Source organism: Pseudohoeflea suaedae, assembly GCF_004354915.1.
GTDB lineage: Bacteria > Pseudomonadota > Alphaproteobacteria > Rhizobiales > Rhizobiaceae > Pseudohoeflea > Pseudohoeflea suaedae.
Genome location: NZ_SMSI01000002.1, coordinates 54828 through 109596, shown reverse-complemented (window position 1 = coordinate 109596; position 54769 = coordinate 54828). Strand labels below are relative to the sequence as shown.

Annotated in this window: 63 protein-coding genes and 1 tRNA gene (2 of these 64 only partly in view); 8 read left to right on the top strand and 56 right to left on the bottom strand. The window is 59.3% G+C overall.

Annotated elements, in window-relative coordinates; translation table 11 throughout:
- On the top strand, positions 1 to 692 hold the 3' portion of the coding sequence (locus E2A64_RS10550; protein WP_133284462.1) for an HAD family hydrolase. Its footprint begins 16 nt before the window's first position; the window shows 692 of its 708 coding nt (coding positions 17–708); its start codon lies beyond the left edge, outside the window; its stop codon occupies positions 690 to 692.
- Here the strand turns inward: E2A64_RS10550 and E2A64_RS10545 are convergent.
- The 4 genes from E2A64_RS10545 to E2A64_RS10530 are packed head-to-tail and all read right to left on the bottom strand — an operon-like array spanning position 689 to position 5055.
- A complete protein-coding gene (locus E2A64_RS10545; protein ID WP_133284461.1) occupies positions 689 to 2689 on the bottom strand; it encodes an acetyl-CoA carboxylase biotin carboxylase subunit in 2001 nt (666 codons plus the stop codon). The two genes, E2A64_RS10550 and E2A64_RS10545, sit on opposite strands and share 4 nt — an antisense overlap.
- On the bottom strand, positions 2686 to 3120 hold the full coding sequence (locus tag E2A64_RS10540) for a type II toxin-antitoxin system VapC family toxin (protein WP_158285738.1): 435 nt from the start codon (positions 3118 to 3120) through the stop codon (positions 2686 to 2688). The genes E2A64_RS10545 and E2A64_RS10540 overlap by 4 nt, the downstream gene beginning before the upstream one ends.
- Positions 3121 to 3122: 2 nt before the next feature.
- Positions 3123 to 3383, bottom strand: coding sequence for a FitA-like ribbon-helix-helix domain-containing protein (locus E2A64_RS10535; RefSeq protein WP_133284459.1), 261 nt, complete (start codon positions 3381 to 3383; stop codon positions 3123 to 3125).
- Between the two features lie 55 nt (positions 3384 to 3438).
- On the bottom strand, positions 3439 to 5055 hold the full coding sequence (locus E2A64_RS10530; RefSeq protein ID WP_133284458.1) for a carboxyl transferase domain-containing protein: 1617 nt from the start codon (positions 5053 to 5055) through the stop codon (positions 3439 to 3441).
- Between the two features lie 396 nt (positions 5056 to 5451).
- Between E2A64_RS10530 and E2A64_RS10525 the strand changes: the two genes are divergently transcribed.
- Positions 5452 to 5871, top strand: coding sequence for a diacylglycerol kinase (locus E2A64_RS10525; RefSeq protein ID WP_206662441.1), 420 nt, complete (start codon positions 5452 to 5454; stop codon positions 5869 to 5871).
- Positions 5872 to 5884: 13 nt separating this feature from the next.
- Here E2A64_RS10525 and E2A64_RS10520 read toward each other — a convergent pair whose 3' ends face one another.
- Positions 5885 to 7048 (bottom strand): isovaleryl-CoA dehydrogenase, encoded by a 1164-nt coding sequence (locus E2A64_RS10520; protein ID WP_133284457.1) that lies wholly within the window; start codon positions 7046 to 7048, stop codon positions 5885 to 5887.
- Positions 7041 to 7637, bottom strand: coding sequence for a TetR/AcrR family transcriptional regulator (locus E2A64_RS10515; protein WP_133284456.1), 597 nt, complete (start codon positions 7635 to 7637; stop codon positions 7041 to 7043). Before E2A64_RS10515 ends, E2A64_RS10520 begins: the two co-directional genes overlap by 8 nt.
- Positions 7638 to 7903: 266 nt before the next feature.
- On the opposite strand from E2A64_RS10515, the gene E2A64_RS10510 reads away from it, so the two are divergent.
- Positions 7904 to 8572 (top strand): OmpW/AlkL family protein, encoded by a 669-nt coding sequence (locus E2A64_RS10510; RefSeq protein ID WP_133284455.1) that lies wholly within the window; start codon positions 7904 to 7906, stop codon positions 8570 to 8572.
- Between the two features lie 79 nt (positions 8573 to 8651).
- On the opposite strand, the gene dgcN is transcribed toward E2A64_RS10510, so the two are convergent.
- Entirely contained in the window at positions 8652 to 9653 is a 1002-nt protein-coding gene (gene dgcN, locus E2A64_RS10505; RefSeq protein ID WP_133284454.1) for an N-acetyltransferase DgcN, read from the bottom strand.
- Positions 9654 to 9785: 132 nt separating this feature from the next.
- A complete protein-coding gene (locus E2A64_RS10500) occupies positions 9786 to 10238 on the bottom strand; it encodes an Lrp/AsnC family transcriptional regulator (RefSeq protein ID WP_133284453.1) in 453 nt (150 codons plus the stop codon).
- Positions 10239 to 10374: 136 nt separating this feature from the next.
- On the opposite strand from E2A64_RS10500, the gene E2A64_RS10495 reads away from it, so the two are divergent.
- From E2A64_RS10495 to E2A64_RS10485, 3 genes are read left to right on the top strand one after another with little or no spacing between them, the layout of a single operon-like run.
- A complete protein-coding gene (locus tag E2A64_RS10495; protein WP_244598247.1) occupies positions 10375 to 11106 on the top strand; it encodes a YqcI/YcgG family protein in 732 nt (243 codons plus the stop codon).
- Between the two features lie 4 nt (positions 11107 to 11110).
- Complete coding sequence (locus E2A64_RS10490) at positions 11111 to 11479, top strand: cupin domain-containing protein (RefSeq protein WP_244598246.1); 369 nt, start codon at positions 11111 to 11113, stop codon at positions 11477 to 11479.
- Positions 11466 to 12737 carry an APC family permease gene (locus E2A64_RS10485; RefSeq protein ID WP_133284452.1) on the top strand — a complete coding sequence of 424 codons (1272 nt, stop codon included), beginning with the start codon at positions 11466 to 11468 and terminating at the stop codon, positions 12735 to 12737. Before E2A64_RS10490 ends, E2A64_RS10485 begins: the two co-directional genes overlap by 14 nt.
- Positions 12738 to 12893: 156 nt before the next feature.
- On the opposite strand, the gene E2A64_RS10480 is transcribed toward E2A64_RS10485, so the two are convergent.
- From E2A64_RS10480 to E2A64_RS10460, 5 genes are all read right to left on the bottom strand, one after another.
- On the bottom strand, positions 12894 to 14798 hold the full coding sequence (locus tag E2A64_RS10480; RefSeq protein WP_133284451.1) for a DEAD/DEAH box helicase: 1905 nt from the start codon (positions 14796 to 14798) through the stop codon (positions 12894 to 12896).
- 201 nt (positions 14799 to 14999) lie between these two features.
- Positions 15000 to 15563, bottom strand: a complete 564-nt coding sequence (locus E2A64_RS10475) for a glutathione S-transferase family protein (protein WP_133284450.1) — start codon at positions 15561 to 15563, stop codon at positions 15000 to 15002.
- Between the two features lie 89 nt (positions 15564 to 15652).
- Positions 15653 to 16693, bottom strand: coding sequence for a hypothetical protein (locus E2A64_RS10470; protein WP_133284449.1), 1041 nt, complete (start codon positions 16691 to 16693; stop codon positions 15653 to 15655).
- 357 nt (positions 16694 to 17050) lie between these two features.
- A complete protein-coding gene (locus tag E2A64_RS10465; protein WP_133284448.1) occupies positions 17051 to 18061 on the bottom strand; it encodes a DNA topoisomerase IB in 1011 nt (336 codons plus the stop codon).
- A gap of 220 nt (positions 18062 to 18281) precedes the next feature.
- Entirely contained in the window at positions 18282 to 18524 is a 243-nt protein-coding gene (locus E2A64_RS10460; protein ID WP_133284447.1) for a hypothetical protein, read from the bottom strand.
- On the opposite strand from E2A64_RS10460, the gene E2A64_RS10455 reads away from it, so the two are divergent.
- Positions 18523 to 18798, top strand: coding sequence for a site-specific integrase (locus tag E2A64_RS10455; RefSeq protein WP_194086915.1), 276 nt, complete (start codon positions 18523 to 18525; stop codon positions 18796 to 18798). The two genes, E2A64_RS10460 and E2A64_RS10455, sit on opposite strands and share 2 nt — an antisense overlap.
- Before the next feature lie 251 nt (positions 18799 to 19049).
- On the opposite strand, the gene E2A64_RS10450 is transcribed toward E2A64_RS10455, so the two are convergent.
- The 30 genes from E2A64_RS10450 to E2A64_RS10320 form a co-directional block, all read right to left on the bottom strand.
- Positions 19050 to 19292, bottom strand: a complete 243-nt coding sequence (locus tag E2A64_RS10450) for a hypothetical protein (protein ID WP_133284446.1) — start codon at positions 19290 to 19292, stop codon at positions 19050 to 19052.
- Between the two features lie 234 nt (positions 19293 to 19526).
- A complete protein-coding gene (locus tag E2A64_RS10445) occupies positions 19527 to 19895 on the bottom strand; it encodes a hypothetical protein (RefSeq protein ID WP_133284445.1) in 369 nt (122 codons plus the stop codon).
- Between the two features lie 40 nt (positions 19896 to 19935).
- Positions 19936 to 20469, bottom strand: coding sequence for an HD domain-containing protein (locus tag E2A64_RS10440; RefSeq protein WP_133284444.1), 534 nt, complete (start codon positions 20467 to 20469; stop codon positions 19936 to 19938).
- A gap of 185 nt (positions 20470 to 20654) precedes the next feature.
- Positions 20655 to 21284 (bottom strand): hypothetical protein, encoded by a 630-nt coding sequence (locus E2A64_RS10435; RefSeq protein ID WP_133284443.1) that lies wholly within the window; start codon positions 21282 to 21284, stop codon positions 20655 to 20657.
- A complete protein-coding gene (locus E2A64_RS17830) occupies positions 21259 to 21432 on the bottom strand; it encodes a hypothetical protein (protein WP_158285737.1) in 174 nt (57 codons plus the stop codon). The genes E2A64_RS10435 and E2A64_RS17830 overlap by 26 nt, the downstream gene beginning before the upstream one ends.
- On the bottom strand, positions 21432 to 21782 hold the full coding sequence (locus E2A64_RS10430; protein WP_133284442.1) for a hypothetical protein: 351 nt from the start codon (positions 21780 to 21782) through the stop codon (positions 21432 to 21434). Before E2A64_RS10430 ends, E2A64_RS17830 begins: the two co-directional genes overlap by 1 nt.
- Positions 21779 to 22021, bottom strand: a complete 243-nt coding sequence (locus E2A64_RS10425; protein WP_133284441.1) for a hypothetical protein — start codon at positions 22019 to 22021, stop codon at positions 21779 to 21781. The genes E2A64_RS10430 and E2A64_RS10425 overlap by 4 nt, the downstream gene beginning before the upstream one ends.
- Positions 22018 to 23700, bottom strand: a complete 1683-nt coding sequence (locus E2A64_RS10420) for a hypothetical protein (protein ID WP_133284440.1) — start codon at positions 23698 to 23700, stop codon at positions 22018 to 22020. The genes E2A64_RS10425 and E2A64_RS10420 overlap by 4 nt, the downstream gene beginning before the upstream one ends.
- A 30-nt stretch (positions 23701 to 23730) precedes the next feature.
- The gene (locus E2A64_RS10415) at positions 23731 to 23928 is read right to left on the bottom strand and encodes a hypothetical protein (RefSeq protein ID WP_133284439.1); all 198 of its coding nucleotides are present in this window, start codon (positions 23926 to 23928) and stop codon (positions 23731 to 23733) included.
- Entirely contained in the window at positions 23925 to 25187 is a 1263-nt protein-coding gene (locus E2A64_RS10410) for an oxidoreductase (protein ID WP_133284438.1), read from the bottom strand. The genes E2A64_RS10415 and E2A64_RS10410 overlap by 4 nt, the downstream gene beginning before the upstream one ends.
- Before the next feature lie 162 nt (positions 25188 to 25349).
- Positions 25350 to 25544: a hypothetical protein gene (locus E2A64_RS10405; protein ID WP_133284437.1), complete on the bottom strand. Its 195-nt coding sequence runs from the start codon at positions 25542 to 25544 to the stop codon at positions 25350 to 25352.
- Positions 25541 to 25780: a hypothetical protein gene (locus tag E2A64_RS10400; protein ID WP_133284436.1), complete on the bottom strand. Its 240-nt coding sequence runs from the start codon at positions 25778 to 25780 to the stop codon at positions 25541 to 25543. The genes E2A64_RS10405 and E2A64_RS10400 overlap by 4 nt, the downstream gene beginning before the upstream one ends.
- Positions 25781 to 25823: 43 nt before the next feature.
- Positions 25824 to 26531 (bottom strand): S1 family peptidase, encoded by a 708-nt coding sequence (locus E2A64_RS10395; RefSeq protein WP_158285736.1) that lies wholly within the window; start codon positions 26529 to 26531, stop codon positions 25824 to 25826.
- A 130-nt stretch (positions 26532 to 26661) separates the two neighbouring features.
- Positions 26662 to 27030 (bottom strand): hypothetical protein, encoded by a 369-nt coding sequence (locus tag E2A64_RS10390; protein ID WP_133284434.1) that lies wholly within the window; start codon positions 27028 to 27030, stop codon positions 26662 to 26664.
- A 107-nt stretch (positions 27031 to 27137) separates the two neighbouring features.
- Positions 27138 to 27548, bottom strand: coding sequence for a hypothetical protein (locus E2A64_RS17950; protein WP_194086917.1), 411 nt, complete (start codon positions 27546 to 27548; stop codon positions 27138 to 27140).
- Between the two features lie 184 nt (positions 27549 to 27732).
- A complete protein-coding gene (locus E2A64_RS17910) occupies positions 27733 to 27903 on the bottom strand; it encodes a hypothetical protein (RefSeq protein ID WP_174235783.1) in 171 nt (56 codons plus the stop codon).
- Positions 27900 to 28637, bottom strand: a complete 738-nt coding sequence (locus tag E2A64_RS10380) for a hypothetical protein (RefSeq protein ID WP_194086914.1) — start codon at positions 28635 to 28637, stop codon at positions 27900 to 27902. Before E2A64_RS10380 ends, E2A64_RS17910 begins: the two co-directional genes overlap by 4 nt.
- A 254-nt stretch (positions 28638 to 28891) precedes the next feature.
- Complete coding sequence (locus tag E2A64_RS18120; RefSeq protein ID WP_280177539.1) at positions 28892 to 29353, bottom strand: CatB-related O-acetyltransferase; 462 nt, start codon at positions 29351 to 29353, stop codon at positions 28892 to 28894.
- A gap of 308 nt (positions 29354 to 29661) precedes the next feature.
- A complete protein-coding gene (locus E2A64_RS10370) occupies positions 29662 to 32886 on the bottom strand; it encodes a glycosyl hydrolase family 28-related protein (protein ID WP_133284432.1) in 3225 nt (1074 codons plus the stop codon).
- A gap of 9 nt (positions 32887 to 32895) precedes the next feature.
- Positions 32896 to 34521: a hypothetical protein gene (locus E2A64_RS10365; RefSeq protein WP_133284431.1), complete on the bottom strand. Its 1626-nt coding sequence runs from the start codon at positions 34519 to 34521 to the stop codon at positions 32896 to 32898.
- Positions 34521 to 36968: a phage tail protein gene (locus E2A64_RS10360; protein ID WP_133284430.1), complete on the bottom strand. Its 2448-nt coding sequence runs from the start codon at positions 36966 to 36968 to the stop codon at positions 34521 to 34523. Before E2A64_RS10360 ends, E2A64_RS10365 begins: the two co-directional genes overlap by 1 nt.
- Positions 36969 to 37409 (bottom strand): DUF6950 family protein, encoded by a 441-nt coding sequence (locus E2A64_RS18185; protein WP_428977473.1) that lies wholly within the window; start codon positions 37407 to 37409, stop codon positions 36969 to 36971.
- Positions 37406 to 37987 carry a DUF2163 domain-containing protein gene (locus E2A64_RS10350; RefSeq protein ID WP_133284428.1) on the bottom strand — a complete coding sequence of 194 codons (582 nt, stop codon included), beginning with the start codon at positions 37985 to 37987 and terminating at the stop codon, positions 37406 to 37408. Before E2A64_RS10350 ends, E2A64_RS18185 begins: the two co-directional genes overlap by 4 nt.
- Complete coding sequence (locus E2A64_RS10345; protein WP_133284427.1) at positions 37987 to 38598, bottom strand: hypothetical protein; 612 nt, start codon at positions 38596 to 38598, stop codon at positions 37987 to 37989. Before E2A64_RS10345 ends, E2A64_RS10350 begins: the two co-directional genes overlap by 1 nt.
- A gap of 13 nt (positions 38599 to 38611) precedes the next feature.
- A complete protein-coding gene (locus E2A64_RS10340; protein WP_133284426.1) occupies positions 38612 to 40780 on the bottom strand; it encodes a tape measure protein in 2169 nt (722 codons plus the stop codon).
- Positions 40781 to 40903: a hypothetical protein gene (locus E2A64_RS18115; RefSeq protein WP_280177538.1), complete on the bottom strand. Its 123-nt coding sequence runs from the start codon at positions 40901 to 40903 to the stop codon at positions 40781 to 40783.
- A 26-nt stretch (positions 40904 to 40929) separates the two neighbouring features.
- A complete protein-coding gene (locus tag E2A64_RS10335) occupies positions 40930 to 41328 on the bottom strand; it encodes a gene transfer agent family protein (RefSeq protein ID WP_133284425.1) in 399 nt (132 codons plus the stop codon).
- Positions 41328 to 41789: a phage tail tube protein gene (locus E2A64_RS10330; protein WP_133284424.1), complete on the bottom strand. Its 462-nt coding sequence runs from the start codon at positions 41787 to 41789 to the stop codon at positions 41328 to 41330. The genes E2A64_RS10335 and E2A64_RS10330 overlap by 1 nt, the downstream gene beginning before the upstream one ends.
- Before the next feature lie 247 nt (positions 41790 to 42036).
- A complete protein-coding gene (locus tag E2A64_RS10325) occupies positions 42037 to 42441 on the bottom strand; it encodes a DUF3168 domain-containing protein (RefSeq protein ID WP_133284423.1) in 405 nt (134 codons plus the stop codon).
- Positions 42438 to 42881: an HK97-gp10 family putative phage morphogenesis protein gene (locus E2A64_RS10320; RefSeq protein WP_133284422.1), complete on the bottom strand. Its 444-nt coding sequence runs from the start codon at positions 42879 to 42881 to the stop codon at positions 42438 to 42440. The genes E2A64_RS10325 and E2A64_RS10320 overlap by 4 nt, the downstream gene beginning before the upstream one ends.
- Here E2A64_RS10320 and E2A64_RS10315 point away from each other — a divergent pair.
- Positions 42880 to 43230: a hypothetical protein gene (locus E2A64_RS10315; protein WP_133284421.1), complete on the top strand. Its 351-nt coding sequence runs from the start codon at positions 42880 to 42882 to the stop codon at positions 43228 to 43230. The genes E2A64_RS10320 and E2A64_RS10315 overlap by 2 nt on opposite strands.
- Here E2A64_RS10315 and E2A64_RS10310 read toward each other — a convergent pair.
- The 13 genes from E2A64_RS10310 to E2A64_RS10240 form a co-directional block, all read right to left on the bottom strand.
- The gene (locus tag E2A64_RS10310; protein WP_244598283.1) at positions 43227 to 43547 is read right to left on the bottom strand and encodes a head-tail adaptor protein; all 321 of its coding nucleotides are present in this window, start codon (positions 43545 to 43547) and stop codon (positions 43227 to 43229) included. The two genes, E2A64_RS10315 and E2A64_RS10310, sit on opposite strands and share 4 nt — an antisense overlap.
- A 45-nt stretch (positions 43548 to 43592) precedes the next feature.
- Positions 43593 to 44009, bottom strand: a complete 417-nt coding sequence (locus E2A64_RS10305) for a hypothetical protein (RefSeq protein ID WP_133284419.1) — start codon at positions 44007 to 44009, stop codon at positions 43593 to 43595.
- Between the two features lie 26 nt (positions 44010 to 44035).
- Complete coding sequence (locus E2A64_RS10300; protein WP_133284418.1) at positions 44036 to 45043, bottom strand: hypothetical protein; 1008 nt, start codon at positions 45041 to 45043, stop codon at positions 44036 to 44038.
- Positions 45044 to 45046: 3 nt separating this feature from the next.
- A complete protein-coding gene (locus E2A64_RS10295) occupies positions 45047 to 45580 on the bottom strand; it encodes a head-tail connector protein (RefSeq protein WP_133284417.1) in 534 nt (177 codons plus the stop codon).
- A 193-nt stretch (positions 45581 to 45773) separates the two neighbouring features.
- A complete protein-coding gene (locus E2A64_RS10285) occupies positions 45774 to 45977 on the bottom strand; it encodes a hypothetical protein (protein WP_133284415.1) in 204 nt (67 codons plus the stop codon).
- Between the two features lie 12 nt (positions 45978 to 45989).
- Positions 45990 to 46718: a GIY-YIG nuclease family protein gene (locus tag E2A64_RS10280; protein ID WP_133284414.1), complete on the bottom strand. Its 729-nt coding sequence runs from the start codon at positions 46716 to 46718 to the stop codon at positions 45990 to 45992.
- A gap of 114 nt (positions 46719 to 46832) precedes the next feature.
- Positions 46833 to 48107 (bottom strand): phage major capsid protein, encoded by a 1275-nt coding sequence (locus E2A64_RS10275; RefSeq protein ID WP_133284413.1) that lies wholly within the window; start codon positions 48105 to 48107, stop codon positions 46833 to 46835.
- Between the two features lie 99 nt (positions 48108 to 48206).
- A complete protein-coding gene (locus E2A64_RS10270; protein ID WP_133284412.1) occupies positions 48207 to 48839 on the bottom strand; it encodes an HK97 family phage prohead protease in 633 nt (210 codons plus the stop codon).
- The gene (locus E2A64_RS10265) at positions 48836 to 50092 is read right to left on the bottom strand and encodes a phage portal protein (protein WP_133284411.1); all 1257 of its coding nucleotides are present in this window, start codon (positions 50090 to 50092) and stop codon (positions 48836 to 48838) included. The genes E2A64_RS10270 and E2A64_RS10265 overlap by 4 nt, the downstream gene beginning before the upstream one ends.
- Positions 50092 to 51882: a terminase large subunit gene (locus E2A64_RS10260; protein WP_244598245.1), complete on the bottom strand. Its 1791-nt coding sequence runs from the start codon at positions 51880 to 51882 to the stop codon at positions 50092 to 50094. The genes E2A64_RS10265 and E2A64_RS10260 overlap by 1 nt, the downstream gene beginning before the upstream one ends.
- Positions 51883 to 51970: 88 nt before the next feature.
- Positions 51971 to 52366: a hypothetical protein gene (locus E2A64_RS10255; RefSeq protein WP_133284409.1), complete on the bottom strand. Its 396-nt coding sequence runs from the start codon at positions 52364 to 52366 to the stop codon at positions 51971 to 51973.
- Positions 52367 to 53460: 1094 nt separating this feature from the next.
- Positions 53461 to 53536: transfer RNA gene (locus E2A64_RS10245), tRNA-Met, on the bottom strand.
- A gap of 548 nt (positions 53537 to 54084) precedes the next feature.
- Positions 54085 to 54769, bottom strand: partial view of a hypothetical protein gene (locus E2A64_RS10240; protein WP_133284407.1) — the 3' portion only. Its footprint extends 38 nt past the window's final position; 685 of the gene's 723 nt are visible here — the last part of the coding sequence; its start codon lies off the right edge, out of view; it ends in the stop codon at positions 54085 to 54087.

The window sequence follows — 54769 nt, the reverse complement described above, 5'->3', positions numbered from 1 at the left end:
CGACCATCGGCTTCGATGCAGACGACACACTCTGGCAGAACGAGCAGTTCTTCCGTTTCACCGAGCAGGAATTCGCGAAAATTCTCGAAGATCACGGCGATCCCGACGCGATCTCCGCACGACTTCTGGAGGCGGAGCGCCGCAATCTCGGCCATTACGGTTTCGGCGTGAAGGGTTTCACACTCTCGATGATCGAGACGGCGATCGAGGTGACGGACGGACAGGCCCCGGCCAGCGTCATCGGCCGCATTCTCGAGATCGGCCGCAGCCTCATGAACCACCCCATGGAAACCCTGCCGGGGGCCGCGGAAACGCTTGAAGCGCTTGCCGGCGACTACCGGATCGTCCTGATCACCAAGGGCGACCTCTTCCACCAGGAAAAGAAACTCGCGCAATCCGGCCTCGGCGATTTCTTCGACGCGATCGAGATCGTCTCGGACAAGAAGCCCCACACCTATCGCACGCTGTTCGACCGCCACGGCAACGGACCGGAACGCGCCATGATGGTGGGCAATTCACTGAAGTCGGACGTCCTGCCGGCGCTCGAGGCCGGGAGCTGGGGCGTGCATGTGCCCCACCCACTCACCTGGGCGCTCGAACATGCCGATGCCCCCTCGGAGAACCAGCGCTTCCGCGAGATCGAGACACTCGCGGAACTGCCGGAACTGGTCGATCTGATCGCGCAGGCCTAGGAGGCATTTTCCTCGGCCTCGAGCGCGATCAGCACCGTGCCGTCGCTCACCTGCTGGCCTGCCTTCACCAGCACCTCGCCGATCGTGCCGTCACGCGGTGCGGACAGCGTCATCTCCATCTTCATGGCTTCCATGACGATCAGCGCATCACCGGCCTTCACCGTCTGCCCCGCGCTCGCGGTGACCTCCTTGACGACGCCGGGCATCGGCGCAGTGACGGTATCGCCACCGGCGGCGGCATCACCCGCACGCTCGATCTTCGGGATGCCCCGCACATGCGCCGCCCCTTCCTCGAAAACGGTGATACCGTCCTCGAGACGGGCGATGCGGACAGCCTTGCGCCGCCCGTTGACATAAGCCGTCCAGCCCGAGCCGTCAGCCTGTCGTTTCAATTCGGAGAGCTGTAGCGGTTCGGCGAGTGCGCCGCCGGACACACGCCACTCCCGCACGCCTCTGCGGGTCACCGAGTAGCTCTCCACCTCGCCCTCGTGGGAAAGCCGGACGTCGCGCCGTGGATATCCCCAGTTCTCCCAGGGACCAATCAGCACTGCCGGCTCCTCCGGCGTCGTGTGAGGGTCGACCATGCCGGAGACCACCACTGCCATGAAGGCGATCACCTCCTCCGGCGTTTGAATGGCGGTGACGAGCTCGTCGACATGACGGTCGATCATCCCGGTATCGAGATTGGCACCGGCGAAATCGTCTTGCCGGAGCAGCCGCACCAGAAAGCCGGTATTGGTGACCGTGCCGGCAATCTCCGTGCGCGACAGTCCACCCGCAAGCTCGGCGATCGCCTCGGTGCGCGTGGGCGCATGCACGATCGCCTTGGCGATCATCGGATCGTAGAAGGGCGTGATGGTGTCGCCCTCGGCCACGCCGGTATCCACCCGCATGCCCTCGGCAAACTGCAGATGACCGACCGTGCCGACCGCCGGCAGAAAGCCCCTGGCCGCGTCCTCGGCATAGATGCGCGCCTCGACCGCATGGCCGGATATCGACAGCTCTCTTTGCCGTTTGGGCAGTCTCTCGCCGCGCGCCACCCGGATCTGCCATTCCACCAGATCGAGCCCGGTAATGGCCTCCGTCACCGGGTGCTCCACCTGCAGGCGCGTGTTCATCTCCATGAACCAGAACCGGTCCGGCCGCAGCCCTTCCGACGCATCGACGATGAACTCCACCGTTCCGGCACCGCGATAATTGATCGCCTGTGCCGCCTTGACCGCTGCCTCGCCCATCGCCGCCCGCATCTCTTCGGTCATGCCGGGCGCCGGCGCTTCCTCGATCACCTTCTGGTGACGCCGCTGCGCCGAGCAGTCGCGCTCGAACAGATGGACGACATTGCCGTGGCTGTCGCCGAAAACCTGGATCTCGATATGCCGCGGCGTATCGACGAACTTCTCCACCAGCACACGCTCGTCGCCGAAGGAAGCCTTCGCCTCGCGCTTGGCCGAGGAGAGCGCCGCAGGGAAATCGGCCTGATCGTCGACCCGGCGCATCCCCTTGCCGCCACCACCGGCGCGCGCCTTGATCAGCACCGGAAAGCCGATCTCGTTGGCCTTGCCGGCCAGCACGACGAGTTCCTGCGCGTCCCCGTGATAGCCGGGTACGACCGGCACCTTGGCCTTTTCCATCAGCCGCTTGGCCGCATCTTTCAAACCCATCGCACGAATGGCATCCGCCGACGGCCCGATGAAGATCAGGCCCGCCCTTTCGACCGCCTCGACGAAATCCGGATTCTCGGAGAGAAAGCCGTAACCCGGATGGACCGCGTCCGCGCCTGTGACCCTGGCGGCATCGATGATGGCGCCGATATCGAGATAGCTCTCGGCAGCCGGCGCCGGCCCGATGCGAACCGCCTCGTCGGCCATTTTCACGTGCAGCGCATCCCGATCGGCATCGGAGAAGACAGCGACGGTGGCGATACCCATCCGCCGCGCCGTCCGGATCACCCGGCAGGCGATCTCGCCGCGATTGGCAATGAGGATTTTGGTGATCATGGCGCTCCCATCTCACTCCAGAGTCTGAATTCCATAGGACAGGCCGATGCGAGACGGCGGTCATCGCTGACGAAGACCGAGCAACCGCTGACCTGCGCGGTCGCCACATGAATGGCATCCGGCAATTTCACTCCGGTTCCGGCCCGTATCCGCGCCGCCTCCAGAAGGACGGGACGCGAAATCCCGGCGACGTGAAGGAAGGTGCTTTCCGCGCCGAGCAGCGATAGATAGGCGCGCACGAGGGCCTCGTCCTGGTCGGCGATCGGTTTGACGAGACACTCAGCCAACGTCAGTTCGCTCGTCACGCCCTCGACGTCCCCGGCATCGACTTCATTGACGAAGGCGCGCTGCCATTCGTCCAGCGCGCCCTCCTTTTCCAGAATGGCGATCAGCACATGGGTGTCGAGATAGGTCCGTCTCGCTTCCGCCACGCTCAGCGTTCCCACTCGTTACGCAGCGAGGCGACATAGGCGTCGATTTCGTCCTGGCCGCGCCGTTGCGAGGCAATTCCGACAAAATCGCTGAACCGGCCCGGTTGCTGCGCATGCGGCGCGCCTGTTGCGGGAGACAGTCCGACAGCGCTCGCAAGAATGGCGCGCACCTCCGCCTCGGTTGAGCGCTGGTTTGCCACCGCCCGAGCCTTCACCGCCTCCAGAACTGTATCGTCCAACTGCCTGACAACGATCTGCGCCATATTTCTAGCTCCCGGTTGATATCGAAATGATATCACTTACGCGTCTGGATAGCCATCACATCCTGAACACGCCGAAATCGGTTTCTTCCATCGGCGCGTTGAGCGCAGCCGATAAACTCAGTGCCAGAACCTCGCGGCTCTTCATCGGATTGACGATCCCGTCGTCCCAGAGCCGCGCCGAGGCATAAAGGGGATGGCTCTGCTTCTCGAACATCTCGATCGTCGGCCGCTTGAACTCCGCTTCCTCCTGGGCCGACCACTCCCCGCCCTTGCGCTCGATCGCGTCGCGCCTGACGGTGGCGAGAACGCCCGCCGCCTGCTCTCCGCCCATGACCGCGATGCGGCTGTTAGGCCAGGTCCAGAGAAACCGCGGCGAATAGGCCCGGCCGCACATGCCGTAATTGCCCGCGCCGAACGAGCCGCCGACGATCATCGTGATCTTCGGCACCTTGGTGGTCGCCACGGCCGTGACCAGCTTGGCGCCGTCCTTGGCGATGCCGCCTGCCTCGTATTTCTGTCCCACCATGAAGCCGGTGATGTTCTGCAGGAACACGAGCGGAATTTTCCGCTGCGAGCACAGTTCGACGAAGTGCGCGGCCTTCACAGCACTTTCGGAAAACAGAACACCGTTATTGGCGATGATGCCGACCGGCATGCCCATCACATGGGCGAAACCGCAGACGATCGTGGTGCCGTAGCGCGCCTTGAATTCGTGAAAGCGAGACCCGTCCACCATGCGGGCGATGACCTCGCGGATGTCATAGGGCTGGCGGGCATCCTGCGGCACGATGCCCGCGATCTCGGCCGGATCGTAAAGCGGCGCCTCGGGCGACTGGAGATGAAGCTGTGCCAAGCCGGATCGCCCCGGATTGTTGAGATTGGCGACCGCCTGCCGCGCCAGCTCCAGCGCGTGAGCGTCGTCTTCTGCCAGATGATCGGCTACGCCGGACAGCCGCGTATGAACGTCGCCACCGCCGAGATCCTCCGCACTCACCACCTCTCCCGTCGCGGCCTTCACCAGCGGCGGGCCGGCGAGAAAGATCGTGCCCTGCTCCCTGACGATGATCGTTTCGTCGCTCATCGCCGGCACATAGGCGCCACCCGCCGTGCAGGAGCCCATCACCACCGCGATCTGCGGAATGCCGCGCGCCGACATGTTGGCCTGGTTGAAGAAGATGCGCCCGAAATGATCGCGGTCGGGAAACACCTCGTCCTGATTGGGCAGGTTCGCCCCGCCGGAATCGACCAGATAGACGCAAGGCAGGTTGTTCTCCGCGGCGATCTCCTGGGCCCGCAGGTGCTTCTTCACCGTCATCGGATAATAGGTGCCGCCCTTCACCGTGGCATCATTGCAGACCACCATGACATCGCGGCCCTCGACCCGGCCGACACCGGCAATGACGCCGGCCGCAGCGATTTCGCCGCCGTAAAGTCCGTGCGCGGCAAACTGGCCGATCTCCAGAAACGGCGACCCGGCATCCAGAAGTCCGCGCACCCGATCACGCGGCAACAGCTTTCCGCGTCCGACATGGCGCTCGCGCGCGGGTTCCGGGCCGCCGAGCGCGATCGTGCCCGCAATGTCGCCGATCTGCAGGGTCAGCTCCTCCATTCGCGCGGCATTGTCGCGAAACTCTCGCGACGTTGTGGAGATTTTCGACTGGATGACGCTCATGACATTTTATCCCGCATCATTGCCCCGCACGGCCATCTTCCGCCGGCGCAAACCCTTTGATTTCGCGTTCGAGAGAGAAACTGACGACCGAACGGATGATGGCAACCCCGCCGGACAACAAAATGCAGTCTCCCGTCAGTGACGCAGCTGCGGCGACTTAAAGCAGAATCATATTCGCAAGCGCGCAAGCCAACCGACTGAAATTCATGAATTTTACGACCATCAGACACGCGCGAAAACCGGCCTTGACCGGCCGCATCAGGCCGACGGCGACGATTGGCGGACAGGGCGAAATCGCGGACAGGGCGTCGCCTCCTCGACACATCGGGCGTGGTTCGGCGTCCGGCGGCCTTGAAATGCCCGACGACAGGCTTGCCTTCGCAGAGTTGATGGCCGATGACGATCCCCATGCAGGACGAACACGACAAACCGAACGGCAAGCGGCACGGCTCCGGCATGGGACGGATGTCGAAAGCGCTCGCGGTATCCCTTTCGGGGGTGCGCGAGGCGCTTCGCTGCGAGGCTGCATTCCGGCAGGAACTCGCCATCGGTGCAGTATTCGCCGTGGCCGCCCTTATGCTCGAGGTCACGCCGGCCGAACGCGGCGTGCTTCTCGCCAGCATCTTCATCGTGCTCATCGTCGAGCTGCTCAACACGGCGCTCGAAGTGACGCTGGACCGCATCACCCTTGAAGAGGATCCGAGCGTGCGCAAGGCCAAGGACATGGGCAGTGCGGCCGTGTTCCTCTCCATCGTTGCAGCAGGCGTTGTGTGGATTTGCATCACCGGCCCGCTGGTCTATCGCGCATTGTCCTGAAGCCCGTCATCGATCAGCGCGTCTCCGCCATGATTTCGCGGCCGATCAGCATTCGCCGGATCTCGCTGGTTCCCGCCCCGATCTCGTAAAGCTTGGCATCGCGCAGCAGGCGCCCGGTGGGAAAGTCGCTCGTGTAGCCATTGCCGCCAAGCGCCTGGATGGCCTCGAGCGCAACCTGCGTTGCTTTTTCGGCCGCATAGAGAATGCAGCCGGCGGCATCCTTGCGGGTGGTCTCGCCGCGATCACAGGCCGCGGCCACCGCATAGACATAGGCCCGACAGACGTTCATCGTCGTGTACATGTCCGCCAGCTTGCCCTGCATCAGCTGGAACTCACCGATCGACTGGCCGAACTGCTTTCGCTCGTGGACGTAGGGGACGACCACATCCATCGCCGCGGCCATGATCCCGAGCGGCCCGCCCGAGAGCACCACGCGCTCGTAATCGAGCCCGGACATCAGGATCTTCACCCCCTGCCCCTCTTCGCCCAGCACGTTCTCGTATGGCACCTCGCAGTCCTCGAAGACGAGTTCCGCCGTATTGGAGCCGCGCATGCCGAGCTTGTCGAGCTTCTGGCCGGTGGAGAAACCTGCCATGCCCTTTTCCACGAGGAAGGCGGTGATACGCTTGGATTTCGCGTCCGGATCGGTTTTGGCATAGACCACGAGCGTATCGGCGTCGGGACCGTTGGTGATCCACATCTTGGCTCCGTTGAGCACGTAGCGGTCGTTCTTCTTTTCCGCCCTGAGCTTCATCGATACCACGTCGGAGCCGGCATTCGGCTCGCTCATCGCAAGCGCGCCGACATGCTCGCCGGTGCACAGCTTCGGCAGATAGTTTTGTTTCTGCGCCTCATTGCCCCAGCGGTTGATCTGGTTGACGCAAAGGTTCGAGTGCGCGCCATAGGACAGGCCCACCGAGGCCGATGCGCGGGAAATTTCCTCCATCGCCACGCAATGGGCGACATAGCCCATGCCGGTGCCGCCGAATTCGGGATCGGCGGTCATGCCGAGAAGGCCGAGATCCCCCATCTCCTTCCACAAGTGCATCGGGAACGCATTGTCGCGATCGGTTTCCGCCGCCACCGGGGCGATGCGATCGCGGGCGAACCTGGAAACCATCTCCCTCAGCGCATCCACATCATCGCCGAGACCGAAATTCATGCCGGTTTCAAACATTCTCTTCCTCCTCCTCTCTGGCTCCGACCATGCGGTTCACCAGCCTGATGTAGACAGTCTCGATTTCACCGAGCGACAACCGCCCGTCCTCGCGGTACCAGGTTGTCAGACCGTTGAGCAGGGCGATGATCGCGCGCGTCGTCACCTCCGGATCGCTCACGTCGAATTTGCCGTCCGCAATGCCATCTTCAATCATCTGGCGCGGTATCGCCTCATATCCACGTCTGAGATCGCGGATACGCGTGAAATTGGCCGGTTCCAGACTGCGCAGCTCCATGTAGGAAATGAACATCTCGCGCGGCCGGGTCAGGTGATAGCGGACATGAAACCGGACGAAGTCTGCCAGCGTGCTCCCCTCTTCACGCTGCCATGCCGCCTCGAGCGCCTGCATGTGGCCTGCCAGAAGATCAACCAGGATATCCTGCTTGGTGGGGAAGTAATTGTAGATCGCGCCGGCCTGCACCCCGGTGCACGCCGCGATTGCGCGCATCGACACCGCCGCGTAGCCTTCGCGCGCGAACAGGTCGAGCGAGGCCTCCTTGAGCCTTGCGACCGTTTCGGCCGCTGTGGATCCCGCAGTCCGTGCCATCGGCCTCCCCGCCGCGCCGCAAATTTTCAGACAGTCCAATTAATTGAACGACTGTTTAATAATATGCCTGCCCGCCGATCGCAAGCACAACTTTCACGATGGTGCGACAGATCCTCCCGCCATGAGCGGGCAGTTTGTGTGGCCTTTGCATCATTGCATGTGCGCACATCGAATTTCTCTGTAACGAATTGATCTGGATCAATTTTCCCGGCGACGGCAGGCGTAGCTTGCAGGCATCCACAGAACGTTTTCCCCAGGGGCTTACAATGAATACCAAGTTCAAAGCGCTTCTCCTTGGCGCTTCAGCAATCGCCTTCGGCGTCGCCGCACTCCAGACGACCGCTTCGGCCGCAGACATCAACGACCGCATTCATGCGGACAAAAGCCCCTGGCAGGTCCGTGTGCGCGCGCTCGGCGTGGTTCCCGAGGACGACGGAAACATCGACCAGATTGCCGGCTCCAACCTCGCCTATTCCAACTCGGTGACACCGGAACTCGATATCACCTATTTCTTCACCGACAATCTGGCGGCTGAACTCATCCTCGGCACCACCTCCTCCAAGATTTATGCCGAGAATGCCGGGGCTGCGAATGGTCAGGTCGGCAAGACCTGGATCCTGCCGCCCACCCTGACCCTGCAGTACCACTTCACCGGCTTCGGCGCCTTCGAGCCCTATGTCGGCGCCGGCGTGAACTACACCATGTTCTTCGATCAGGAGGCGACTGGCGCACTCACCGACATCGACATCGAAGACACCTTCGGTGCGGCTCTTCAGGTCGGTTTCGACTACATGCTCGACGAGCACTGGGGCGTGAACTTCGACGTCAAGAAGATCTTCCTGCGGCCAGACTGGTCGGCAAACGGCGGAACCTTGACCGGCAAGGCCAAGCTTGATCCATGGCTGATCGGCACCGGCATCACCTACCGCTTCTGATCGATGCGGTAACTGAACGAAAAAGCCCGGTGCGTTGGCGCGCACCGGGCTTTTTCACGTGTCGGAATGTCTGCCGGGATCAGATGTCGGCGAGCGCGTCCACCAGTTCCGTCACACCGAAGCGGATCGGGTCGGTCGCCGGAACACCATATTCCCGGGCGAGATCGGCGAGCATCGACCTTGCTTCGTCTTCACCGAGCTTGGCGGTATTGACCGCAATACCGGTGCACTTGATCCCCGGGTTGGTGCGCGAGCCAAGTGCGATCGTCATGTCGATCACCTCCTGGATCGACGGCAGCGGATGCTTCACGCCGCGCATGGTGGTGCGCGTCGGCTCGTGGCAGACCACGAATGCATCGGGCTGCGCGCCGTGCAGCAGGCCGAGCGAGACGCCCGCGAAGCTCGGGTGGAACAGCGAACCCTGGCCTTCGATCAGATCCCAGTGATTGGGGTCGGCAGCCGGCGATATCCACTCGACCGCACCGGAGATGAAGTCGGCAACGACGGCATCGATGGCCACGCCACGACCGGAAATGAACACGCCGGTCTGGCCTGTCGCGCGGAAATCCGCATCCATGCCGCGCTCACGCATCTCGCGCTCGAGCGCAAGTGCGGTGTATTTCTTGCCGACCGAACAGTCGGTGCCGACAGCGAGCAAGCGCTTGCCGGGGCGCTTGTCGCCCTTGCCTGTCGCGAAACGCTCGTCGGAGAAGCGCACGTCATGTAGCTTGGCGCCGCTCTTTTCGGCGGCAGCCTTGATCTCCGGAATGGACGAAAGACGGGAATGCAGGCCGGTCGCAACGTTCAGTCCCGCATCCAGCGCCTCGACGATCGGTTTGACCCAATGATCGGGAAGCACACCGCCGGCATTTACCGCGCCCACGACCATCGTCTTCACGCCCTTTTCCTTGGCTTCGGCAATCGACAGTTCGGGAATGTTGGCATCGGCCTGACAGCCGTCCAGCCGGAACTGACCGAGGCACCATTCGGGGCGCCAGTCGACGATTCCGAGTCCGGTCTTTGCGGCAAGCGCGTCCGGGACGTCACCGAGAAAAATAAGATAGGGGTGTTCGATGATCATCGAAATCTCCGAATAGATGCACTGAATGAGGATCGAGCCACGTATTGGCGCTCCCCGTCAGTCTTCGCCGCCCCATCGTCCGGCGTCAAGCGGATTGTCCGGCATGTCCCGGCAACGCGTCGACCGGACGCATCATATTCCGTTGGTTTTCAGGACCTTGAGCACGCATTCGGTCTCGATTTCGTCGATCCCGCCGAACGTGATGATCAGTTCGCGGAAATCGGCGGTCTCCTCGAGGTTCGCCGCTCGCGTTTCCAGAATGCAGTCCCAGCTTCCGGTCACCGACCACGCTGCCACCACATTGCGCTGCGTGCCGATATTGGCCATCAGCCGCGTGCAATCCATGCCCTTTGCAAAGCGGATGCGCAGGAAGATGGTCAGGTGAGGATCATCCTCGACCGTCCCGCGGGTCACGACGGTGAAGCCGTCGATAATACCTTTCTTCTTGAGCGCTTCGACACGGTTCTGGACCGCGACGCGCGAGACACCCATTTCTACCGCAAGTTGCGTCCACGTCATTCTCCCATCCTCCTTGAGGAGGTTGAGAAGCTTGATGTCCTTCTCGCTCAGTTTCCTGTCAGCCATGCCTGTCCCATTTCCGGTCAACGCTTAACCATTTGCAGCCCTAAGGTTGCAATATGCCATATTCTACTCAATCCGAAACCTGTTCCTCAAATACGCCACCATTTAGATTCGCCAGGCAAAAACCGGGAGTTTCTCTATGCTCATGACTTCACTTGGCCGCGGCGACATTTTCACCAACGAAGAAGTCGAAAGTCGTTTTGCGAAGGATACTTGGCAACGCAAGGTATTTTCCGAACTCGATTCCGCACTCCGGTCCGATGTCAGACCCTTTCCCTGCGTCTACGGTGTCGCCGGCCACAAGGCCGGTCAGATCCGCTACGGTTTTGCCGAGACGCTGACGGCTGAAGCCATTGCGGCAGCCCTCGATGCCTACCTTCCCCATTCGCGGGACTTCGGCGCCAACACGTCTCTGGCCCTGTTCGAAGCGCCCTCGGACATTTCTAACATGAAAGACTATTTCGAACGATTCTGGTCATTGCTCAAGGGCGTGGCCGAAATCGACAAGGCGCCATGGCCTTCGGCGATCCCCGAGGCGACCGACGCCCCGATGTGGGAATTCTGCTACGGCGGCGAACCCATCTTCGTGGTCTGCACCACACCGGCACACGTGCTCCGGCAGAGCAGGCGCTCGTCGACATTCATGCTGACCTTCCAGCCGCGCTGGGTTTTCGACCGGATCCTCGGCACGGAGAAGGCTGCATCGAAAAGCTTCTCGGCAGTGCGTACGCGCCTTGCCGACTACGACTTCGTCACGCCCTCGCCTGTCCTCGGCAAATATGGCGACGACGGCATTCGCGAGGCCGAGCAATATTTCCTCGACGATACCAATACCCCTCTCACCTGCCCGTTCCACAAGCTCAAGGATTGATCCGATGACCGCACACATGTCTCACAAGACGACCGAAGACATCCGCTTCTCGGCCCTGCCCGCCACGCCCCTGAAGGATGCGGCAGGCATCATCTCGCAGCTTCTGCCCAGACAGGGTTGCGTGGAGGTCCAGCACGACCAGCCCGGCAAGGAACACGCATGGCATACCCATCCGACCGATGAGACGCTGGTCATACTGGAGGGATCGGTCCGCTTCTATTTCGAGGGCGGGGAGCGCGTCTGCACCTCGGGCGAGATCATTCACCTTCCCGCCTTCAAACGCCATGGCTCGATCGCTCTCGATGAGGGCTGCGTCTATCTGATCGCCATGGAGCCGCGCGCAATCGAGGGGGCAAGAGATGTCGACGCTTGAAAAATCGCTGGGTCCGGTTTCCGGAACGGCGATGATGCTCAACACGGTGCTCGGCGTGGGTATTCTCACCCTTCCCGGACTTGCGGCCGCCGCCGCGGGACCATCGGCGATGTGGACCTGGCTCGTCTGCGCGGCTGCGAATATTCCGCTGCTGGCGGTCTTCGCTATCCTCGCGAGCCGCTTTCCGGAGGCTGGCGGGGTGGCACACATCGCCGGCTGCGCTTTCGGCCGAACGGCTTCGCTCGTCACCTCGTTCCTGTTTCTCGGCGCGGTATTCCTCGGGCTGCCCTCGATCGCGCTGACGGGCGGCAACTACTTCGAGGCGGCAACGGGAACACCCGCGGGCCTGACCGCTGCGGTTCTCGTGGTGCTGGCAAGTGCGGCCAATCTCACCGTGCCCCGGCTTGCAGCCCGGATCGGTTCCCTGGCCGCCGGAGCCGTGATGATCTTCCTCTTTGTGCTGGTGGCGCTTTCCTTTGTCACCGTCACGCAAGGGGACCCGGTCACCCGGACGCTCGGCACGGCCTGGATGGCGGCGGAATTCAGCCCGGCGCTGGTCTTTGCCCCCTTCATGCTGGTCTTCTTCGCCTTTACCGGCTGGGAAGTGGCTCTCTCGACCACCGGGGAATTTGCCAACCCCGCGCGCAACGTACCCATCGCGGTCGCAGTCTCCTTCGTCATTGCGGTCGGGTTCTACATGCTCTGCGCGACGACGGTGATCGCGGCCGGCCCGTCGGCCTTCACCGCCGCCCCCTTCGTCGAGATCCTCACGCCGGCGCTCGGCGAAAGCGCAGGTCTGGCAATTGCGATTGGCGTTCTCCTGCTGATAGCCGCCAATCTCTTCGCGGCCTTCTGGGCGGTGTCGCGCATGGTCATGTCGGTGGCCCGCGAGGGTGCGCTGCCGACAGCCCTGGCCAACACGCGCAACGGCGTTCCGGCCGCGGCCATCATCGTCAATTGCCTGGTGTTCCTGGCCGTTCTGGTCGCCGACAAGATCGGCTTCGTCGACATCGGGTCGCTGATTGCGAGCGCGGGGCAGAACTTCTTCCTCATCTACGGGATGTCCGCGCTGGCGCTCGTCAAGCTTGGCCGCACGATGATCGAGAAGGCATTCGGACTTCTCTCGCTGCTGATCGTCGCCGGTCTGGCGCTCTATGCCGGAGACGGGCTGATCTACCCGCTCCTGCTCATCGGGGCCGCCCTTCTGGTCAGGCACACGACGCAGGCCCCTCTGGTCGATGCGGCTCCGGCGGAGTAGGATGAGACGACAACCGGGGTCCTCCCGGGCCCTCCTCCCCGGTTTTCTGCCCGACCGGCGGCCTGGCTGACCAGCCGCCATCCGGACATGGATCGGGGAGGAGGAGTATCTCCACGAAAAAGGGGCGCATCGCTGCGCCCCTTTTTCTTATTCACCTCAGTCGAACTTCTTCGGCTTCTTCTTCCAGTCGGGCTTGCCGCCGGGCTTACCGCCCGGCTTGCCCGCGAACTTGCCGTCTGGCTTGCCGCCGAATTTCTTGCCGGATTTGCCGCCGGGTCCGCCATCCGGCTTGCCCTTGAAACCGCCACCGTCGCGGTCCTTGTTGAAGGGCTTCTTCTTCCACTCCGGCTTCTTGCCGGAATTGTCACGGTTGTCGCGCCCTTCATGGCCGCCACGCTTGGCCGGGGCCGAAAGCTCCGGCGTGCCGTCGATCCTGTTGACCCTGAGGCTGCCCTCGATCGTCATCTGGGGACCGAGCGCGGCCATGAAACCGTCTGCGGAGCTCGCATGGATCTCGACAAAGGTCTCCGTCGGCTGCATGCGGATCGCGCCGATATCGCGCTTGGAGATGTTGCCGTGGCGGCAGAGCATCGGGATCAGCCAGCGCGGCTCGGCATTCTGCTTGCGGCCGACCGACAGCGAGAACCACACGCTCTCCTCGAAGTCCTCGCGCGCCCGAGGCGGCTTGCTCTCGAAAGTGCTTTCGCGGGGTTCGCGCGGTTCACGCGGTCCCTTCTGCGGCGTGAGCGGAACGTCCTGGATGTCCTCCGGGGCGAAACGGGTGGCGCGGAACTGCCGGATATAGGCTGCTGCGATCTGCTCGGCACCGTGCTTTTCGAGAAGGGCCGCGACCATGCCGGTCTCGTTCTCTTCCACCGATGCGCTCAGTTGGGCATCCTCGAGCAGCCTCTCGTCGTCGCGCTGGAGGATCGATTCGGCGGATGGCGGATTGGCCCATTCGGCCTTGATGCCGGCATCCCTGAGAAGCCGTTCGGCCTTGCGCCGCGCGCCCATCGGCACGATCAGCGCGGAGACCCCTTTCCGGCCGGCACGGCCGGTGCGGCCGCTGCGGTGCTTGAGCGTTTCGGCGTTTGTCGGAAGATCCGCATGGACCACGAGTTCGAGGCTCGGCAGGTCGATGCCGCGGGCTGCGACGTCGGTGGCGATGCAGACGCGCGCGCGTCCGTCGCGCATGGCCTGCAGCGCATGGCTGCGCTCGTTCTGGGTCAGTTCGCCCGACAGCGAAACCGCCGGAAAACCACGATTGGAAAAACGCGCCGTCAGATGCGCGACCGCCGCACGCGTGGAGCAGAACACGATCGCGGTTTCCGCATCGTAGTAGCGCAGCGTGTTGAGAATGGCATTCTCGCGGTCGGGATTGGCGCAGATCAATGCGCGGTATTCGATGTCGCTGTGCTGCTTTTCCTCAGACGCCGTGGTGATGCGCAGCGCATTGCGCTGATAGTTCTTGGCAAGCCCTGCAATGCCCTTCGGCACCGTGGCGGAGAACATCAGCGTGCGGCGCTCGTCGGGCGAGGCTTCGAGGATGAATTCGAGATCCTCGCGGAAACCCAGATCGAGCATCTCGTCGGCTTCGTCGAGAACGACGGCGCGCAGATTGGTCAGGTCGAGATTGTCGCGGCTGATGTGATCGCGCAGACGGCCGGGCGTGCCGACCACGATGTGGCTGCCGCGCTCGAGCGCGCGCCGCTCGTTGCGCACGTCCATGCCGCCGACACAGGTCGCAATGACTGCGCCCGCTTCGCCGTAGAGCCATTCGAGTTCGCGGGCCACCTGCATGGCGAGTTCGCGCGTCGGCGCGATTGCCAGCGCCAGCGGCGCCTCGGGGCGGCCGAAGCGGTCTTCGCCGCCGAGGATATCGGCTGCGATCGCCAGCCCGAAGGCCACCGTCTTGCCGGAACCTGTCCGGGCCGAAACCAGCGCGTCGCGACCGGCGAGTTCGTCGGCGATCACCGCTTCTTGTACGGGTGTCAGGGTTTCGTAGCCGCGTTTGTCGAGCGCGCTTGCGAGCGGCGTTGCCACGCCTTGAGGAAGTGTCATCGATTGTCTTTCGGAATTGGCCGGCTCAGCGCGTTGTCGCGCGGCGGCGTCGTATCGTGCGCCGCTTCTAGTCCCGAAAGCGCGGAATGTACAGCGCCGAGGCCAATCCGGCCGGTGACATGGTGTATCGCAGGCCAGACCGGCGTGATCGCACGCGCCTTGAGGCCGCGCCGGAAAACCGGCGCGGCCGCAGCAAAACCCTCAGGGCTTCATCCGTTCGGCACAGCGCGCGCCCCAGCCCGGCACCGGTCCATCCTCGGGCACCAGCGACGAAAGCCAGAAGAATGGCGAGCTGCACAGGATGTCAGCGGCGGAAAAACGCTCTCCCATCAGAAAGGGTCGGTCCTTGAGCGCGTCCGTCAGCGTGTTCATCATCGTGCCGAAATCGCGCAAACCGCTCGTCATGTAGGGGTGCTCGATACCTGCCATGTGCATGATGATCACCGGTTCCATCACCCCCTGATAGTAGTACAGCCAGGACAGATAGGCACCACGCCCCGGCTCACCCGGCAAGGGCCCGAGCTCGGCATCGGGATATTTGTCTGTGAGATAGGTGATGATCGCGCCGCGCTCCCGCAACGCCTCGTCGCCGTCGACGAGGTATGGCACCTTCTTCTCGGGATGCGGATTGACCGGATCCGGCCTGCCTGTCCCGTCTGTACGGCGGATTTCGACCTCCCGGATCTCGATATCGGCCTTGAGCAGACGCACGAGCGCGGCAACCGCATCGGAACGGGAATTCGGGGAGTGATAGAGTATGGCCATGGGCGCTTCCTTTCGGTTTTGATGCGCCGGGGTATAGACTCCACTGATGCCAAAGAATGGCAGGAGAAATGCACGCTCTTTGCTAAACGCTAAATTCGTTCATCCTTATTTTTTTTGAGCCAATCTATGAAAGAAGGCAACCATCCGATATCGCCCCCGATCAGCATTGCGAGCTTGATCAAGGTAGGCGCGTTTATTAGGAAAAAAGCCTCTGCATTCTGTAAAAAGAGAGTCGAAACCTGATAGCCATTCACGACACCAGTCCATGCCGCATTTCCCACTACGCCGGTAGCGGCGACCCCTGCCGTCCACAAGACCGGCTTGGCGAAACGCCCAAGCATATTTGATATTGTCAGCAGCGCCACTTGATTGGAACGCGCTGGATTTGGACCCTTTTCAAACTCCTCAATAATTTCGACTACCGCACGCGCATCTTTTCTTTCAAGAAGAAGACCGTCGCTCTCAACGGTCTCGGCGATTTCAGTCAACGCTTCCCGCTTAGCATCGGTGTCTGTCGGGGAATCGTAATCTGGAACATGACTGGCTAGCTCCCGACCGCGCAAAGTATCCATGATTATAGTTCGATGGAGCTCCGATACTGATCGAATCGCTTCTTCAACTTCCTGAGAGCCTTGCTGGTAATCTCCGCTCTCGATTCGTTTGGCAATTTCAGCTTGAGAATTTGTGAGGCGGACACCGTATGCATAGGTCAAATCAATGGACAAATCCTCTGCAGTATCACCAAGCGCGCGCCGATAGCTCGAAGCTAATTTCGCAATATTCGAATGCGAATTAGAACCTACGCTTAGATCTATTAGATCTTCTACCGCTTCTATTAAAACGGACCGTATTGAAGAAAACCGTTGAATCTCTTCACTCGAGGGATTGCCGCTTCTTGATAGCTTTAGCTTACCATTTTTGGAAATTTCAAAATTCGGCCCAGGCAAGTCAACGGATATAATTTCCTCAAGTCGGCTAACCTCCTGTTTCAGCTTCTCATTCTCGACATGATCGCTATCAATATATTTACTTAGATCTTGAGAAATATCACCAATTGACTCAATAAATAAATCCGCTTCAGACAAATACTGATGCTCAACCTTATCAATTGCGACGCCAATCTTAGCCATTTGCCTGTCATATACTTCCCTAGAAACGGGAGGATCTACTGCCCGAATCTGACGAGTTATTGAGGCACGAGCTTTTTGGTAAACCCGAGATCTATTCTCAGCACTATTAACAACAAGAGCATCAACTGCCTTTTTTTATTACAGTAAAGAAATCTACCATTACTGCCTCCAGACAAAACCGCATCGGCGGTGGAAATTTAGCACCATCAGCAATATCGTGAGCCCGCCGGGACGTCGGCACGAATGAAGGTATTCACTTATGGATACCCAAAACTGGCGCACCTAAAAATAAGAGACGTCAACCTTCAAAATTTCACCTTTACCTAAATTGCAATTGGAAGCATTATCAACTCTCCCCTACCCCTCGCAAAACTCCAGATATTGCAGGAACCGCTCCTCGGCCCGGTTGAGCCCTCGCGTGTTCCTCCGGGTTTCGAAGGCCCTCAGCGCAATCTCCGCGCGGGCCTCGTCAGCCGCGATTTCGAGCACGTCCGGATGGACATAGCTGGTACGGCATACCGCAGGCGTATTGTGGAGTTTTTCGGCCGCTGCCTCGCAGATCGCTTTCACGCGCACCGGTTCCTCGCGCCTGAGTGCGCTCAGCGCTTCGGCAAAACCTGCCACACTTCCGGCCCAGGTGCGGAATGTCTTGGCGGTGACGCCCACGCCGCCGATCTCGGCGAGGTAGGCGTTCAGCCGCTGCGACGAGAGCCGCCTCAGGCTGCCATCCTCGTCATGCCAGGAGAACAGGTCGCGGCCCGGCAGGTCGGAGATCTCCTCCAGAATGTCGTGAAGGGCCGTGCTTTCGAGTTCGTAATCCTGCACCTCGCCCCCCTTCGCCTTGAAGCGCAGGTTCACCGTGTCGCCACCTTCCGTCCGCACATGCCGCTTCAACAGGCTGGTGACGCCGAACGTCTTGTTCTCCTTCGCATAGACGCGGTTTCCGACCCGCAGATGAACGCGGTCGACCAGCATCACCATGGCTGCGAGTATGGCTTCCTCGTTCGGCAGCCCCTTCTTGAGATCGGACCGCATCTTGCGCCTGATGCGCGGGAGCGCCTCGCCGAACTGCCGCAACTGCCCGAATTTCAGCCTGCTGCGCTGCTCGGCCCAGGCTTCGTGGTAGCGGTACTGCTTGCGCCCCCTGTCATCGAGCCCGGTCGCCTGAAGGTGGCCGATGCGATCACCGCATATCCAGACGTCGCGATAGGCGGGAGGCACCGCGAGCGCGTTGATGCGTTCCCGCTCCGCCTTGTCGCGCAGTATCTTTCCGTCTGGAAGATGATAGGAGAATCCGCGCCCCCTGCGCCGCCGGCTGATCCCCGGTTCGCAGTCGCTCGAATAGCGCAGGTCGATGTCGTCAGGCATCCAGGCAGGCCTCAATCACACGTCGTGATAGAACAGGCCGGAAGCGCGTTGGTTCCACTGCGGGAGTTGAGGAACGAGCATATGAAAAACGGGGCAAGCCGAAACCGGCCATTCGCTCAAGTCGATCGACGAGATCCTGAAACACTATTTCGGCAAGCACCCCGAGTTGGCACGCTCGGCGATCGCCAAGCTGGAAAGCTGACATGGGGGAGCCGATTGATTACTGCTGCCCCTGCAGCAGCTCGAAGGCCAGCCAGTGCTGCGCACGATAGAGCACCAGGCTGGCATAGAAGAACACCAGAACGCCGAGCGCATTTGCTAGGATACGCGTCATCCGATCGCGAAGCCGGCCGGCAACCCACATGCCGGCCGCAACGCCTGCGATCACAGTGATAATCATCCACCCGAAATAGATCAGCGCCGCAACCAGCCGGGCGGGTCCATCAATGAAGATTTCAAACATGCAGCCCTCCCCGCCCGATGAAACGACGACCGCCCCGGTCTGTCAATCATCGGCTGCGCCCCATATGGGGCGTGAGGCGCGTTTCCGCCGCCTCACGTTTCACGACCTGCGCGGAACCGGCATTACCTATGCCCGCAGCTTCGGCGTGGAGATCGCCCGCATCGCCGAGATCTCCGGCCATTCGGAAGCCGAATGCGACACCATAATCCGCCGCTTCTATCTTGCCGGCCAGGACGTGCAGGACGCGATCCGAAAGGGAACAATAGGCGAGTGAAGTGTAAAAAACGGGGCTGCCTGTAAAAAGCGCCCCGTCACGAACCTGCTAAGTGATTGGAAAATGGTGGGTGAGCACGGGCTCGAACCGTGGACCCGCTGATTAAGAGTCAGCTAGTAGAAGTCTAAAAAGGCCCATATTTTCAAGCACTTAGCCAAAATCCGGTTTACCGCTTTTTGGCTTTTTGCGTTATTAGAAATCAATCGGTTACACTAGAAACGCAAACTGAAAAAGTTAGGCCGAAAACGGGTCTAATCTTCGTGGCCGCGCCATGCCTCTTGAGCGAACAAAATCAATTCGAGCGCCACGTCTATCTGCAGAGCGAACATAGTGCCGACAAAGCCTCCTTGCCCGCCAAGAAGAAAGTTTATCGCCGCTATTAATGGTGCCGCCAAAAGCAGGCCGACAATCAGCGCGACCAGCCATAGCGGTCCCAATATGACAACTAGCAACGAGCGGCGTAAAGTCTGGCTTTTCGCTTTAGTGTTTTCCATCCCATCACTCTCCCTTGTCGTGTGCATCAAGTTTGCCGGTGCTGCACACGGGTTGCGTGGCGCGCCGTATCCACGCCGGCAAGATCATCCGCACGTTCGCGCACCCGTGCAGCTTGACCTGGTCGGCGATCGACTTCGGTTCGCATCTCCGCGTTACGATTCCCATCTCGCGCACCTGCGCGGCCCAATCTGACGGAGCAGTCCTTAAATCGACGTAGAGGTTTTCGCCGGTCATCACAAATACGCCTTATCGGTCTGCGGGTCGTCGATATAGCCGCGTCGGCCGTTCCGCTTCTCGTATTCAATGTAGAGACAGAATGGCTCCTTTGGCAAAACGCAGTCAGCATATTCCGCCCCACAATCATCGCCCCACATCGGCTCTGGCATAGGCATGGCGCAAATCTCAATCGGCACGCCGTACCACTTCATTTGGCCTCCGCACAAGTCAAGGTGTCGCATTGAATATGGATCTTGTCGCAATGCGTAGAACGTACTGCGGTCTATTTTTATTTTCGCGCTCTTGTAGTCGATCTTTGACAGAGACATGAAAAGAGTCTCGAGCCTAAGCCTGATCGCGTAAGGGTAAAGGTTGTTCACATCCATCACTTCTTCTCCCAAAATTTCGGCAGCTCTCCGGCCATGATCATTCGGACCACTCCAATATCATGAGCGCGCGGTCGCGTAGAATGTAGTCGCCCTTTGTCATTGCCGATACGGCCGCGACCTTCTCGCCTCGATACACCTTCCAAAACTCAGGGTCGTGGCTTTTTAGGTCGCGCGTGTTGTCGATGATGTCGGCAAGCTTGATGTTCTGCGCCCCCCGCGGTGCGCCAGCAAGCCGCTCGCATTCGAACGCCTTGCGCTCGGCCCGGTTTCCGAATGACTTGGGTGCCTGATTGGTTACCCACCAGACTAGGCGCGCAACAGGCCCGCCGAAGTCCTTACAGAGCGCGTCCATGGATACGCCGCAATCTTCCATGACATCGTGAAGATAGCCGGCCGCAATCGCCTCGATCTGTGCGTTAATCTGCGTCAGCCTTTCAGCGACGCGCTCGACGTGGTTGAAATAGGGCTCGCCAGTGTATTTACGAACCTGCCCTTCATGCATCGTTCTGGCGAAGTCGGCGGCTCGCATAACGAGTCCGTCAGTCTCCTTCAGGGCGCCAAGCGCAATCATCTTCGTCTCTCCTAAAAAAAGTGGCCGCGCCCTGGAGGTGACGCGGCCTTGTTTTGGGACTTCAGTAATTTGGATGCGCGCGTCGCGCTGCGATCTACATGACTGCCTCCTACGCCAGAACGGCTTGTTCAATAGATCCGTTCAATTCATTGCCAGAACACCATAGCGTTAACTTAACAAATTTGTCAAGCCCCGCAAATCTCCAAAACGGCGCGCCGGACTTTCGCCAGCATCTCGTCAACCGTCGCGGCGCAAATCGTGTAATCAGCCTCTACGAGTGCCTGCACGCTGTCGCTTTCGACGCCGGCTGGCCCATAGAAGTAGGGACGCTCGAGCCGAATGACGACGCCGCCAGCACGCTTGAACCAGTCGGACTCGTAGACCAGCGACTCAACGACGATCGGCTTGCCTCGATCGTTGCGACGAGCTCTCGAGATCTCCATGCCGAGCGTCCACTCGACACCCATATCGACGCCCATGAACTTGCCGAACTTCTCGAGGAAATACCGCGGCGCAACCCCGCCCGGTAATTCGGGGCACGGCTTATCCTTCAAGTCGCCGTAGACCATGGCGTTTGCTTTGTCGATGTCTCCTGTCATATACCAGAAAAGCTGATTGGCAGCCGACTTACCGCCGTCAAAAGCGTGCACAACCTTGAAGCCCCACTCGCGATTAAGCATCCTGGCGGCGGTTGACTTGCCGACGTTGCGCTTGCCGGTGATGCCGATCAGCGGTGCCTTGCGGTTGTCGTTGGCGGCGGTAAGCGGTGTTGGGTGTGGTTGCCATTGTTCAATGTGCTTTATTGCGGGCTTCATTTGGCTTCTCCAATTCTGCCTCAAGTGCCTTAAGGATTTTACCTGCGGCCGCGCCGATTTCGTTCCATCGGTAATATCGACTGCCGGATTCGTACCGTTTGTCAGCAACATCGATTGCCGCCGCGACCGTCCTGTCTCCGAATTCCATCAAACCCTCTCCTCTTCCCGCACGGGCGCCTTGCGGCGCGGTTCGTCGATCGTCGGCGTTACCGGCTGGTTTGGCACAAGCAACGCGCGCAGCATGCCGATACGGTCCTCGACAAGCGGCCTGAAGCGCTTCGCCTGAAACGGGACGTCTTCATAGCCCCAATCCGGGCAGATACCTTGGTCAATGCCCTTCAAGCGAACGCCGATATATTCGCCGAGCATGTAGTGGTAAAACGGGCCGATCCATCGCACGACATAAATCTCGCCCTTCTTCACGCGCAGCGGCTGCGATAGCGGCGGCTGGCTGTCGTCGATGCAGACGACTTCCTGATTGACTTGGAAGTGGGTCATGACGCCATAACCTCCAACCCCGCCGCGGACGGGCGATACATGCGCCCGCCTAGCGGCCAGCACGGCTCGAATAGTCCGGGCTCGTGAACCGATTCCGGAATAACGAGCGAATGCTCGTTGCCGGCAAGCGTCAGGCAGCGTTCCGTGCCGTGACCGAAGCCCCACCAGCCTTCATGGTGCTCGTGGTCTACGATCCATTCCAGCGCCTGCTTCATTGTCTTGGCTTTGGTTTGGGTCACGCCACACCCCCAAATTCACGAAACGCGATAAGGAACTCTCGCTCGGCTTCTTCCGGCGTCCAGAACCGAAGCGTCACGCCAAGCGGCTCGTAGTGCCCGCCGTGCCAGTCCATCGGGGTCATGTTTTGGGCGATCTCATCGGCAATGATGCGGTTGTCCGCGTCCTTGACCGACGTGTAATGGCCGATGCCGTATTTGGCATTGATGACGGCAAGCACGCGGTCTTCGAGTTCGCGATACTGCGGCAGGCTGTGCTTGACGGGCCGCGGGATATCGACAAGGTAAGCTTCCGCCGCGTCGTGCATGAGTGCTGCGAGCGCCGGCCCGTTGCCTCCCCGCGCCGCGAGATAGCGCGCCATCAGGACGGAATGCTCCGCCACACTGTTATGCGCCCCAAACCCTTCGCAAAAATATGTCTTGGAACTGGTTTCTATGCCGGCAACCCACTGCACTCCCTCATCGCGTGCAGAGACAATCTCTAGAGGGTTGCCGTCGCTCTGCATCTGTTTATCGAACTCACCCGACACCAGTCCGTCGGTAAACTTACCAAGAAGTCGCAAGGGCCTTATACTGCCGAGCATGGCTGCTATCTGCCTAAACCCTCCCTGAGTTTGCAGCGTTATTACACCAGACCCCTTGGCGCCTGTCTGTGTGTACCTGTAATTGCTGTATTCGTACTCTTTCAATAATTCTTCGATCTTTGAAAGAACTACTCCGGGCTTCTGCGCCACACCTAGCTGCGTCCCTCTGCGATTGACAATAGAGAGATGCCCCTCCCCATCGTACACCCCAGCCAACCAACCGGATTCTTTGCTGGTCCTTTCCTCCCATGGGGAAAAGAATTTATGAATATATCTCTTCCTCCCCAACTTGATGTCTTCTGATATGCGCCCAGCGGTGACCCATTTTTGATTACCAGATGACTTTGTTGCAACAAGCCACGGGTGCTCAAAGGATGAGCAAACTTCAGAACCGTCGCTCATAACCAGTCGGATAACGCGTCTCTTCACCGGCATCGCTGTCTTTACGACGGCGTGCTTCATTCTGCGTCTATTTTTGCCAAAGGCTCCTATTCGGACTGGCTCCTCGTCAAAAGCAAGCAGGCCGTCACCTTCCCGCAAATCTCCGGCCGGAACCCACCTCAAGTCTTCAGTTAGGATTCTCTGTTCTGGTGTTGGGCAATAAAATTTCTGACAGTGCCCGGCGTATCGGCACTGCATTGCCAGGCTGTGCGCGATGTCCTCGATGCAGACTTCTTCGGGGCGCAGATCCATCGGCCACGCTTTCAGGCCGGTGTATGTCTGAATGAAGTCGCCCTTGCGGATGTAGTCGTCGAGATCGCCGAAAGTTTCGGTGGCGAGGGCGGCGTCGCATTCCGGCCCGTCATAGGCAAGCGCCGCAGACTGTTGTTCTGCGGTAAGGCCAGCCAAAAACCCGGAGGGCGGCAAGCCGTGCGCGCCCATGCCGGCGATTAGGGCGGGTTCATCGCACTCGGTGACGCGAATCCAGTTGCCGCCGTTGAGGTGCGGGCAGGATTGGAATAAAATGACAAGCTTGTCGCCTTCATCGTCAGTGATTTCGCCGCCAATATCGTCTGCATTTGACAGCTCGTACTTTTTGCTGGGTGTTATATACCCCCGCGCGGGCTTCGGCACGCTTTCCGCGATAACGTATTCCATTGCCAGTCTCTCCTGTTTGTGGTGTGGTGGTTATTCCAGGCGCGCGGTAAGCGCCCGGAGGTATTCCTTGAAAGATTCGCCGTCGCTTTCCTTGATGTCAGCGGCGACAGCCAGCATTGCGCCAGCGGAAAGCTGCGCAATCAGCACGAGGTACAGAAGCGCGAACACAGGCAGCAAAAGCCACGCGACAGCCGCGCGCTTCCATCGGTTTTTAATGCTCCAGATCATGCAGCCACCCTCGCGGCTTCATTGTCATTCGCCGCCCGCCCGAGAACACGCGCAGCGGACAGAACGACACGTCCGTCTTCGCCGTATTTCTTGTGATAGGTGATGACCTTCGCCGATCGCCCCGAAACCCAATTGGATCCGTAGGCATCGGGGGCGGCCAGGGTTTCGTGCTGCTCGACCTTCATCAGGTCGGTGGTGCGCAACTCGTCGGAATGCTTATGGCCAGTGTGTGCATAGCTCATGCGCGTGCGGCCGTAGATTGTTCGGTATTTTGCTACCAGGATCGAATCCACCTTGGCCATGCCGCGTCGATGGCCGTGGTGGTAAAAGAGCGAAACGTCGCCGTGCTCGATGACGGAATACGTTCCGGGGTTGGTGTCGACAGTGACGCGCGGCTCGTCATCATAGAAGGCCGCAAGCATTTCGCGCAGCCAGACCTCGCCGGCCGGGTCGTGGTTGGCGTCGCACATAATCACGTCAACGCGCATATGCTTCTCGAGGAGCATTTCGATAACCGCCCGCACGATGCGAATGGCCGCCCGCACCATCTTGGGATACCGGCTGTCGCTGTCGAGCAGGTGCCCGTGTTCCGGCGTGACGCTCTTGAACGAGTCGTAATGAAGGAAATCGCCCAACTGCGCGAACACGGCGCGCTCTGCGTCCGGTGACTGCCGGATGGCTTGCGCGAACCAATCAAGGATAAGCCGCTCGCCGATCTTGAGGTCGTAGTCGCCCGCTCTCGTTTCTTCGCCCCACGCCAGCGCGCCGAGGTGATGGTCGGTGATCGTGTACTGGTTTAGAAGCTCGCTTTCCGTGTAAGCCGGAGCAGGCACAAGAGATGCGCGCGGCAATTCGTCCTTGAGGCCGTCCAGCGCGGCGCGCATTTTCGCAATCTGGTCTTCCGCGTCCGCACGCGTCTTGACCCATTGCTGAATCGTTCTGCCACTTGCGTCGACGAGCGCCGAAACGCCCTTGACGGAATGGCCCTCCGGCGCCTCGAACTGCCTGCCGATATCGGGTCGCTGCTGAATGAACTCGCGCACGACGTCGCCGTCTGCATTCGTAACGGCTGTCGTTTTGGTCAGCCGGAAGCCGGGCAAGACAGGATTTGTCCCCATGAGCCCAAGCGATGCAGCCCGAGCAATGCTGTCGTTGAACGCGCTGCGGCCGATGCCGAGTGCTTCTGCGGCTTTCCGCCCGCTGCCGTGCTCGCGATAAGCGGCGACGCGGGATTCAAGCTCCTCTCTGGATAGCGCCATTAGGCGAACACCGCAGCGGCGAGAATAAGGATGGCTGCAGCCAACATCAGTGCTTTTATATCTCTCATCTGGAAGACTCCGGCTTATTGATGATTGTTGCGGCGATCGCCAGCCAGCCAAAAGCGACTGCGATCAGTGTAGCGTAAGCGGCGAGAGCGAAGGTCATCGATTGCCCCACATGCGAACTCGCACAGCGACAGAAAATATCGAATTGACCAAGGCTTGAATTAGCGTGACAGACGTATCTACAAAAGCAGATGCAGCCCAAAGCACCATGGCGATGCAGAACACGAGAAGCGCCAGCAAATCCAATAATGCGCTTACCGATTCCGCAATGGCTCGCTTTATCTTGGTCATTTGCGCGCCTTTAAGATGACGCGGTCGAAATCGACAAAGCCACTAATGAAGTAAGTGAATGTGAAAAACGCCCCGACAAGCATGTTCAAGGGGCCGAGCGCGGCAAGCAGCGCCACGCAAACAAGCAGGCTGATATCTATATCGAACCCCCTGCGCCGAAACGAAAACTCAACGGCCAGCGCAGACCCGACCAGACCGCACGCATACCAGGCCAAAATTGTCAGAAAGAGTTCCATGCTACCCTCCAAGAATATGCGGGCATTCGCGCCCGGCTGTCCGTTAGCGCCCGACAGACTCAGGAAGCGCAACACCAAGAAAAGCGTAAATGTCAGGCGCAGTTGTGTAGAGACTCATGAAGTCAGCGTCTGTTCGCATTGCTGTGGTGACGCCGATAAGCTCGAACTTTCCGCCATCAGCAGACTTGCGGAACAGACCGCCGCCAGAGCTCCCCCCCGCGATGTTGACGGTGGCCCTGTAAAAATCTGCACTAGATGTCGGAAGTTCGTTGTACTCGACAGCAATGAAGTCGCCGCGCGTGAACGTCAGCCCGATCGATGCGGGATAACCTGCGGCGATAACAGGGTCGCCCATTTCGATATCGATATCGTCGCCAGCTACGGCGGCCGTGACAGGGAAAAATGTCTGCGTATCCAGAAGCTTCAAAAGAGCCAAATCGCGATTAGAAGAGACGTGGTAGACTTCGGCGATATAACTGTCGCGTTTCACCACGCGGTTTTTCTGGTAGACGGGAATGTCTACGACTGATTCATTCTGGCTCTCGCCGCGAACGCAGTGCTTGGCAGTCAGGACGTAAGTGCCGACGTCGCCGGTCTTCTTGTCGCGGTTGGACCAGATGATGGTACCGCTGCAACTGTGGTTGATCTGTACCGTATGACTGAGAATTTCCGTCTGGATGTCGGACGCCGCAAGCGCCGGCATGGTGAATGCCGCGATCGCGGCGAATGCTGCAATGAAAATGCGTCTCATTCCCGTCTCTCCTTGTGGTGTTTGGTACTCTTGCAACATAGCGTTAACTTAACAAATTTGTCAAGCTTTAATTGTATCGCCGGAATCAAGGCACAAAAAAAGGCCCCGCCGGTTAGGGCGGGGCGTGCTTTTACGTCGATCGAATTCGTTTAGGTGGCGCGTCGTGCAGCCTGTCCAGGCGCTCGTTAAGGTGCTTGAAGTCGGCCTTTATCCCGGCGACGGCGGTGATGATTTCATCCCGCACCTCCCGCAACCCTTGCTTGGTCATATAGGTTTCGGCGACGTGCAGACGGTGCTCGGCGATCATCTGACTATTGACCTCGGCGCGGACAGCTGCCTTGGCGGCGGCCTCCATGGCATCACCTGACGCCTTCGCGGCCGCGTCCCTCGCCTCTTTGGTTTCCTCCTTGATCCTACCCTCTACCCGCCACCAGACGCCGCTGATGAAGCCCAGTATGAGCAAGACGAAGGTTACGCCCTCGACTGTTATATTATTCATGATGGTGCGTCGCTTCCGAATGCGTTACGCTTTGGGGCCAATTGAGCCTCCTGACAGGTTCGGTTGGTAGTGGCGGCTCGACCCTCACAATCGGGCCGCCACGCTATTCATTTGCGTGCGCGAAGGGCGGCGGATATTGTTTGCGCCGCACCCATGCCAGCGCCGGTGTAGAAGATATTGGCGAACACGATGTCGGCATATTCTTTGAGCTGCGGCGGGAGTGCCGCGACGTCAGGAAGAGCGCCGTTGAACAGGCTATCCATGTAGCCCCACCCGGCCCACATCGAAGCAGGAACGGAAACGATCAGCCAGGGGATCCAGAATGCTTTGTGCTGCATCCCCTCTTTGATAACAGATGCCGACTCGGCGCGCGAAGCCATTGCGGCCTCGATCGATTTTATTTGAACCGTGGCGGCAATGCGCTTGTCTTCTGTTTCGCCCTCACGCGCCGTCTTGTAGGCATCGGCAAGCTGTCCGACGAGATCGCCTGTGATCCAGCGTATAATTGCCGTCCACATCAGACGCCAGCAGCCCAGAGTCCGCAGGCGGACAGAAGACCGCCTGCGACCATAACGCCACCGATAACCACTCCGGCCGGCCTTCCTCTAGCCGGGACGGTTGTGTGGAGCGCGGCGAGATATGAAAATAAGCCGATGCAAGAGCCGGCGGCCGCGACGAGTAACGAAAAAGCGACTAGGCCCGTCATGATTCCACCTCGTTCTTTGCTTGATAGACGCCGAACGCGGTTAATGAGGAGACGATCAGATCGAGCACGACGGAATCCAGGCCGAGGACCTGGACATCAAAATAGCGCAGCGCCATAAGCGCCGAAACGCCCATAATCGCCGCGATTAGCTTGCGGTACTTTTTCATTTTCCGCCCCTCAATAGCTTGACAAAAAAGTCGATGATTGCCGACATGATGCCCTTAGAGTTCGCGGCTTCCTGATCGGGAGTTTTGGGCGCCTTTGCGTGCGTTTCTTCCTTTACGGGAAGTCGCCCGTAATCCGCGCCGCGCAGCGCGCGCTCGAACTTGATCGCGTAACCGGCAATCAGTGCGGCCTTGTCGAGGCCATTCACGACACGCCTTGCGTTCTTGTAATCGGCCTTGCCAGGGCGGATGTAGTCGCCAAGCTTTTTGCCTGTCCACCAGCCTTCGCGGTTGCCCAGAAAAAGCGAATGCGCCGAAATGAACGGGTCGCCGCGCTTTCCGGGATTTGCGACCAGATCGACGCCAAGCCCGAAAACCTGGTTGAGCCGCTTGGTCGCCTTTGCGGCATTCGCGCGGCCTGTATTCTGGACGTCGCCCTCGCCGCGATAGCGGTAGCCGTCGCCCTTTTGCGTATTGCCAAGAATCTTGCCGAGTCGCGTTCCTGGCTCGTACTTGTTGAAATACGAACGCCCGCCGCGCTCCGTGATCGGCTGCATGGTCCGGCCTGTTTCATGGAATGAAGTTGCCAGATTGTAAGCCAACTCCTCTACGCAGTCGGTGGCCGCGTAGTATTTTTCCCATGTATCGAGCAGCCGATTGAGTCCATTGACCTGGCTTTGCGAAAGCCCGCCGCCGAACATCGGCCGCACTGCGTCAAAAAACGCCTTGCGGTTCATAAATCACCTATTTGTTTTGGGAGTCCCACCACCGGACAATTGTCTCGCAATGGCGTGTTTCGGAAAGCGCCCAATTAACGAAGCGGCAGAGCCGACATTGGCAGCCCCACCGCTTCGCAGCGCGGACGCAGAGATACGATCCCCATTCGCCGCCAGTTGCCACGCTCAAGACTTGGGAAAGAAATGCGAATATTGCGCGCATGTCTTTCTCCTGTGGTGAAGTTCAGCCCATCAGGGCGTCACTGGATGCGGCGCTATCGCGCCAGATGATCAGCGCGAACCATGCCGGGATTGAACGGGTGCAGAAGATCTTCGGCCTCGGCCATGATGATCTGCTCGCAGGCATGCTTTGGGTTGGTCAGATCGAAGCCGCTGAGATCGGCGATTGAAAAGCGCCACCACTTGGTCTTGAGCAAAAGCTCGATAATGTCTTCTGAAAACCTGTAGCGGACAACGCGTGCCGGGTTCCCGACAACGATTGCATATGGCGGCACATCGTGGATGACGTTCGCCATGCCGCCAATGACCGCCCCGTCGCCCACCGTCACGCCGCTGCGGATGAAGGCCCCGTATCCGATCCACACATCATTGCCGATGCTGGTGTGCGGAAGTGCAGCGTCGAAGTGCCGTATTGGGCCTTCCCTTCCAGAAAGTTGCCGATGCCAGTCAAACAAGTTTGGGTTCTCGACCAATGAACTGGTTGAAAGCCACTCCATGGCATGTTCATTTGAACCTATTACTGATCCAGGCGCGATTGAGCAGTACCTCCCAATTGTTGCATGCGCCACCAAGCCAGGCCCGTGCAACATTGAAAAGGCGCCCACCGTCACAGGTGTGTCCCACCTTATGTCCTTCGCGGTGCGAGATGGCGGTTCAGCCCAGAACTTATCACCTTGGCCTTCCGGCGGGCGGCTAACGACGGTTACTAAATGCTTCGACATAATTCGACCTCGCCAGAATTCAGTACGCCTTCACGAGGCTACCGAACTCTAGTTTCAAGGTCAAAACCTCTCAACTGTACGCGTTACGTCGTGCCATCTGTAATAAGCCCAAGCGCTGCCAGTTTTGTAAGCAAGTCGGCCAACGCGGCATTTCCCCCTTTTGACCCGGTTATGGTCGGCTTAGCCTGCGGATTAGTTCCATAAAAGCCCACGCCACTGGCGTTGACTTGCACTTTTGTATTGCCGGAGCTGTCCTGAAGCCGCACGACACCAGTGCCTTTCGGCCGGACGGTAATATTTATGTTGGTGGCATCGCCTCCAGCATATAGGCCAACATCAGAACTTCCTGAATTTGCACCGCGGAGTTCCAGATAGCTGCCAGGGCTACCGCTATCTCCGGAGCCGAAAACGCGGAAATACCCCTTAAGCGTCCGGATGCGGGCATCGGACGAAACAGGGCCCTTGATCCATTCATAAGATCCCGCATTTGCATGCGCCCCGAATGTCTCGGAGCGCGGGGTGTAGACCTGACCGTTGAAATTGCAGTTCGACAGATCGATGTCGCCATTGAGCGAGCTCGTGGCCCATTCGATAACGCCAGTAACGAGCATCCGCCCAGGAGAGCTTGACGTGCCGGTTCCGAATATGCGTCCAGCGATATTGCGAGGCGACCCGCAATTAAGGTGCACGTTCGACATCGTGACCGTGTTAGCCACGCCAGACGTGTTGATGACAGACCCCGTGTAAGTCCCGCCAGGGCTGTTGAACCTCAGGCCATCAACAAGAAGTTCTTCGTTGTCGTTGTTGATGTAGATGAGATCCGTTCCGTTCTCGAAGTTGAGATCAAGCCCCCATCCCTTATGGAACTGCACATCGGTGAGGACGATTGCCGGGCCGTCCGGACTTGCGGCATAACAACCGATAAACTTGTGGTTGGAATAGCCTTCGCCCATGTACTCGATAGGCGAGCCGGTAACCTGCTTTCGGAAATCGCACCCAATGAAGATTGCTTCATTGAAGCTGTGGAAGCTGGGGGAAGGATGATCGGACTCGATGAAGGCGCTGGTGACATCTTCGAGATTGGCAGCATCCTGAATTACTGAACGTGCTGAGCTATTGTTGTACCTGTTGTAGAAACGGCAATGAAGATAGGTGCAAACCTCAGGCCCGAACGCATAGTATCCAGCTCGGCTGAATTGCCCGTTAAACAGAACATTGCTGAACAGGAATTCGCCGACATTGTCTCCCGCCGCCACGACACTACCGGCCTGGATGCCGTAGGTAGGCACATCGATATCGTCGCCATCAATTTCAATTCCCTCGATGTTGTAGTAGCGAGATCCATAGAAATCCAGACCGGGCCCACCGTTGACAGCCACCCTAATTGTAGCGCCGGCTCCACGAATGCCCCACGAGTTGGCTTTGATACCAGTGAGATCCACAGTATTTTCGATACGATAGATCGCTGGCGGAAAGCGAATGACGGGGGCCCACTGCTCCGTCGTAAGCGCTGATATCTGACTTTTCAGGTAAGCCGCCGCAGCGTTGATGGCGGCAGAGTCATCAGTCGTACCATCGCCCGTCGCACCGAAATACTTGACGTTGATTTCCTCGCTTCCGCGACGGACCCAGGCACCGCCCGCACCATCGACATCAGGAGAAACATAAACCCCGCCAATTGGGTCTACGTGCTTCTTCACGGTGAAGTTTGTAGTCCCGGTCAGGTCAACGGCAGTGCCCGCGCAGGCGTTGGCAAAACTGGTTGCCAGCTTAAAGTTATCGGCATCTACTCGGATGATGTAGTAGAATTGCTCTGCCGTCAGGCCGTTCACGCTTGTCGTAGGGTAAACGGATGTGCCAGTCGTCAGGCCATGCGCCGTGCTTGTTGCTGTTTCCGTCGTGCTGTTGACCGCCGTTGTCGTGACCGACGACGGCGTCAGGACTGACGAAAGATCCGATGCATCCCACTCCCATACGCTTCCACCAAAGATAGCGAATGGATCCACCGCTCCATCCAAAGCCTTAAGAGCTGTACGGGTGGAGACATAGGGTGCGGCCCCGACATCGGATGCCGCCAAAACCACAACGCCGGTCTGGCCGTTCACACTTGCGACGGCAACGCTGCCAGGCTCCCCGGCAAGATTGATCGTCCAGTCGGCAAGCGTGCCCGACCCGCCGACGATATCCACATTGAGTTCCAGCGTCGTGCCGGAATAGGCGGTGACGACACCCTCCATGAAATTGGCGCCATCGGCATCGGATGCCGCCCGCAACCGCGCTCCAAGCCCCCAGCCACGGTTCGTTTCAGCGATGGTGAAAGTCTTCGTGCCGGTGCCGATCGCAAGCGACGTGGTGGACGTTCCGACGACATCGGACGAGCCGGGCGCGCCATCCACCCCATCGGCACCATCAGCCCCGTCCGCCCCCCGCAGATCCCCGGTCGAAAATCCGAGCCCGTCATCCGAGGCGAACGTGACGACGCCCGTCCCGGCATTGTAGGCCCCACCGGTCCAGCCAAGACCATCGATTCCATCCACCCCATCAGCCCCATCAGCCCCATCCTCCCCCGCATCACCCCTTTCCGCGAAACGGAACACGCACGCATCCTCATCGGCCAGCGCCATGGATGCCGCATTCTCCCAGGTGGCGTCGTCCAGCGTGATCTGCAGCCAGTCGCCATTGTCGGTGATGGCCGTTGCCAGCACCTCGGTCGTCACCCCGCCTTCGGCAATCACGATCCGGCATTTGTGTGTCGAGGTGGAGAGAAAGCGCGAGACGAGAAAATCGGACTGGTCGTCGCCATTGGCATCGAGCGCCGAAATGCCGATGGCCGTCGCGCTGCCTAGCGTCGAATTGTTCGCCCGCCAGGTCCCTGCGCCGGGGTCCGCCATGGTGGTTCCGTCGTCGAATGCGAAGGTGTAGGAGCCGGCAAAGCCGAGAATGGCCCGGCCCGCCTCGGCGTCCGGCGCCTGGTCGAAAGACTTGCCGAAGGTGGAGTGGACCGGAAGATTGTCGAGCAGGATCGCGATCTTGTTCGCGTTGAGCGCTGTCTGCTGCTGGATGGCCTCGGCCCGCCCGATGACATAGTCAAGCCCGCTGTCCGTCGTGCCGGGATACGGCTTCACGAGGGTCAGCGACGTGTCGCTCTCCACCGAGGCAATCGGCAACGGCACAATGTCCGACCCCGTATCGACATACAGGACAGAGCTTTCCGCCACGAGCGAGGCCTGGAAGCTGGTCAGCGTGCCGGTCACGGTCGCGGAGCCGTTGGTGACGGCAATCGTGCCGCCAGTCACATATTGTGTCATGGGAGTTCCCTAGGTTGGGATGCCGAAAACGTAGTAGCGGAGACCGACCACCGGATACGGGTCGTTCTTGATTGTCCCACTGCCGGGGCGATACTCGATGATGCGGCCCCGGAAGGTATAAAACCGGATCTGCGTGGAACTCCGGAGCGTGCAATAGGTCGTGTCGCCACCGAGCCTGGCGAAATCGCTGCCGGTGTTGTTGATGCGCTTCCGCACAATCGGTGACCGGGCGAAATACATCCCGGAAGGGCCATCGCAGTAGACGGTGAACTTGACGAAGGGAAAGAGCCCGCGCGGATTGTCGAACGTAACGTTGTATTCTTCGTCCCCGATATCGACGTCGATAAAACCCTCTTTCAGGATCGGGATGCTCGGCCATCTGCTGTCGATGACGATGTCGGCCAGGTTCGGCGTCGGCCCGGCGCCGGGGCGGAGGATCTGGAAAACATCCTCGCCGTCTATGTTGATCTTCCGGAGCACATCGTTGGTGCCCGTTGTCGGGCGCTCCGCATCTGTCGCCAGCACCATATACCTGACCCGGAAGTTGCTGCCGGTGTCGTTGTAGAGCGTGACCGTTGAGCCGGAGATCGTGTACTCGAAGTTCCAGGCGTCATCGATGTGGAGATTGTAGGGGAACGGAAACGTGATCGTTGACTTGTAGACCGCCTGCTCTACAGCGATGGTGTCGTTGAGAGTGACGCCGCATTCGATATCATAGGTGCTGTGGGCAGGCACCGAGACGTCGCCAGCCGCAATGATCTTTGCCGGGCGACGCGAGGCGGCAAAGACAAGCTGCTCGAAGGTCGCCGTATCGACGTCGTGGCCCTGCCGTGCGATCTTGAACTCTGTCGGCGTGATGCTGATGGCCGGGACACCCTCGGTGCCCGTGATCGGATCCGCAATCGCCAGCGGCGTGTCGTCGCCGGGAAGGTTCCAGACAACTTGAGACTGATCGTAACGCGGATCGCCAGGGAGCTGACGGGCAATGCTTCCGTGGGTCACTGAGGCGATATCCCTTATGACCATCGGGTGGCTGAAAAGCGGAACCCTGCACCGCATGGCTCCGGTTGCAACGACTGCATTGGCGGGGAAAATCTGGAACGCAGGGGATCCAACTCTCGACGTGTAGTTATCCACCTCCACTTCGCCGACCTCAAGCGTAGCGCTGGTGATGATGTAAAAATCACTGTTCCAAGTCGCAACGTTCGCATACCTACCGGATGCGGTGAGCCGGCACACATCCGACATCATGGGGCAGTCATAGGCCAGGTTGTCGAAATATCGGGTGCTGTAATACGTAAACCCGTATGACAGCTCGGTGCCGCTGAGAACCTGCCTTTCCGTCGCCCGCTCATAGGTGTATTCGTTGGAGGTTGGAGGAGAAAAATAAACCCTACTGACTGGCCCGCCATTGAGATTGAACGTTACCGGCGCACTCCATTCCGCCGGATCGAGCGAGGCCCCCGAGACGGGAAGGGTGATATCAACGATCTCCGCGAGCGCGCCGTCCTTGCTGTTATAGGCAAACTTCTCGCGCTCGCTGTCCGGCGTTGTTGCCGCATTGTCGGCGCTGTCCCGCGTAATCTTCAGGCACGGCACGCCCTCGTAATCCAGCCCGATGAACATTTCCGGCATCACGTCGAAATCCTTATGCCTTCCGCCCCTGAACCGAAATTACCGATCTTGGTCTTGCCGGTAGAGGTTTCCAGGATGCTGTCGAGGATAGCGGCCCCCATGCGGGCGACCTGCAGTTTGAGTTCGCCACTCTCGAACACGAGCGGAAGGTTTTCCGTGCTCCCGTCCGTGACGACGAACTTGTCGGCATTCACCACAATCTGCGAATAGAGCACGCCTTCGACGGACTTGACCTGAAACTCCATCCCGGCTTCCTCGAAGTCGTCCTCGACGCTTGCGCGGGCGTAGAGGATGATCCGGGCCAGAACTTCGCCCGCACCCGCCTGCGCCTGAATACTGAACAGCCCCTGCGCAAGCAGGTCTCCAAGTGATGCCGAGACGGACGTGATCTGTTCGGCAAGGGCGAGGTCGGCCGATGCCCTGACGTTCGTTTCCTGCCTCACCAGAGCCACGGCACCGGCGACGGCGGCAAGCGTGTCCTGGATGCTGCTCTGGTTGGAGAGCTGCCCCTGGGACGACGAGGCCGCCACATCGGTCAGCGTCGCGCGCACATCATCCAGCAGGGCGCGGATATCGACAATCGAGCCGTAGACGTCGGTCTGCAGCTCGCCAAGCGTGACCTCGACGTCGCGGGACGGTGCTCGAGGCGTCTCCACATCGATCGGCGTTGTCTGGCTTGTCTCACGGGCTGGGTCCGCAACGATCTGGTGCCAGACCTCATATTCCGTTTCCGAGACGATACCCTCGGTCAGCAGCGCGATATTAGTGCCGACCTTGATGACCTTCGAGAATGTCGGTCCCGGCCCCGCCTTGACGCGCCAGAAGACGATGATCTCCGCCACGGTCGGATCGCTCGGCGCCGACCAGCTCACCCTGATCATGGGGTAGACCAGACCGTTGGCGCCGGCACCGATGACGCCCGTCGCGGTGAAGTCCACGAGCTGCTGCTGATAGACAGCCTGCCCCGGAGGCACCGGAACGGTCGGAACGATGACGCCAACCTCCTCGTAGATGTCTCCACTGCGCTCCTGCAGGGTCAGCGCAACTGTACGCGGCTTGTCTTCATCAAGAGACACCACGGACATGTCGGTAACCATGAATGTGCGCGAGCCATAGCGAGTCGAGCTCCAGACTATCCAATCGCCAGGCTCCAGCACCTGCCAGCGTTGGCGAACCATGATTTGCGCCGTAGCTTCAAAGCGGTTTTCGCTGAAATAGACGGATGCCAACTGAGATGCTTGCTGCAAATACGGAACTGTGTCGAAGTTCATATCGACATCTTTTGAGCGTCGATCTACAGCCACCAGACCCGCATCCGTGGCGCGCTTGTACCCGCTCGGCGACCAGATATTGTCCGGGTCCGGGAATGTCCCGGAAACAGAATTGACCAGCTCGTTCGCAGGGCGCTTGAACTGAACCTGCACAGGCTCGCCGACGATGAGATCGTCATCCGTCAGCGTAGCGACAGTTGCCTGGTCTGTCCCGACTATAGGCCAAGCACCATCGACCCCATGAACAGCCATGCCGCCGCAACTGCGCATCAGCGCGTCAATATTGTCGCCATGCTGGGCGTTGCAGTTGATCCCGGCGGCGCAGCGGTAGCGCGGTGCGGCATTGAAAAGCTCGTCGCAGATGTTAGCGGCAACTGAATAGCGATCCAGCGGAAGCCTTGAGGACTCCTCAAACATGCCACAAAATTCGTCGTCGTTGACCGACAGCCCGCGGCGGTATGCGTAGTCCATCAGGATCGGGTTTTCGGTGAACTCCCATGTGTCGGGATCGGCCCAGCGATGATCGCCCGAACCACCGACCGTATCATCCTTGCGCCAGTCATAGAGCTTGGCGCCCTTGCCTTCGAAGAAGAACTGGACGGTCTGGCCCAGTTTTTCCCGGTTGTATGACAGCCTGCAGATGACGTAGCAGATGCCGACGCCCTTGTGGTCTTCGGTCCACCGGCTATCGGGATTGGCGCCATCGATCAGGGTGCTGTCTGCTGCGGTCTGCGTTCCGTCAACGAACTTGATCTTGATGAGGTCGCCATAATCTCCATTGGTGACTGTGCGGTATCCGTTCGAATCCGTCGATGACAACGTCGCCGGCTCTCCATCAATCCAGACCTTATCGAGCGATGTGCACGGATAATCCGAAATCGTGAAGACCTGTTGGAGATACTTGTTCGTGTTGCCATAGGTGTTGGCGTAGGTGTAGTGACCAGCGATTCCCCACCGACCCATCCGCACGATGCGATCCTGTCGACCACCGTATTGCGTGTCGAGCTCGACGCCGCTGATCTGCTTCTGCTCAGGGCGCCCAGTGAGCGCCTGAACGGCCAGATTCAGGCCGATAGACAGCAAAGCCTTGCCGAGGAATCCGAGCCCACCTATAAAAGAGCCGACGGCCCCGACGACGGTTCCGACGAAGCCGACAATCGCACTGATAAAAGGCATTTAGCCCACCTTGAAAGCTGTCTCGATGGCTGAGAGGGGAAAATATTCGAGGCTTGAAAATTCGATGCCTGTGGCGTCGGATTCCCCGTAAAGCGTCTTGACGGCAACGCCGGCAGAGGTGACTACGCCACAGCTCTCGATCTTGCCGCGCTTGATGACGGCAAGATCGCCGCGCTTAGCGCCTAATTTATTGATTGGATCGAGAGTGGACGCCAAAGCCTCCCCTACGGTCCTAAAGCCATGCCTGGAAAAAAGCCGATAGCCGCCGCGCTCAGAGCGATAGCACCTTAAATTCGGAAGCAATTTATCGCCCGTCACGGCCTCGTATGCGTCGGTGGCAAATATCCAGCAATCAGAGACGCCCCATTCTCCTGGCGCGTCCCTGTGCTTCTCCACGACTGCGTTAAGGCGGCGCTGCCAACTTGGGCGGCGCGACGTCACTTCTTCCCCCAGTCCAGTTTAACGCGCCCCGTCGTCCCCGTGTGCTCGAAGAAGAGATCCCCCGTTGCGCGTCGCTCCTGATCCTCTGTGGTCCTGATGCGGCCGTTCGTGCGGCTGTAGTCGATTTCGCGACCTTCGCACTCAACAGTCATGAGATACCCGCTGTCAGGATCTTCGTCGTGGACAATGCGGTTTATGTATCCGCTTTTTTGTGGTATAGGATTGCCGAGTATTGCATGCGTATCGGGGTGCTGAAAAAGATCATAAATCGTCACTGGACGATCGCGATAACCATAGCTTTCAATCTGCACCAATATTTCCGGCGTGAGTCCATCATCCGGACTTTCGGCAAGGACAAGAGAAAAGCCTGACGCCGCAGTCCCCGTCGTGTGGGGTAGCGACGAAACTGAAATCATGCCTTTTGGCATAGGCTTGTACAGGACACCTTCGTACGTATACTCGACGTTCCTGCGTATAAAACCGTAACTACCCTCGGCAAGATCAAACCTGATCATTCCGACGTACTTCATGCGACCTTCGTCCAAAAGATCACCAATCTCACTGTTGAAGCTGCGCATTAACGCGACTCCTCGAGCGAGAAGGAGCACCTGAAAAGCCCGGTTCCGGATACTTTGAAACTACCCGGCACGAGGCGCATCAGAAGCGGCGGCGATATGAACGAAACGACCGTACCGCTAACCGCCAGGTCTGACGGCGGCGGCGGCTCAACAGTAATCGTCGCCGTGGTGCTGGCGATCGAATACTCTGTCACGCGCGACCAGTGGTAATGCGTATTCAGGAGGCCTATCATGTCGCCTGGAGCAAGGTTCAAAGCGGCTGAAACCGACGCAACAGTGAGCACGTTTCCGCCAGACACAGACGAGATAAGCCCTGTATCTTCCGCCGGCGTGGGGTCGGCCTGATGATTCTTTGGACGGCAACGGTGCGGGTTGCTAAACAGCACGTATTTCAACCCGCCGCGGAGAGACATTGCCCACGCCTCGACTGCGTCCTTTTCCGCCATTCGAAGCGGCTTAGTCTCAAGGTCTACCGTCCAGAACGGGTCGCCGATCTCGCTTCTTTCACTTGTTCCGGAGCCGGTTCTCGCAGCCTTAACCTGCTCATTGAGAGCAACGTCAACGCGCGAGTAACCGACGTCCGGGATAGCCCGCGGGAACGTGATTGCCATTTTTAAAATTTCCCTAGGTTGGGATGCGGCGGATTCGCGCGTCTTTCATTGTCGACACGATCTTTCCGGGCAGCTCGGCACGAAGTCTGCTTACAGCAGCCTCAACTCGAGCAAGGCCAGCAGCGTCGGCGCCAGTGGCGTCGATGTTGATAGGCATGGCAACAGAAACACCGCCGCCATCGCCCTTCATGACGCCTGCCGCAGAGCGGGAAAGCTTCGTGTGGTCGATTATGCTTTCGTTCGGATGCAGGACAGCCGGGAAGCCGCCCTTGCCGTCGACGCCGCCAGTGCGGGCACCAGTTCCGGTAAAACCACCGCCGTCATAAGAGAAGAGGGTTGGAGAAGGCCCAAAGCCTCCAAGCAGGCCTCCAAGAAGGCCGCCAAAGCCTCCTCCGCCGGCAGAGTTTACCTGAAATATGGCGTCCAGAACCTCGTTAAGAAGCTTGTCCGCAATTTTCTGGAGAGCACCAGCAAGGGCGTCTGCCGCGCTTTTCCCTCGGAGAAGGTCACTTATGAAGCCTTGCGTCACATCGCGACTGAACTCTGCGCTTTCGCGCACCCTGTCCTGACTTTCTGCAAGCTTTTCGGCATCGACGCTCGCCTGCGCGTAACTGGTCGCAAGCTGGTCGATATTGGCCCGAAGTTCCGGAGTGACATCAAGACCGGCCTTCTGCGCGGCCGTTAGAAGATCATGTACGGCATTCGCCTTCTCAACCGCAAAGCCGTAGTCGTCAACCAGTGGGTTGAGGCCAGCCATCGCAGCGGTTTCGGCCTGAATGGCAGCGGTGCGTTCCTTGATCTGTTCAATTTCGCGCTGGTAGTCGTCGACCTTGGACTTGCCGCCGCTTTTTTTCTTGCCTGGAGGAGGCGCGAAATCAGAGAGAGAAACCGGCTCGACTGTTGCGCGGCGTTTTCCACCACGGCGAGGGCCGCCGGACGGAGTGTAAGCATACTCGTCCGGGACAGGCCCGACACCCTCCACGACACCTACGCCGGAGAATGTGTCCGGCATGTCGGGAGTGGCTGCCTGCAAGCCAGCAAGGGCGGAGCGAATTTCGGCAATTCTGGCGAGTGCTTCGGTGTTATCGAACCCAAGGCGCGTATTAAGGGCAATGCGCTCCTGAAGGGTTTCAACCTCCTTCTCGAGCGCGCGGGTTTTGGCTTCCGCCTGCTCCTTGTCGACATTGATGACAAATCCATCACCGTCGACGACGCCCATTGCCTGATTGAGTTTCAGGAAGACGTCAGAATTTCCTATATCGGCGAGGAACGTGTCAAATTCAGACTTGGCGTCACGCAGCGCCTGAATGAATCCACCAACGTCAAAGCCGTTTATCGCGTCAGCCGCTGTATTGATGGATCCTGCAAATTTTTCGCCAGCGCCGGTCGCGTTATTAAATTCGCGGGCCGTCTTGAGGAGCGCCGTCTGAAGGTTTTCGCTAGCCTGCGCCAACGTGAAGGTGGCCTTCGACGCCATTTGGTCAAGGATCGGGGAACCGGCTTCGAACGCACGGAAAAATGCCTCCGAAGAAACCTTGCCGGACTTCACCAGGTTGGTGAGTGCACCGACCGAACCGCCGGCTTCTTTCAGTCCCGCTGCAACAGCGCGCAGGATGGGTGTGGCGCCTTCCTGCAGCGAGTTGTATTCTTCCGCTCTGACGACGCCCGTACTTAGCGCCTGTCCGAGCTGCAATAGCGCGCCACGCGCAGCTTCCGCAGACTGACCAGAAACGCGCAAGGAGACGCCAACGCGATCGGTAAACTCAATGAGCTCCTGCTGCGTTACGCCAAGTTCTTTCTGAACCAGAGACGCACGGCTGTACAGCGTGACCATCGCTTCAAGCGGGGCGCCATTCTTCTGAGCTGACGCCGCCAACTGATCAAAGGTGTCGTTCAGTTCCTTGCCGGAAAGGCCCGCCACCTTGAGCGCGTTGTCAATTCGCGTGGTGGCTTCGGAAAGGTTCTTGATGCCCCGGAGCGCCTGATAGCCAATAAAGCCACCAGCGAACGCCCTGGCCATGAACGAAAACGAGCCACCAACGTCCTTGCTCATCCGTGCGAAGCGGCCCTCAATGCGCTTCGCCTGCCTGTCGGCCGTGCGGGAAGCTGCCGCCATCTGCTTTTCAAATTTCGCCTGGCTAACTTCCAGGCGAACAATCAGTCGCTCAATCTCGTTGGCCATCTAGAACCCCTCGATTCCCAATTCCGACAGCCGTTCGTCGGCGATATCGCTGGGCTTCTTTTTCTTGGTGCCGTTGGCCGTCTGCCATCCGTCGACGCAGGCCATGAATTCCCACGGGCTCATCTGGTCGACTTCGCGAGGCGTGAAGCCTACGGCTGCGCCAGCTCCGTAGAAGGCGGAGAACTTCCATCGTCCTCGCGGGAGTGGGCTGGCGTCTCCGCCCCCGCTTGGTCCTCCCCCACTGGATCGTCATCCACGCCATAGAGCGCCGACATGAGGATCGCCGTCGCCAGTGGAACGGATTCCATCAGCGGGCGACCCTCGACGTGAAGCTTCACAAGTCGGTTGACTTTTTCGCGCTCGGCTTCGGCCCCGAGTAGTCCGTGACGGATAACCTCGACAACATCGTCGACGCGCCATTGACCGCTCGAAAGTCGCCCCAAGATGTACGCCGGACCCGCGTCGCATTTGTCTTGAACGGCGCGCAACTGGCCGAACGGCAGGGAGAATTCATGCTCCCCGCCGGCCCAAGTCGTCGTGAATTTCATTAGGAACCCTTAGCGGTCCTGGTCGGCACGCCGTCGAACTGAAGTTCGATTTCAGAAGTCACCTTCTGGCCCTTGGTGCGGCTGTTGTTGAGCGTCACCAGAAGCGCCGGACCTTCTTCGATAGTGGTGTCGGCAGCAACGCCGTCCGCAGCGGCCTTGGCGTTGCGCAGGCGGGTGGAAAGCGTCGAGCCGGAATACCACCAGTCGAGCATTTTTTCGTGGCTGGAAAGCGCCCAAACGCCGGAGCCTGAAATCGTGACAGTCTGCGAACGCACGGCGCGCTCGATCGCCATCGGCAGGCTCTCGTCGTCGCAATCCGGGATTTCGGTTTCGTCGACGTTCGACTGGCGGGTAACGCTGACGTCGGTGACACCGCAGACGGGCGTATAGGTGCCGGAAGACGGCGTGAATTCGACCTCGAGGATAAGCTCCTCGTACTTAGCTGTAACGGCGCGTGCCATGCTTTATTCTCCGAATGTGGTGGGGCGGGCTTGGTCGGCCCTTTTGGTGTTGGGCATTACGCCCCGTTATCCGGCTCGTCGCCGTCTTTGGCTGTCCGCGCTTCTTTCGCGCAACCAGCCTTCTTTGCCGCGGCCAAAACGGCGCGCGTCACTTGCACTGGCGCATCGCTTGCCGGGTAGTGCTGGCAAACGGCTGACGCCGGGCGAAAATCGTGGTCGTAAGACTTTGTGAATATAGCCCAAGCCATCAAGCAGTCTCCACGCGCGACTCCACCGTGACGATCGAATGGCTTGTGATGCCGTCCGGGTCGTCGAGGTGTCGCACTGTCAAAACGCGCATTTCGAAAAGCGCGTTTTCGGTTAGCTCGCCTGCGTATTCGTGCAGAGATTTGCGGATTGCGTCGGCTATCCGCTTCGCCTCTCGCTTGCCGCCCTGGTATTGCGACCAGACGTCAATCTGCAGCGTCTCGACAAAGCCCGTAACGCACTCGTCGTCGTCCTCGACCTGATCGGCAGGCCCGAAACTGGCGTAAGGGTGCACGACATTTTGCGGCGTCCTATCGTATATGCGGCCTGCGATTTCCGCATGCACGTTTGGATCCGCGACAAGCCTGTCGTAGATTAGTTTTTGCAGCTCTTCTGATGCGCTCATTTCTTGATCCCTGCGGACTTAAGCGCCTTGTTGATTTCGCGCGTGTTGCGCGATTTCACCCGCTTCTTGAGGGCGCGATATGAGGGGTAGAAGAATGGGTATGGCTTGGCGTGCTTGGTGCCGAATTCGACAAAACCGACGTAATAGGCGTCTGCCGCGCCAAGCGACTTGTCCCGCGTGCCAGCGAAAATCGTAATGTACTCGTCGCCCTCTCGAGGGTTTTTGACCGTGCCAAGCGTCAGCGCGCCTTTAGGCGCGTCTCCCCACGTCCACCCGATGCTAGCCGCTAGTGCGCCTGTGTCGCGAGGCACAAGCGCACGCATCATCGTGACGATCTCGTTCGCACCTTTTTCAAGCGAAGCTCGCGCCGCCTTGCGAACTGCGTCAGGAATTGTTACGGTCAACTTTCGCTTTAATCTGTCGAGACCCTGAATAGCCATGCGCAAGTTCTTCTTTCTGCCGGCGCTTCTTGTCATCGTCATTACCGCCTACAGCGGCGGAAGCGATAAGCCCGGAAGCAAATCCAGCAACTGCAGCGACACGACCGCGTTCGTCATGTCGCAGAAATTCGTGCGCCGCGCGCTCAAGGCGCCGTCGACGGCAGAATTCCCGTACATGTCAGACGATGGCGTAATGGTCTCAAAGCAGGGTAACTGCCGGTTCACGGTTCACGGCTACGTCGACGCGCAAAACGGCTTCGGCGCGCAAATTCGCACGCGCTACATGGTCGACGTGTCCGCCGATGCAGCCGGCAAGAGTTGGTCGTCGAGCAATCTGACGCTGTTCTAGCCCGCCGTCCCGATCGCCACACCGCTTTCCGCAGTCAGTTCGCGGTGTCGCCTGTCGTCACTGAGCACGACGGAGCGGATGTTGAACACCTCGCCAGTCCTCACATCTCGAGCGCGCCAGGTTCCGTCGACGTTCGCCGCCTTTGCGTGTTCGCGGATAGTGATGACGGTCGGCTGCTTGCCGGCTAGGCGGCCAGCCATGACGGTTTCTCCGCCGCGCAGCCTCATATAAGACGCGCGCGCACGAAATCGCTCAGACCAGCCGTTGACTGTGCCGCCATAGCCGTCCGGAACCGAGGGTGGCTCGTCGAACGCCACCAACTCGTGCAGTGGTTTATGCTTCACGCCGAACCTCCAAGTCTATTAGGCAAGCTGGACGTTCGGCGCGACGATCTTGATGTCAAGAACGCTGGTCGAAAGGCCGATGCCGATGATTGCCGGGTAATCGCCGGAAGCAACATCTGCCACAGGGCAAATTGCACCTGCGGTCCCCGACAAATAATAGGCGACGCCTGCTGCAATAGTCGCGCCGATTGTAATCTGCCCGCTCTCCTGCACGGCAAGCGGCTGCCCGTCGCTGGCGCCGTTTAGCGCGATGCCGCCAGGCGCGCGAACAGCGGCCGTGGCCGAGTCCGTGTCGGCAAGCAGCCATCGGCCAGTCGTGGTGGAGTCGAGGTAAACGACCTGCCCTGCCGTGATGGTCTCGCCTGCTGTTCCGTGAGTGATTTTCGCATTCGCGCCGCTGACGACGTTCGCCGCGGTGATTGTAAGGTCGGCCATGATATTCTCCGGTAATTATCTATGCGCTAGGCCGAAGCTTCGCTGTGGTAAAATGCGGAAATGCTAAAGTCGTAGTTTGCGGCTGCACGCGTCCAACTCAAAACGACATCGCCGACTCCCGGCACCACGCTTGCGGCGCCGTTTGGGCTTTCTAGGCTGGCACCAGTATTGATCGCTGTTATTCCTGTCGCGTTCACGCCCTTGACGCGATTGGCTACGCCGTCAACGACACCAAGCTTGATCTGTGACGGCGAATAGTTTCTGTCTCGCTCGATATGCTGCTCATTCGACTTGTCAAAGCGAACGCCCTGCACATACGTCACGTCTGCACTCGTGCCGTCGACGCGCGTTATGACACCAAGCCGAACAGACCCCGTGGAGTTAGTCGCCCGATCGACTTGGAAATATGTGGCCGTAAGGTCAATTCTGCCTGTTCGGTCGTGCGGAAAATTTGCGGTGTCCGATATATCGATCAGAATACCGTGGCCGTCTGCAGCAACATCTTGCTTGGCAAACGCGACAAGCGCGTTTCTCTCTCGCTCCGTGACGGTGACAAGCATCTCGTTGTCATCAGAAGCGGACGCAGGAAACAGGTTGTTCCCGAAGGATGTAAGGAGGGCCAGGGAAGTCTGTGGCGTCGATCCGTTAACGAGACGCACACGAATAGCGCGCCCCGGCATCTTCACGAGCGGGCGGAAATAAGGAACGCCGGCGTATATCGTGCGTGGTGCCGCCAATGTGATGACCAGATCCTCATCGGCAATGTCGCCATCCGGGTCAACGCCATCTTTCAGAATTCCGAAGTCGACATAAAGCGTCGCTTCTTGGTCGCTTATGACATTTACGCACGCATGCTCAAAATTACTTACTTCCCACTCGCCTATGAAGGCGCCATCACCGACAAGAGGCGTGCCCGTGGAATTTACTGCAGACTTGCATCCGCCATTAACGATAAGCTCCGCATGCGTGCCGTCGCCCATGTCTTCCATGCGACGCTTGGCGCCGCCGGCTACATCGTACTCCACGTCGGCCATGGTTTATCCCTGATAATATCGGCTGTTCGCCAGAAGTGCGTCGATAGTGGTGAATGGCTTTTGCTCGCTGGATCCGCGCATCTCGTATGCGTCGCCAATCCACAAAAGCATCGCGTGGCGAACCGAAGTCGGGCACGTCTCAAAGCCCACAACGGACGTAACCGTAATCAGGCTCTTCTCCTGCTTTGTCGGCCAAACCTGATTCAGTTTGAGCGCAATTCCGTCGCCGCGAAGCTCGTAGACCGATGTCGCGACTGTCTGCGTCGCGCCTTCCGTGTCGACGTACCCGATCGACGTGATAGACGCGACAGGAAGGACCGGCATGCGCTCAAGGTCTTTCCAATCGTCGCTTTTGACTTCGACGGTCTGTTCGGCGAACCTGGCGCCGCAGTATTTCTCCGCATGGTCGCGTGCGGCCTCGATCAGATCACCGATGTAATCGTCGTCGTCGCCATGCAGGACGAAAAGGTGCTTTTTCGCGTCCGCAACGCTAATGGGCTCGGTCGCCGGGACCGTTACCGTTGGCTGATACCACATTCTTGCCGCCCCGCTTGACGCGGCGCTCCGGCGCTGGCGCCTTCACCGCTTTTTCAACTTTTCTCTCCGCAACAGGTGCGGCGTAACCCGCTTCAATAAGGCGTATCGCCTCATCCTGCGGGAAGTCGCGCTCGTCTCCGGGGTTGAGCGAGTACTCAACCCCGGAAAGCCCGACTGTCATTTTGATAAGCATTTAGCCCGCGCTGATCGTCAGCACGCCAGAATTGCTATAAAGCGCGCCTGCCTTGGAAGGGTCGGCGGTCGGAATGCCAGTGACGACGATGTCGCCATCCGCGTCAATCGTGAAGGTGGTATCGCCCCACTTCACGGATCCGCCCACGGCAACGACCTGTCGATCGCCGCCGCTGTCTTTGTAAGTCTTGGTCGTGTAGCTCATCGAGTAATTCTCCTATGCGGCCAGATCAGCCGGGAAGTTAAGGTAACAGTCTTTTCCCCAAGCAGCGTAAGCCGCTTGGTCGTATGCGCGCGCAGCGGCTTCGGGTGTGGGGAATATGCCAAGGTGCCTTTGAACGCCGTTTAGTTTGATGCGTCCGCCCCACTTGCCACTTGCCTTGTAGAGCGAAACACCCTTATACGGACCGGCATTATTGGATAGCGGCGGCTTCATCCGCTTTGCGACTTTATCGCGAATCTTGGCCTCCGGAGAAGATTTCCCGGCAGCGATAGATAAAGACAGTGCCGCCATACTTTCAGTTGTGACTTTAGCAGACATAATCTTGGAAAGACGCGCCCGAAACGCCGGAGTTCTAGTCGCGCGGGATGCCTTTGATATGCGATCACGCACTTCCGCTGTCGGATTTAGCAGCCCGCCGCCGCCAGCAGTCCCATTGACAAGATCGGCCCCGCTGGCCAAAAGCTCGGCAATAAGCCGAATTTCCTCCGCTTCTGCGGCCTCAGACGAATTAACCACAGACGACACAGACATAAAAACCTGCCCTCCCGCCCTGACAACGCTCCGCAACCACTTCGCTCGGCGGGATACATCGGACGCCCTAGGCCTCCTATGTTCCCTGATGCGCTTGGCCGCGTCTGCGGTTATCCCGACGTATCGGATGGCTTGTTGATTTCTACTGTCAGAAAGAGTGTAAACAACCCAGCTTTTTTGCTGTTGCTCCATTGCGAGTATCCCTCTCACTATCCAAATGTAGCGTTCGGCAGGCGGATGGATGACCGCTTTTCGGGAGCTACCCTAGCCGAACACAACACATATAGGCGCCGTAGCGCCTAGCTACTAGGCTTGCACGAGATGCTTGACCGCGGCGGTATCGCCAAGCTCGCCGTCAAGGCGAATGTAGCCGGCGATGCCGAGATCCGGCCAATAGGACTCGCGCTTCACACCGATAACCGGCGATCCGACCTTGCGGACGAAATACTTGCCGAAGTCACCGAAGAGCATGGTCTTGTTGCCGGTAGCCAGCGATGCCATAGCCTGGTTGATCGAGTATGGCTTGCCGAGGATGGTGCCCTCTTCGCCGCGGCGAACGTCGCCCATCGACCAGATGTAATTGCCGTCACCATCCTTGAGCTTGCGAACCGCTGCCAGGGTCGAATCATTGAACATGAAACGAGCCTTCGGCGACATGCGGTAAGCCGGGTCAACCGAGTGGTAGAGATCGATGATCTCGTCGAACGTGATAGCAGCAACAGCAGCGGCTGTCTTGCCGAGGCTCGAAGCAGTGACGATGCCGTTCGGGTCGCCAGTGCCGTCGCCGGTAGTCAGCTCGACGTTGGCGCGGCGGCCGAGGCGTTCGCCAAGCAGTTCGCCGAGCAGGGCTTCCATGTTGAAGATGGAATCCTGCGCCAGTTCGAACGAGAACTTGATCCACTCGGTGTCGAAGACATAAGCATCGAGCTGCTTCTGGCCGAAGGTTGCGTCCGAACCGCCGTCATCGGTAAGTGCGGTGCCTTCCGTGTGCTTGACGACCGCGGTAGCGACGTCGTTCACGGTCGGAATGGTGATCGCATTGCCGGACGAGGTGGTGATGGTCGTGCAGATGTTTTCATCGTACATCGGACCCCAAGCGGCCATCGACTTGATGATCTGGTTCGCCAGTTCGATCGGCACGGTGTAACCGCCGGCGGTTGCGCTGGTGGTCTGCGCGCGCTGCTCGCCATCCTTAGCGACGCCGGCGCGGAGAACCGAGCGCTCTTCGCCGGACAGTTCGTCGAGGTTGGCACCGGACGCAAGATACTTGTAGAAGGTCTTGCGGTATTCCGGCTTGTCGCCTTCGTCAGCGCCGCGGGTCTCATCCTTGTCGGATGCGCCGGGGCGCTTCTTGGCGCGATCTTCGGCCTCGAGTTCGGCTGCGCGGGCTTCAATTTCAGCCTGCTTGCGCTCGCGTTCGATCTTTTTGCCGACGGCGTCGAACTCAGCCATGATTGCGTCGTGGCGGGATTCGAGTTCGGCCGAGCGGGCTTCGTCGGTGTTCGACTTGATTTCGTCGAGGGCTTCGCGCGCCTGCGCAACGAGCCCATTCTGCTTTTCAGTCAGTTCCTTGAGAGACATGTGCATTTCCCATAAAAAAAGCCCGCCTTTGAGCGGGCTAGGTCGGTCTGTGTGGGTGAATGGCAGGACGGAGTCCGTGCCCTCCGCGTTAGCGGGTGACTACGAAGCGTCCGTCCGGATGCCTCGAATTGCTTGCTCCTGGCGCGCTTCCCGTTCCGCAATGCGGCGGCGCGCTGCCAGTGCGTTTTCGCGCTTCGCCTTGTCGGCGGACTCGCGCTCTTCTTCCGCTTCGGCGCGCACTGATTCAAGCGAGCGCATCGCCAGACTGGTATCCGGATACGCTGGGATCGGTGTCGCCGTTACCTCGTAGAGTTCAGCTTCGATCACGGTTCGGTGCGGCATGTCGCCGGTGTCGTCCCATTCCTGCTTTGTGGCTCGGAAAGAGAAGGACATTCCATTGATGTCGCCGCGCTCAACCAGCTTCCAAAGGTCGTTACCGTCGCTTGTGTCCGGCACGTCGATTTCAACCTTCAGGCCGCGGCTGTCTTCGCTAAGCCGCAGCGTTCCGGACTTGGTGCGCCCGAGAACGCGCCCGGAATCGTGGTTAAAAAAGGCCAGAACATCCCCGCGAAGTGCCTTCGTGAAGGCATTTGGCGCGATTCTCTCGACGAAATAGTCGCCGATCGTCGTGTCGCTGTTCCACACCACGGCGTACCCCGTCAGGGTGCGCTTTTCGGAGTCGGCCCGAACCTCGACACCAAGGTCGCCGCCGCGTTTTTCAAAATTGGTCATGCGGCAGCCGCCCCATCCTGGTTAGTATTGTCGTTAGCTGGTGGGGTCGCTGGATTTTCCTGCGCCCCCATGTTCTGCGACCCAAGTGGCACCGTTGCGCCTTGAATGTGCAGTTTTGCAGCGTCTTCGCCCATTGCTGGCAGATTCTCGAGCTGACGAACCTCGTCCGGCGTGCGTATGGAGTTCTGAATCGCCTGAGCGTAACCGTTCATGCGGCTCACAAAGTCACCCCGCAGCAGTCCATCAAGATTGTGCTCGACGTAGCGCGATCGAGTGGTGCGCCCGAACATTTTCAGGTTGCATTCGCCCTCAAAAGCCTTTGCCCACTGCCCGATCAGGTGCTTGACTAGGTGAAGATCCTGCTGTTCGGCGTTCGAAAACGTTGCGCGCGTTAGATCCTGCAAGAAAACCGGCGGCAACTGCCACGCTCGAGCAATTTCTTCGACTTGGAAGCGCCGCGCCTCAATCATTTGACCCTTTGCCGGGTCAAGCCCGACAGGCGCCAAGGTGTAGCCAGCAGGAATCGGAAAGACCGGCTCGCCTTTCTGCTTGGCGGAGTCGATCGCACGCTTGATTTCAGCTTTAGCGCGCTTCAGCGCCTCGTCGCCAGCCGGAAGAGGGCCGGTCAACGCCAGCGGCGGCACGCCACCACCCGCAAAGAAGTTGCTGCCGTAGTCGTTCATCGACAAGGCAAGTTGAATCGCCTTAGCGGCCAGATTGACGGGCCCATAATGTCCCAAGCCGTCAGGCTTCAGCATATACGGGACGTCGATCACATCGGCCGCGTCATAGACCTGGTTTCCGTACTCGTATGTGACCTTCAGGCCGCTTCGCTTGATGACCGTCTTCGTCGGATCCATCGGCCAAAGTGCCTCGACCCCCTGCGGTGCGCGCTCGATCCAGGCCAGCCCCCGTCCGCCGGTAAAAACCTGCTGCCAGAAATACTGCCGGAATTTAAAACTGTCCTGATTGTCGTTCGGCGCGTCGTGCACGACCATGCCTATTTTGCCGCCAAGCTTCTTGGCGCCTGTATCGGTCGTCCTGTACGCGTGCAGCGGAAGTGTCGCCATCGTGCGCGACAGAAACGCAACCGCAGCCTGCACAGCCGGAACGGTTAGCGCGCTATCGACCGTTACAGTCGGCAGCGTTGCGCCGTTGACGCCGAAAAAAGCAAGGAACTCCGGGTCGCTTACCGAGACCACGTCAGCCCTGTTTTCGACCTTAGCTGCGGCCGAACGTGTAAATGGCCACATCAACTGGCTCCATATTGTTCTAGGCTGAATTCCGGATCATCCCACGGCGAAGAAACGACTTTGACAGCCGGCACGCCCTCAACCGCAGCACCAACCGCCATTGCCATCGCCACGGCAGGGTCGATGCGGATTGTCGACTTGGCTTTCGAAAACCACTGGTTGCCCATAAGCGGGTCGGTTTCGATCGCGACACCCATCAGCGCGCTAAGCAGGACCGGCGACTTGCGGAAGCGAATTCGCCCCTCAAGGATCAACGTCTCGAGCGCCGCGACACTTCCCGGCATCCACATCCCCAGCGGAGCAGGTTCGCCGGCGGCCTTCGCCGCGTCGATCGCCTCTTGGCTTGGCTTGGCGCGACGCTTGCCGCCCTGCGGGTGGCTAACCGTGCGCAACTCGACGCCGTATTCGTCCAGTTCTTGAGCGAACTTGTCATAGGCGTAGTTGTCATATGCCAGCACATCGATTCCGTGCTCCGCATTCAGGCGCGCAAACAACGCTGCGACATGGTCGTAGCGAACGCGCGCACCAGGAGGTGCGTTGATATAGCCAGCCTCCAACCACGTCCGGTAAGGGACGTGGTCGACCTTCGAACGCTCGTCGATCGTGTCGAGCGGCGTAAACGCCTCAATCCACGCGTCGTATGTCGGTAGGTCGGCTTCCGTGCCGTCGGCACGCGTAACGCGCTTTGTGCCCGTCTCGACGACGAACGCCGCGGCGGTCAAATCCTTGGCACCAGACAAGTCCAACCCGGCGGCCTTGATGCGCGCGCCCTTGTGGACCTCATATGGGTCATAGTCTTCCATGACCGCGTCAATGATCGGCCGCGGAATCCAGTTCGTGTCGCTTTCCGTCCAGACGCAAAAATGCAGCCGAAGAATGTTATTTCGCTTCGACGGTATGTCCCGCGCCTGCGCGACAACGCCCTCGATGTATTCGAACTTCAGCGTCACGCCGAGAAGCGGATTTGCCTTCACCCAGCAGGACGGATCCGTGAACGGGTCGTCGTTCTTGTCGAGCGCGCACACATAGCTGAACGTTTCGTCGCTCGAGCCGATGACGTCGCCGACGTAGGTGAAATCCTCGTCCGGCGTTTCCGTGCCAGCGGCCACTTTGACGGCCCACTGGTGTTCTACCCAACAAACCGAATTGCGGTCGCTGCCCGAATTCGTGATCATTAGCAAAAGCGGCTGGTCGCGAAACTTGAAGCCACGCTCGAGCATTTCGATCGTGTGGCTGGTCGGATGTTCGTGCAACTCATCGACAAGCGCCACGTAAGGGCGCGGCCCGCTGTGCGCCTGCTCGCGCGATATCGGACGAAAGAACGAACGCGACTTCAGGTCCGCCAGATTCCAGACGTTTCCCTCCCCGCCGGACGGCGTAAGCCGCGCCTTGAGTGCAGGAGACTGCGCGTACATCGCGACGGAATCGCGGAACAGGACGAACGCCTGCGCCTTATCCTTGCCGGCCGCGTAGATTTCAGCCGCGGACTCGCCGTCCGAAGTCATGCAATAAAGACCGACTGCGCCAGCAAATGGCGACTTGCCCTGTCCCTTCGCCTGCTCGATATAGGCGCGGCGAAACCGGCGGACGACCTTGCCGTCTTCGTTGGTGCGCTTCCACCCGAAAATCGAGCCGGCAATAAATGCCTGGCTCGGCTGCAGATGAAATGGCACGCCCTCAAACTGCCCGCCATTCAGACGAAGCACGTCACGGCAATAGCCGATAAACCGATCGACTGCAGCGACGTCCCAGATCAGGCCACGCTTGTGGCCGTGCTCAAGGTCCGCCAAGTGCCGACGGCATGCGTTGCGAACGTGCGGGCCAGCTACCGTCTCCCCTGAAACTACGCTTTGCGCGTATGCGGTGACTGGATCCGCTCTATTGGAAATACTTTTCGGCCGGGTCGACTTCTTTACCACCTGTCGGAGCCCCCACCTTACTTGCGTCTGCCGGCGTCGCCCCCATCTGTCCGAGTGTCTGACGCAAAAGGTTCAAAGCCTGCACGCCGCACTCCTGACCTGCGATCATTCTCCCCAAGATGCTCGAGGCCATCGCGACAAGCGTCCGATGCGAACTGTTCAGCCACGGGATTTCAGCGCTCAGCGTATGCCAAGCTTCCCGCGCCTTGTTTTTTTCGGTGTCTTGCACCCATGCCGGCGGATCGCCCAAAGGCGCCTCTACGTCCGGCTCGTTGCGCGATTCAAATCGCGGCTTGTGCGTTACATCCTGACCAGTTATCTTGGCTTTGGCGGACGGCGTCCTTGGTCTGGCCATTAAAATCGCCTCGCCTAATTCTGGTCATAATCTGAATTGGTTTTTTGCGCGCTTTTGGGGGCGGGCGTTCGTAGGGATTTTTAAGCCGTCGAGTTTTTCCCCACCCCTCCCCATACTCGGAAAAATTTTCTAACAGGTGCCCCCATACTCGGAAAAATTTTCTAACAGATGTCGCAATACTCGGAAAAATTTTCTAACAGATGTCGCCAAAGAAGTGTTGCAAATATACAACAGTTGCATAAAAGTCACATGTTGCATATTTGCAACAATTCTGATTATGCCTAAATAGGCCACCCATCGACGTCGAACCGGACGACCGTCTTGCCGTGGTCCTCTAGCTTACCGCGGCTCGAATGACACGGCTTACAGGTAGAGACAAACGGCCCGCCCCAGAACAAGTCCAGGTCGCCTTTGTGCGGCACCTTGTGGTGCACCTCGGTCGCCTCGGTCACTTCCTCGCGCTCGAGGCACCATTCACACAGCGGGAATAACGATAGCTGCGCCTTGCGCAGTCGCTTCCATTTGGCTGTGTCGTATAGGTGCTTCCATTCGGCGCTTGGGTGTTTCATGGTGATGGACCGACGCACTTGGTCACTCTAGAGGAGCCTCAAGCTTACGAGACTAGGCAACACTAGCTAGGCGTGACTTCATTGCTCTCCCACGCCTAAATCCTGCAGGCATCTCAGTTATATCTTTTATCTTTTTTGTTTGAGACGCCGTCCGTTATCCATTTGGAATTCATCTCTTCCTCCGTTTCAAAGATGAAGAGTATTTCCTTTTCGAACGACGAAACACCATACCTCGCCACAGCACGGCGAAGAATCTTCCCGGAACCTAAGTATCCGTCATCAAGATCGAGTGTCGCGTGCTTGCCTATATAAGTTTTTCCATTCACCATATTAGTTGTTTTGTATATGGTGTAGAACATAAAACGCCCACTTGAGGGTTGACTTCCAGGTATCATGAAGCAGGCTGCAGACATCGAGCCCACGTCACTGCTGGCCGAAGCCAGGCTGCTCTACCATCTGAGCTAAGCCGGCGAATAAGCAAGGCACTAGCGCCTTGAGCCTGCCGACAAGCGGCAGGTGGGTATTTGGTTGCAGGTGCCGGACTCGAACCGGCGACATACTGGTTATGAGCCAGTCGAGATAGCCACTTCTCCAACCTGCAATAAAATCGGACGGGCATACGTCACACGCTGCAATGCGCCAAGGTCGCGACCCCTGGCAGGATAGCCGTCCAAACCTTGCCGGGCACTTCAACCGCCTTGGCGGGAGGCCCGGCTACACCGGAGGCAGCCGCAGGAGAGCACGGCGCCAGCGGTGGATAAGCTTGCGTGACGACGGCACAGCGACAACGCGCTGGCCTCAATCCTTTCCGCCACCCGCAATAAGCAAGGTGAATACACGGTCGGCGCCCTACCACGGACCTCTGCGCCGATTGGCTGTGCGTTTATGCCCGCCGGCTCGTCACGCAATTAGTTCAGAGATGGACCGCCCCAATCGGGTAGTCGGGCTGGTCAGTGGTGCGCGGCATACCCGCTTATCCGCGCCTGACGGACACCGTCACCGGGCCGCGGCATCTCTGATAGTTACCCCGCGCTGCCGCAGGGTCGGCCGTCATGAATGCCCGCAAAGGCGGTGCGACGTTGCCGAACTGTTTGGGTTGTTCCGTGAACCCTTACCCCTCCCACGCCGGGAGGCTACTTTAGTTATAACCTATTCTAGATCTGCCCGCGTCACCTTGCCCATGCAGTCACGAAGCGTGACAAGCGCCGTGTGCACGAGCGCCCGGCCCGCACCCATCGACCCCGCCCTGTTCGCAATGCCGACCGAGTTACCGACCGCTTGCAGTGTCGCCCCATCAATGCAGGCCAACTCAAACGGCTCGCACAGGTGGCCAAGTACGCGCTGCAGTTGCGCCAACCGCGCTTTATTGTCGATCATGTCGTTTACTGCGCGGTCGCCCGTCCACGGCTTCGGAACTCCGCCATAACCAGACGAAGAGTCCGAACCATTCCTTCGTGCAGGGATATCAACACTTGAGGCATTGGATTTGCGGGAATATTTCCGCACAAGATCCCCGTTATCGCGCATTTGCAGTTCGCCGCTCCCCGCCTTCGCGTAGTATTGGTCGTAACTGAACTCGTCTTCAATCGACACACTGCTACCGCCCAGCTTCGCGTCAGACTTGGCGCTGTCGTAAATGCGTCGATACATCATCGCGTATTTGAGCAGGTCGATATTGCCTTCCGTGGCAAGCGCTCGAGCCAGCGGCCACGCAATCGCCGCGTTGTCATTCGCAGCGCCGTCCCATTCCTTGCCGATCGCCTGCCTCTTGCCGATGGCTTTGCGCAGGCGCCTTGCCTCCGGCGAAAGCTTTGCGACTTGCGCGGAGATCGAT

Bases quoted from the DNA above. Each gene is read 5' to 3' on its own strand.
- E2A64_RS10545 (WP_133284461.1), bottom strand. From the start codon at position 2,689: ATGATCACCAAAATCCTCATTGCCAATCGCGGCGAGATCGCCTGCCGG.
- E2A64_RS10535 (WP_133284459.1), bottom strand. From the start codon at position 3,383: ATGGCGCAGATCGTTGTCAGGCAGTTGGACGATACAGTTCTGGAGGCG.
- E2A64_RS10530 (WP_133284458.1), bottom strand. From the start codon at position 5,055: ATGAGCGTCATCCAGTCGAAAATCTCCACAACGTCGCGAGAGTTTCGC.
- E2A64_RS10525 (WP_206662441.1), top strand. From the start codon at position 5,452: ATGACGATCCCCATGCAGGACGAACACGACAAACCGAACGGCAAGCGG.
- E2A64_RS10520 (WP_133284457.1), bottom strand. From the start codon at position 7,048: ATGTTTGAAACCGGCATGAATTTCGGTCTCGGCGATGATGTGGATGCG.
- E2A64_RS10515 (WP_133284456.1), bottom strand. From the start codon at position 7,637: ATGGCACGGACTGCGGGATCCACAGCGGCCGAAACGGTCGCAAGGCTC.
- E2A64_RS10510 (WP_133284455.1), top strand. From the start codon at position 7,904: ATGAATACCAAGTTCAAAGCGCTTCTCCTTGGCGCTTCAGCAATCGCC.
- dgcN (WP_133284454.1), bottom strand. From the start codon at position 9,653: ATGATCATCGAACACCCCTATCTTATTTTTCTCGGTGACGTCCCGGAC.
- E2A64_RS10500 (WP_133284453.1), bottom strand. From the start codon at position 10,238: ATGGCTGACAGGAAACTGAGCGAGAAGGACATCAAGCTTCTCAACCTC.
- E2A64_RS10495 (WP_244598247.1), top strand. From the start codon at position 10,375: ATGCTCATGACTTCACTTGGCCGCGGCGACATTTTCACCAACGAAGAA.
- E2A64_RS10490 (WP_244598246.1), top strand. From the start codon at position 11,111: ATGACCGCACACATGTCTCACAAGACGACCGAAGACATCCGCTTCTCG.
- E2A64_RS10485 (WP_133284452.1), top strand. From the start codon at position 11,466: ATGTCGACGCTTGAAAAATCGCTGGGTCCGGTTTCCGGAACGGCGATG.
- E2A64_RS10480 (WP_133284451.1), bottom strand. From the start codon at position 14,798: ATGACACTTCCTCAAGGCGTGGCAACGCCGCTCGCAAGCGCGCTCGAC.
- E2A64_RS10475 (WP_133284450.1), bottom strand. From the start codon at position 15,563: ATGGCCATACTCTATCACTCCCCGAATTCCCGTTCCGATGCGGTTGCC.
- E2A64_RS10470 (WP_133284449.1), bottom strand. From the start codon at position 16,693: ATGGCTAAGATTGGCGTCGCAATTGATAAGGTTGAGCATCAGTATTTG.
- E2A64_RS10465 (WP_133284448.1), bottom strand. From the start codon at position 18,061: ATGCCTGACGACATCGACCTGCGCTATTCGAGCGACTGCGAACCGGGG.
- E2A64_RS10455 (WP_194086915.1), top strand. From the start codon at position 18,523: ATGCAGCCCTCCCCGCCCGATGAAACGACGACCGCCCCGGTCTGTCAA.
- E2A64_RS10460 (WP_133284447.1), bottom strand. From the start codon at position 18,524: ATGTTTGAAATCTTCATTGATGGACCCGCCCGGCTGGTTGCGGCGCTG.
- E2A64_RS10450 (WP_133284446.1), bottom strand. From the start codon at position 19,292: ATGGAAAACACTAAAGCGAAAAGCCAGACTTTACGCCGCTCGTTGCTA.
- E2A64_RS10445 (WP_133284445.1), bottom strand. From the start codon at position 19,895: ATGGATGTGAACAACCTTTACCCTTACGCGATCAGGCTTAGGCTCGAG.
- E2A64_RS10440 (WP_133284444.1), bottom strand. From the start codon at position 20,469: ATGATTGCGCTTGGCGCCCTGAAGGAGACTGACGGACTCGTTATGCGA.
- E2A64_RS10435 (WP_133284443.1), bottom strand. From the start codon at position 21,284: ATGAAGCCCGCAATAAAGCACATTGAACAATGGCAACCACACCCAACA.
- E2A64_RS17830 (WP_158285737.1), bottom strand. From the start codon at position 21,432: ATGGAATTCGGAGACAGGACGGTCGCGGCGGCAATCGATGTTGCTGAC.
- E2A64_RS10430 (WP_133284442.1), bottom strand. From the start codon at position 21,782: ATGACCCACTTCCAAGTCAATCAGGAAGTCGTCTGCATCGACGACAGC.
- E2A64_RS10420 (WP_133284440.1), bottom strand. From the start codon at position 23,700: ATGGAATACGTTATCGCGGAAAGCGTGCCGAAGCCCGCGCGGGGGTAT.
- E2A64_RS10415 (WP_133284439.1), bottom strand. From the start codon at position 23,928: ATGATCTGGAGCATTAAAAACCGATGGAAGCGCGCGGCTGTCGCGTGG.
- E2A64_RS10410 (WP_133284438.1), bottom strand. From the start codon at position 25,187: ATGGCGCTATCCAGAGAGGAGCTTGAATCCCGCGTCGCCGCTTATCGC.
- E2A64_RS10405 (WP_133284437.1), bottom strand. From the start codon at position 25,544: ATGACCAAGATAAAGCGAGCCATTGCGGAATCGGTAAGCGCATTATTG.
- E2A64_RS10400 (WP_133284436.1), bottom strand. From the start codon at position 25,780: ATGGAACTCTTTCTGACAATTTTGGCCTGGTATGCGTGCGGTCTGGTC.
- E2A64_RS10395 (WP_158285736.1), bottom strand. From the start codon at position 26,531: ATGAGACGCATTTTCATTGCAGCATTCGCCGCGATCGCGGCATTCACC.
- E2A64_RS10390 (WP_133284434.1), bottom strand. From the start codon at position 27,030: ATGAATAATATAACAGTCGAGGGCGTAACCTTCGTCTTGCTCATACTG.
- E2A64_RS17950 (WP_194086917.1), bottom strand. From the start codon at position 27,548: ATGTGGACGGCAATTATACGCTGGATCACAGGCGATCTCGTCGGACAG.
- E2A64_RS17910 (WP_174235783.1), bottom strand. From the start codon at position 27,903: ATGAAAAAGTACCGCAAGCTAATCGCGGCGATTATGGGCGTTTCGGCG.
- E2A64_RS10380 (WP_194086914.1), bottom strand. From the start codon at position 28,637: ATGAACCGCAAGGCGTTTTTTGACGCAGTGCGGCCGATGTTCGGCGGC.
- E2A64_RS18120 (WP_280177539.1), bottom strand. From the start codon at position 29,353: ATGGAGTGGCTTTCAACCAGTTCATTGGTCGAGAACCCAAACTTGTTT.
- E2A64_RS10370 (WP_133284432.1), bottom strand. From the start codon at position 32,886: ATGACACAATATGTGACTGGCGGCACGATTGCCGTCACCAACGGCTCC.
- E2A64_RS10365 (WP_133284431.1), bottom strand. From the start codon at position 34,521: ATGCCGGAAATGTTCATCGGGCTGGATTACGAGGGCGTGCCGTGCCTG.
- E2A64_RS10360 (WP_133284430.1), bottom strand. From the start codon at position 36,968: ATGCCTTTTATCAGTGCGATTGTCGGCTTCGTCGGAACCGTCGTCGGG.
- E2A64_RS10350 (WP_133284428.1), bottom strand. From the start codon at position 37,987: ATGCGCAGCTTCAACAGTGAGATTGGTGATCTTTTGGACGAAGGTCGC.
- E2A64_RS10345 (WP_133284427.1), bottom strand. From the start codon at position 38,598: ATGGCAATCACGTTCCCGCGGGCTATCCCGGACGTCGGTTACTCGCGC.
- E2A64_RS10340 (WP_133284426.1), bottom strand. From the start codon at position 40,780: ATGGCCAACGAGATTGAGCGACTGATTGTTCGCCTGGAAGTTAGCCAG.
- E2A64_RS18115 (WP_280177538.1), bottom strand. From the start codon at position 40,903: ATGAGCCCGTGGGAATTCATGGCCTGCGTCGACGGATGGCAGACGGCC.
- E2A64_RS10335 (WP_133284425.1), bottom strand. From the start codon at position 41,328: ATGAAATTCACGACGACTTGGGCCGGCGGGGAGCATGAATTCTCCCTG.
- E2A64_RS10330 (WP_133284424.1), bottom strand. From the start codon at position 41,789: ATGGCACGCGCCGTTACAGCTAAGTACGAGGAGCTTATCCTCGAGGTC.
- E2A64_RS10325 (WP_133284423.1), bottom strand. From the start codon at position 42,441: ATGAGCGCATCAGAAGAGCTGCAAAAACTAATCTACGACAGGCTTGTC.
- E2A64_RS10315 (WP_133284421.1), top strand. From the start codon at position 42,880: ATGCGCAAGTTCTTCTTTCTGCCGGCGCTTCTTGTCATCGTCATTACC.
- E2A64_RS10320 (WP_133284422.1), bottom strand. From the start codon at position 42,881: ATGGCTATTCAGGGTCTCGACAGATTAAAGCGAAAGTTGACCGTAACA.
- E2A64_RS10305 (WP_133284419.1), bottom strand. From the start codon at position 44,009: ATGGCCGACCTTACAATCACCGCGGCGAACGTCGTCAGCGGCGCGAAT.
- E2A64_RS10300 (WP_133284418.1), bottom strand. From the start codon at position 45,043: ATGGCCGACGTGGAGTACGATGTAGCCGGCGGCGCCAAGCGTCGCATG.
- E2A64_RS10295 (WP_133284417.1), bottom strand. From the start codon at position 45,580: ATGTGGTATCAGCCAACGGTAACGGTCCCGGCGACCGAGCCCATTAGC.
- E2A64_RS10285 (WP_133284415.1), bottom strand. From the start codon at position 45,977: ATGAGCTACACGACCAAGACTTACAAAGACAGCGGCGGCGATCGACAG.
- E2A64_RS10280 (WP_133284414.1), bottom strand. From the start codon at position 46,718: ATGGAGCAACAGCAAAAAAGCTGGGTTGTTTACACTCTTTCTGACAGT.
- E2A64_RS10275 (WP_133284413.1), bottom strand. From the start codon at position 48,107: ATGTCTCTCAAGGAACTGACTGAAAAGCAGAATGGGCTCGTTGCGCAG.
- E2A64_RS10270 (WP_133284412.1), bottom strand. From the start codon at position 48,839: ATGACCAATTTTGAAAAACGCGGCGGCGACCTTGGTGTCGAGGTTCGG.
- E2A64_RS10265 (WP_133284411.1), bottom strand. From the start codon at position 50,092: ATGTGGCCATTTACACGTTCGGCCGCAGCTAAGGTCGAAAACAGGGCT.
- E2A64_RS10255 (WP_133284409.1), bottom strand. From the start codon at position 52,366: ATGGCCAGACCAAGGACGCCGTCCGCCAAAGCCAAGATAACTGGTCAG.